Here is a 56,295-nt window from a genome sequence, read left to right as displayed (position 1 = left end):
TACTATCGGCGCGGACACTGGGTGCACAGGGCCGTGCCCGACCGCCGTTCGAGCGGCACATGGACGGCCCTCGCGGTCGCCGCGTTCCTCGGCTGGGGCCTGCTGAACGGCTGCACGGCCGAGGAGCCGGACGCCCACCGGGAGCCCGCGCCCGCGCCGTCCGTCCGCTCCACGGAGGCCCGGTGATACCGGGGCGGGCCCGGCCGGGCGGCCGCCCGCGCCTGCCCCGTACCCCGGCCGAGACGACGGCGGCCGTCGTCGCGCTCGTCTTCCTCGCCTTCATCGTCCGCCGCCTGCTCGCTCTGCTCGCCGGACCGGTTGCGTACGGATGGCTGCCCACCTGCCTCGTGATCGGCTGCGGGTGGCCGCTCGCAGCCAGGGCCCGCAGGTGGTACCGGGCCCGGCGCCTGCGCGGTACTGAGCCGCTCGCCCTGTCCCTGCGGGACGTGGACGCCCTTTCGCCGGGGCAGTTCGAACTGGCCGTACGTGACCTGATGATCCGTGACGGCATCGCCGCGCGGCACGTCGGCCGCCGGGGCGACCAGGCGGCCGACGTCATCGGCACCGACCGCACCGGACGGGTCTTCGTCGCCCAGTGCAAGCACACCGCGATCGGCGGCCGGGTCGGCTCCCACGTGATGTACGAGGTGAAGGGCACCGCCGGACCCGTGCACGGAGCCGATGTCGCCGTGGTCGTCACCAACGGCGGCTTCACCCGCGACGCGCGGGCCTGGGGCGAGCGCCACGGCATCCACTGCGTCGACCGCGAGCGCCTGGCCGAATGGGCCCGGGGCGGACGTTCCCTGGACGCGTTGCTGGGGCTGCGGGGCCACCTCGGCTTCGGATTGGGTGACGGGTCCGGGGATCACTAGGATCCTCGGATGATCATCACAAAACGGCTGGCGGTGGGCGCGTGTGTGCTGCTCGCCGCCCTGGCCGGGGGCGTCGCGCCGGCGGGCGCCGCCGACGGGCCCCCCAAGGATTCCCCCAAGGTCGAGCTGGTGCTGGACGTCAGCGGCTCGATGCGCGCCCAGGACGTGGACGGAGGCACCCGCACCCGCATGGCCGCCGCGCAGCAGGCGTTCAACGAGGTCATCGACGCGGTGCCGGACGGCGTACGGCTCGGCATCCGTACCCTCGGCGCCGACTACGCCGGTGACGACAAGGCGACCGGCTGCCGGGACAGCCGGCAGCTCTACCCCGTCGGCAAGGTGAACCGGACCGAGGCCAAGGCGGCCGTGGCCACCCTGCGGCCCACCGGCTGGACGCCCATCGGGTACGCCCTGCGCGGCGCGGACCAGGACCTGGGGACGGACGGCGGCACGCGCCGCATCGTGCTCATCACCGACGGCGAGGACTCCTGCGGGCTGCCCGACCCGTGCGACGTCGCCCGTGAACTGGCCGCCAAGGGCACCCACCTGACGGTCGACACCCTCGGCCTGGCCCAGGACGACAAGACCCGCGAGCAGCTCAGCTGCATCGCCGAGGCCACCGGCGGCACGTACACCACCGTGCGCCACACCAAGGAGCTCTCCAGCCGCATCAAGCAGCTGGTGCGCCGCGCCGAGAAGCCCGTCGAGACGCCCAAGCCGGTGCAGGGCGCGAACGCGTGCTCGTCCGCGCCCGAGCTCGGTGCCGGGATCTGGACCGACCGGGCGACGTTCGGCGAGCACCGCTGGTACCGCGTCAAGGTCAAGCCGGGCCAGGAGCTGCGCGCCTCGGCGAGCGTGGCCGCCGACCGCGCCGTCGACCGCGACTACGGAGTGCTGGTGCGCGCCGTGGGCGAGGGCGGCCAGGAGCTCGTGCGCGGCTCGGACGCCGGCAGCGGGCGCACCGATGTGATGGCGTCGGGGCTGCGCCTGCCGCTGTGGAAGAAGGCCGAGGACGACAAGGAGGCCAGGACCGTCTGTCTGGAGGTCTCCCACTCCTTCTCCGCGCCCGCCTCCGTCAAGCGGGATCCGGGTCTGCCCGTCGAGCTCGCCGTCGATCTGGTGGAGGCGCCGGACAACCCCTCCGACCTGGCCGCGTTCGGCCTCGGCCGGGGCTGGGTGCTGCTGGCCGTGCTCGCCGTGACCGGCCTGCTGACCGGACTGCTGTGGGGCTGGCTGGCCCGCTGGCGCATCGCGGTGTGGAGGGAGAACTGATGCGACGTACGACACGCGCGCTGACCGCGGGGATGCTCGCCCTCGCCGGCCTCGCGGCCTCCGCGACGGCCGCCGCGGCCGACGACGAGGCGCCCACCGAGGCCGGTACCGACTTCCGCACCGCCGTGGCGGTCGAGCAGGGGCACAAGGCCACGGCCGACGCCTCCACCGGCGACTACCTCTACTGGCAGTTCCCCGCCGGCGCCGGCCAGCGGCCGACCGTGAAGGCCACCGTCACCCTGCCGGAGGCCTCCGCCCGGCACGGCGCGGCCACCTGGCAGCTCGACGTCTTCGACGGACTGCGCCGCCGCCAGGCCTGCACGTCCGGCGAGCGCACCGTGCGGGCGTCCGGCCAGGACGCCTCGGTGGCCCTGAGCTGCACGCTGCGCACCGTGCGCCCGTGGTCCGAGCGCTGGTCCAACGACCCGCTGCCCGGCGCCTACTACGTGCGGCTCACCGTCGTCGACGCCCCCGACCGGGACCTCGGCCTGCCGGTCAAGGCCGAGGTGCGGGTGGACGCCCAGGACGCGGGCGGCGCCCGCGCCGAGGGCGGTCGGCTGGGCGCGCCGCTGCACGCGGCCGCCGTCAGCGAGCCGGAGAGCGGCTGGAACGGAAGCTGGTGGTCGGGCCGCTGGGGCTGGACCGTCGGCGGCGCCGTCCTCGGCGCGCTCGCGGCCGTCGGCGGGTACACCCTGACCCGGCACGGGCGCCGTCCGTAACGGCGGGACAAGCCGGAAACGGGCAACGAGGGCCGCACCCCGCGCGGGTGCGGCCCTCGGCACGTCACGGGGCGGCCGGCGGTTCGCCGTCGACGGCCCGCAGGTACAGCTCGAGCAGGTCCTCGGTGAAGTACGAGCTGTAGGAGACATCGGGGAAGTCGCCCCCGGTGTGGTAGCCGCCGATGACGCCGATCAGCGCGTAGCCGGTCGGTCCGCGCACCAGGAAGGGGCCGCCCGAGGTGCCGCCGACGTACCCGGCGCAGGCGATCTCCAGGAAGTCGCCGGGCGCCTTCGGGTCGGTGCTGGTGTAACGGTGCGTCCAGGAGCGGCAGTCGAGCGGCTTGGGGTACGTCGTGTCGCTGTTGCCCGGGTAGCCGATCAGCCGGACGTCGGCGTGCTCGTACCCCGGCCGGACCGCCAGGTCGAAGCCGCCGACCGCGCGCTGGACGGGCGTACCGTCCGCCCGTTCGCCGACGCGCACCACCGTGAAGTCCCAGCGCGCGCCCCCGTCGGTCCCCAGGTCGTGGTAGCGCTGGTCGATGTAGATCAGCTCGACCGGGAAGACGCCGTGCGGCTTGAGGCGGTCGTGGTACTGCGGTACGAACGACAGCTTCTTCCTCGAGTCGGGAGAGAGCAGGCAGTGGGCGGCGCTGACGACGAGGTCGCGGTGCGGGCTGCGGACGACCGTGCCGCCGCAGAAGCGGCCGGTGCCCTGGCCGTCGGTCCAGAAGAACGTGCCCACCTGCGGCAGCCCGTCGAAGGGGCGGCTGGGCGGTACCGGGCCGGACCGTGGCGCGGGCGCGCTCCGCCGGGCCGCCGGCGCGGCGGGCAGCGCGGCCCGCATCCGGTCGGCGGTCCAGTACGCGTCGGCGGACGCGGCCGACGGGACCGCCGACCGCACCGCCGACGGCACCGCCGGGGCGGCCGGCCCTGCGGTCGTCGCCGTCAGCAGCCCCACGAGCAGGGCGACGGCACCGCCCCGGAGGGCGGCGGGTCTGTGCGCGAACCACGTGGATCTCCTGAACCACATGACGGTTCCTCCTCGGAGCGCGGACGACGTGACGGGCACGTACGGGGCGAGCGTGCCATAGCCTGAGGCGGCAGTGCGTCGTCCGGGCCGTGCGGCCCATGGGGTGGGGAGTGGGCAGATGGTCGATCCGTTGTCTCTCGAGGCGATCACGACCGCGGTCACGGCGGCCGCCGGTTCCGTCGGCACGGAAGCGGGACGGCAGGCGTGGGGCTCGCTCGCCGACCTCGCGCGCCGCGCGTTCGGCCGGGGCGACCGCGACGCGGCGGACGACGCGGCCGCCCCCGCCGTCCCGCTGCCGCTGGAACCGGACAGCGAACGCCAGAACCAGGCGCTGGCCGCGCTGCTGTACGGACGCGCCTTCCAGGACGAGGTGTTCGCGGCCGAATACCGACGGTGGGAGGAACAATCGAGGGCCGTGACCGTGTCCACCGACCACAGCACGGTCGTCAACAACGTCTCCGGCAACGCCCGTGTGCGGAACCTCTACCAGGGCCGGGACATCACCGTGAATCCGCGCTGAGCGACGCCCTCTCGGGCGGTCCTCAACTCGTGGTTAAGTCGTTCACCCGCTCGTTACCAGCGGCGGACTAGTGCTCGGGGTTGCTCCCATGACAGGATGCCTTCGCGGCGTGCACCGGGCTTAACTGGCCGTGATGGCCCGTCAGGCCGTCTGGCACAGGCACACACGGCTCGCTCGAAGGACGGGGCAGATGGCAGTCGGGGGGGACAGGCCGGTTTCGGCAGGTGACGCGGGCAGCCCGCTCGCGCAGCGGCTCAACTACCTGTTCGCGAACATGCATCCGCCGGGGGCGCCGTACACCAACGGGCACGTGGCGGAGGAGATCAGCCAGGGGGAGGAGTACGGCCAGGTCACCCTCACCGAGCAGTATCTGTCGATGCTGCGCAACGGCAAGCGCGCCAACCCCAGCCCGGACGTCCTGCGGGCGCTGGCGAAGTTCTTCGCCGTGCCCGTCGGCTATCTGATGGGCGACCTGTCGGACTCCCAGGCGGAACGGGTGGAGGAGGAGGTCCGGTTCCTCGTCGCCATGCGGGACCAGCGCGTGCGGGCCATCGCCCTGCGCTCGGTGGGCCTGCCGCCCGAGGTGCAGGACAGCCTCACCACCATCATTTCGCAGTTCCGACAGCAGATGAACCTTCCGTCCGACCCGCCCGGCGCGGGAGGTGAGGAGCGCCCGTGACCGTCTTGGCGGAGGACCGGCTCTTCACTAACTGGCGGCGTACCGAGGACGAGGACGGTGCAAGCATGCGGGTGGGGCGGATACGTCGCCGGTGCAAGCAGCTCATCAACGAGCTCGCACTGCCCGCGTCCACCGATCTGCAGGGCATGTGCGACGCCGTCGCGCGCCGCGTGGGCCGCCCCATCCACCTGGTGCCGATGAGCCTGGACGGCGTCGTCTCCGGCATGACGGCCACCACCGACGACGCGTACTGGGTCGTCTACGAGCAGAAGACCTCGCCCTGGCACCAGGTGCACATCGTGCTGCACGAGATCGGCCACCTGCTGCTGGGCCACGACCAGGACCCCGCCGTCACCGAGGACGCCCTCAAGGTGTGGACGCCGTCCGTCGACGTCGCCACCGCCATGCGGCGCATGGGCCTGACCATGGGCCTGGCCCGCCACCACTGCTACGACAACCTCACCGAGCGCGAGACCGAGATCCTCGGCACCCTCCTCATGGCGAAGGTGGTGCCCCCGCCGCCCGGCCAGGAGGCCGAGCTCGAGGGGCAGGCGGCGGAGCTCGCCGCCTCGCTGGGCCCCGCCCTCCAGCACGTGCGCCAGCAGCTGCGGGAGGGGGGCGCCACCGGTGTTTGACGTCCTCTACCTGACCTTCAGCGCCGTCACCTGGGCGATCGTCGGCTACAAGGCCCGTGCCTGGTTCCGCGACCGCGGCAACGTCGACCTGGGCCTGACGGCCCTGATGACCTCCGGCGTCCCCATCGTCTTCCTGTTCTCCGCGCCCAGCGTCTACCGCGCGTTCGACCGGCTGACGGGCGTGGCCAACCTGGCCATGGTCTTCCTGTACTCCGCCGTCGTGCTCTTCGCCTCCGGCGCGACCGTCCTGCTGCTGCGCTGGACCAGCCGCGGCGACGAGGCCGCCCACGCCCGCGCCGCCATGCGGTCCCGGTACGCGGTGGGCGCCGTGGCGGTGACCTGGACCGTCGCCATCGTCTGCTTCGCCGTCGGACGCCCCGACGCCGTCGAGCACCCGCGCGACTTCAGCACCGCCTACGCCCACGCACCCGGCGTCGTCGCCTTCCTGGTGCTCTACCTGGCCATCTTCGGCACCAGCCTGGCCGGCCTGGGCTACCTGTGCCCGCGCTACGCCGCCCAGCTGGGCCGCTCCTGGCTCGCCAAGGGCCTGCGGACCCTGGCGGCGGGCTGCTGGCTGGGCCTGGTCTACTGCGCCTGCAAGCTGGCCGGCTTCGTCCTGACCTGGGCCGGGCACGACGTGTACTGGCTCTCCAACGGCATCGCCCCGATGACGGCCTCGGTGGCCGCGCTGCTGGTCCTGCTCGGCTTCTCGCTGCCCGCCGTCGGCCCCCGGGCGGCCGCCTGGCGCCGGCTGCGCCGCCTGGACCCGCTGTGGCAGGAGGTGACCGCGCACGCCCCGGAGGTCACCATCCCCGGCTCCCGCTGGACGTCCCGCTGGCCGCTGGCCGACCTGGAGTGGCGGGCCAACCGCCAGATGGCCGAGATCCGCGACATCCAGCGCGGCGTCCGCCGCCACGTCGAGCCCGCCGCCCTGGACATCGCCCGGCGCAAGGCCGGCGACGCCGCCCTCGACGACCGCAGAACGGCGGCCGTCGTCGAGGCCGCCGCCCTGCGCCGGGGTCTGGCCAACCAGGTGACCGGCCATGTGGCGGCACCGCACGCCGACAGCGTGGTGATGACGGTCAGCGCCGATCCGGCCGAGGAGCACGAGCACCTGGCACGCGTCGCGGACGTCTTCCACGACCCGATGGTCGACGCCGTGCTCGACGAACTACGGGAGATCACCGCGGCCCGCCGTCCCTGACGGCGCGCGGACCGGACGAGGCGGCCCTGGACGGGGGTCAAGGCCGCCTGCGACACCGGCCGGCGCCGGGTCCGTACAGATCGCCGATCTGTACGGACCCGGCGCCGCCAGTGCGGACGGACCGTCACCGACCCCTGGGAGACACCGCCTAGAGTCGGATGCCATGCAGCCCATCGACGTCACAGCGCTGACAGCAGACCCCTACGGCACCTACGCCGCGCTCCGCGAGGCCGGACCCGTACACCGCCTCATCGGCCCCGACGGCCTGCCCGCCTGGGTGGTGACCCGCTACGAGGACGTCCGCCGGGCGCTCGCCGACCCCCGGCTGTCGCTGGACAGGAGCAACGCCCTGCCCGGCAACTACAGCGGCTTCGCACTGCCTCCCGCGCTGGACGCCAACCTCCTGAACATGGACCCGCCCGACCACACCCGGGTGCGCCGGCTGGTGGCGAAGGCCTTCACGCCCGGCCGCGTCGACAGGCTCCGCGCCCCCGTCCGCGAGGCGGCCGGCGAACTCCTCGACGCCATCGAGGCCGAGGGGACCGGCCGTACGGACCTGCTCGCCACCTACGCGGGACCGCTGCCGATCGTCGTCATCTGCGATCTGCTGGGCGTCCCGCGGCACGCCCGGCGCGACTTCCGGGCCTGGACCGACGCGCTGGTCACCCCCGACCGTGAGCGGCCGCACCTGATGAAGGAGGCGATCGGCGGCCTGATGCGGTACATCACCGGCCTCATCGCCGCCAAGCGCGCCGAGCCCGGCGACGACCTGCTCTCCGACCTCATAGCCGTCCGGGACGGGCAGGACGCGCTCTCGGAGGACGAGCTGACCTCGCTCGCCTTCCTCATCCTGTTCGCCGGTTACGAGAACACGGTCCACCTCATCGCCAACGGCGTCCTCGCCCTTCTGGACCATCCCGAACTCCTGCGCGAGCTGCGAGCGAATCCGGACGGACTCGGAGCGGCCGTGGAGGAGCTCAACCGGTGGGACGGGCCGCTTCCGCTGGCGATCCGGCGCTTCCCGCTGGAGGACGTGGAGATCGGCGGAGTGAGTGTCCCGGCGGGCGAGACCGTGCTGCTCTCGCTCGCCTCGGCCAACCGGGATCCGGACCGGTTCCCCGACCCCGACCGCCTCGACCTGCGACGGGAGACGTCCGGGCACCTCGGGATGGGCCACGGCATCCACTACTGCCTGGGCGCCCCGCTGGCCAGGATGGAGACGGAGACGGCGCTGGCGGCGCTGCTGGAGCGCTTCGAAAAACTGGAACTCGACGTTCCGAGGGAGTCGCTGACCTGGCGTCCGGCCATCCGCGCACGTGGCCTGAATTCGCTCCCGGTGCGCTGGCAATCGGCAACCCGAACAGATTTTTGATGCATAACCCATCGTTGATGAGGTAGAACTGTCCTCGAGCCCGCCCGGTGTGCATCCCCCGTCGCACCGGGCGGGCCTTCGCCATCCGGCTCGCACACGCGTCGGCCGGATCAGCCGCTGCCCGGCGGGAACTTCAGCAGGGCGACCGCCGCCAGCATCTGGATGCTCACCGCCGCCACCGCCTTGTGCGTGGGCAGATGGTGCTGGCCGCGTATCAGCAGCACGGCGAGCGCGCAGCCGAAGGCCGCCGTCACCGAGGCGGCCGCGCGCACCGGGACGGAGCCCGCCGCCATCCAGGTGTCCAGGGCCAGCCGCGGCAGGTCGCTCGTCCAGAACAGGACGACGAACAGGCTCGCCGTCGGGGCGAACCGGCCGTTGCCGCCGAGCCGGCGGGCGATGGCGTGCGTGACGGCCCCCAGCAGGAAGCTGGCCAGCAGCATCACCGCCGAGCCGATGGCCATCGCCTCCAGGGCGAGCAGCGGGCTGAACCGCCACTGCCCCCAGAAGGAGTCCTTGGCCAGTGTCCCCAGCGCGCCGCACAGCAGGGACAGGAACGCCGCCGCCCCCCACACGCCCCGGTCGCGCGCCTCGTCGAGCACTTCGACGGGCCGGTACCAGAGCCCGAATATCAGGCGGTGCCACAGCAGCTTGCGCGGCTTGGCGGCGGGGGCGGGCGGGGGAGGAGCAGTGGTCAAGGGCATGGGTGCCGTTTTATCACCGTTCGGCCCGCCCGGCGGAGTCCGGGCCGGACGGCGACCGCCGGCGGACACCCCGTCAGGCGGGTGCGGGCTCCCGGCTGTCGGGCCCGGCGTCGCCGTCGGCCTCCCCGTCCGGACCGCCGCCGGGACCGCTGCCGGGACGGTCACCGGAACCGCTGCCGGGCTCACCGTCGCGCAGGTACTCCTCGCTGATCTCACGCGGCCCGAACGGCCACACCTTCTCGTACGCCGCCCACAGCACGAACGCCACACAGCCCGCGCCGACCCAGGCCAGCGACCACTCGATGGGATGGTGCCCCGGCGAGTTCTTGTCCGCGTACCCGAAGATGACCACCCAGCCCACGAACGCCACCAGGCTCGGCAGCGGGTACAGCCACATCCGGTACGGCCGCCGCAGCCCCGGCTGCCGGCGGCGCAGCACGGTCAGCGCCACGATCTGGGCCAGCGCCTGCACGATCACCATGACCGTCATCAGCAGCAGAATGATCGTCATCAGGCTGGTGTACCGGCCGATCAGGAAGCCGGCGGAGGCGATGACACCCATCGACAGCAGCGGCAGCACCGGGAAGCGGTGCACCGGGTGCAGCCTCGCGAAGGAGCGGAAGAACACCTTGTCCCGGGCCGCGTCGTACGGCACCCGGGAGCCGCCGAGGAGCCCGGCGAACAGCGAGGCGAAAGTGGTGACGAGGATCAGCACCGTGATGACGTCGGCGGCTGTCGGGCCCCAGGTCCGTTCCAGCATGACGGCGGCCACCGCGGCGTAGGCCGGCGAATCCTCTTTCGTCATCTCCTCCCAGTCGATCACGCCCAGGACGCCGATCTGGACCAGCAGGTAGATCGTCATGATGCCGAGGATGGAGAAGACGATCGCCCGGGGCAGCGTGCGCCCGGGGTCCTTGATCTCGGCGCCCAGGTAGGCCGCGGTGTTGTACCCGCCGTAGTCGTAGATGCCGTTCGTCAGGCCCGCCGCGAAGCCGATCCAGAAGCCGGACGTCGTGACCGCGAACGCGCCCTCGGGGTAGGTGAAGGCCATGCCCGGGTCGAAGTGGGTGAACGCCGCGACGATGACCAGCAGGACGCAGAGGATCATCACGCCCCACAGCACGGTGGTGATCCGCGCGATGTTCTCGACCCGTCGCCACAGCAGCGCGACGACCAGCGCGATGACGGCCAGACCCACGAGGTTGCCCTGGGTCCGCGTCATGCCGGGCCACAGATAGCCGAGGTACTGCACGAAGCCGAGCGCGCCGCTGGCCATGGCGAGCGGGATGAACAGCATGGCGGTCCACACGAACAGGAACGGCATCAGCCTGCCGGTGCGGTACTGGAAGGCCTGTCTGAGGTAGACGTAGCTGCCGCCCGCGCCCGGCATCGCGGCCCCCAGCTCCGCCCACACCAGCCCGTCCGCCAGGGCCAGTACCGCCCCGGCCACGAAGCCGATGACGGCCTGCGGGCCGCGGAACGCGCCGACCATCAGCGGGATGGTGATGAAGGGGCCGATACCGCACATCTGGCTCATGTTGATGGCCGTCGCCTGGAACGGCCCGATGCGCCGCACGAACCCTGTTGCCGGATCTGCCATGGCGGTCAGCCCTCTCTCCTCGTTCCACTGCACTCGTAGCACCGGCCCGCCCGACCCGTCCATCACCCGCGGGGTGTCGCAGACTCTGGTGGTCCGCCCGACGGACAGTCAAGATCTGTGCAGCGAAACCGAAAAGCGGACGAGAAGAAGGGGCAGCGGATGCGCGGAGGACGGATAGCCGTCGTGGGAGGCAGCATCGCGGGCTGCGCCACGGCCCTGGCCGCGACCCGGGCCGGGGCGGACGAGGTCGTGGTCTACGAGCGCGCGGCAGGCGGGCTCAGGGACCGGGGCCTGGGCCTCGCCGTCCACGACGAGCGCTACGCCGAACTGGAGGCCGCCGGCTACGTCGACGCGGCCATGCCATGGGTGCGCCTGACCCGTCGCAGCTGGCTCACCCGCGACGGCGGCGGCCGGTCCGGGCGGCGGCTGGGGCAGGTGCCGTTCCCCTTCCGCTCCTACAACTGGGGTTCGCTGTGGCGCGAGTTACGCGCCCGGATCCCGGCGTCCGTCGACTACCGCCAGGGCGCGGCCGTCGAGCGCGTGCTGCCCGAGCCCGACGGGGCCGTGCTGCACACCGCCGACGGGCGCGCGGAGCGCTTCGACCTGGTCGTCGGCGCGGACGGCTACCGCTCGGTCGTACGCGCCGTGACCCGGGCCGCCACGGTGCCCGCCTACGCCGGCTACCTGGCCTGGCGCGGCACCGTGCCCGCCGGGGCGCTGCCCGGTCCGCCCACGGCCTGGCCCGAGGACGAGGCGGCGACCGTCACCTTCCCCGGCGGCCATATGATCGCCTACCGCATCCCCGGCCCCGGCTCCACCGGCACCTGCGCCAACTGGGTCTTCTACGCCCCGCCGCCGCCCTCCTCCGCCTTCGTGCCGCGCGATCCGACGAGCCTGCCGCCCGGCACCGTCACCGACGAGCTCGTCGCCCACCACACCGCCGTCGTCGAGGAGCACTTCCCGCCCTACTGGCGGGAGTTGGTCGCCCGCACCCCCCGCTCCCAGGCCACCGTCCAGCCGCTGTACGACCTCGCCGTCCCGCACTACGGCGAGGGCCGGCTCGTCCTGGCGGGCGACGCGGCGGCCGTCGCCCGCCCCCACACGGGCAGCGGAGCGGTCAAGGCGCTGCAGGACGCCACGGTCCTCGAACGCTGCCTGCGCCGGGCCGGGACCTGGGACGAGGCGGTGGCGGCCTACGACGCCGAACGCTCGCCCGGCGGCCGGGCCATGGTCGCCCTCGCCCGCAGGCTGGGCCGGGCGCAGGTCCAGGCCACGCCCGACTGGGCGGCCATGGACCAGGAGGCGCTGGAGCGGTGGTGGCGCGACGCGGCCGACGGCGAGCGGGGCTTCGGCGGCCGGGCGCTCACGCCCTCATGAGCGGGCGCAGCCGAGCGACACGCACTCCTTGCGCACGCTGACGACCGGGGTGCCGCCGCCGCCCGGCTGCTCCTTGACCACCACCCGGGTCGGCCCGCCGCACGTCAGGCAGGACCGGGACGAGGGGTCGCGCTCGCGGTCGATCGCCGTGGCGATCCGCAGCAGCGGGTCGGCGTCGGTGTCGGACATGGGCCATCCCGTCACTTCCACGGTTGCTCGCTCTGCCAGGGGGTGCATCGTGGCGCACGTCCCCTGATCACGTCAGCGTGTCGGGCGCCGATCACCCGTCCGTGGCGGCCGCCGGTCCCGGTCCCGGACGGTCCGGGCCGCGCGGGGTCCGCGGGCCGGACCCCGGCGTCCGAGGGCGGCCGCATAGCATCGGGCGCATGCACGACCCCTACGTCCACGTGCGCGGAGCGCGGACCCACAACCTCAAGCACGTCGACGTCGACATCCCCCGCGACGCCCTCGTCGTCTTCACGGGCGTCTCCGGATCGGGGAAGTCCTCCCTCGCCTTCGGCACCGTCTACGCCGAGGCCCAGCGCCGCTACTTCGAGTCCGTCGCCCCCTACGCGCGGCGGCTGATCCACCAGGCCGGCGCCCCCGAGGCCGAGGAGATCACCGGGCTGCCGCCCGCCGTCGCGCTCGAGCAGCGGCGGTCGGCCCCCACCTCGCGCTCCTCCGTCGGCACCGTCACCACGCTCTCCAACTCCCTGCGCATGCTCTTCTCCCGCGCCGGCACCTACCCCGAGGGCGCCGCGCGGCTGGACTCCGACGCCTTCTCGCCCAACACCGCCGCCGGCGCCTGCCCCCGTTGCCAGGGCCTGGGCCAGGTCCACACCGTCACCGAGGACTCGCTCGTCCCCGACCCGTCGCTGTCCATCCGCGACGGGGCGATCGCCGCCTGGCCCGGCGCGTGGCAGGGCAAGAACCTCCGGGACATCCTCGACGCCCTCGGCCACGACGTCGACCGGCCCTGGCGCGAGCTGCCGGCCGCCGACCGCGAGTGGATCCTGTTCACCGACGAGCAGCCCGTCGTCACCGTGCACCCGGTGCGGGAGGCCGAACGCATCCAGCGCCCGTACAAGGGCACCTATATGAGCGCGCGCCGCTACGTCCTGCACACCTTCGCCGACTCCAAGAGCCCCGCGCTGCGGGCACGCGCCGAGCGGCACCTGGTGAGCGGCCCCTGCCAGGAGTGCGGCGGCCGCCGGCTGCGGGCCGAAGCGCTGGCGGTGACCTTCGCCGGGCGGGACATCGCCGCACTGACCGCGCTGCCACTGACCGCGCTGGCCGGCACGCTGCGCCCGGCAGCCGCCGGCGAGGGCGCCGCCGCGACGCTCGCCGCCGACCTGCTCGCCCGCATCGAGGTGCTCACCGAACTCGGCCTGGGCTACCTCAGCGTGGACCGCCCCACCCCGACCCTGTCGGCCGGCGAGCTGCAGCGGCTGCGCCTGGCCACCCAGCTGCGCTCCGGCCTGTTCGGCGTCGTCTACGTGCTGGACGAGCCGTCCGCCGGGCTGCACCCGGCGGACAGCGCCGCACTGCTGACCGTCCTGGACCGGCTGAAGACGGCCGGCAACTCGCTGTTCGTCGTCGAACACCACATGGACGTCGTGCGCCGCGCCGACTGGATCGTCGACGTCGGCCCCCTGGCCGGGGAGCACGGCGGGCGGGTGCTCTACAGCGGTCCGGTGGACGGCCTGGCGGACGTCACCGAATCCTCGACGCGCCGCTTCCTCTTCCCCGGCGCGGCCGCCGCGCCCGCCCGCGCGCCCCGCGAGCCCTCCGGGGCGCTGCGGCTGCGCGGCGTCACCCGGCACAACCTCCGCGACCTCGACGTGGACTTCCCGCTGGGCGTCTTCACGGCCGTCACCGGCGTGTCCGGCTCGGGCAAATCGACCCTCGTCGGGCAGGCCCTCGCCGACACCGTCGCCGCGCACCTGGACGGCGGGGAACCGGTGGGCACGGGCACGGCGCAGGGCCTGGAGGCCGTCCACCGGCTGGTGCGCGTCGACCAGAAGCCGATCGGCCGCACCCCGCGCTCCAACCTCGCCACCTACACCGGCCTGTTCGACGCCGTGCGCAAGGTCTTCGCCGCCACCGACGAGGCCCGCGCCCGCGGCTACACCGCCGGCCGGTTCTCCTTCAACGTCGCGGGCGGGCGCTGCGAGGTCTGCCAGGGCGAGGGGTTCGTCGCCGTCGAGCTGATGTTCCTGCCGGGCAGCTACGCGCCGTGCGACGCCTGCCGGGGAGCGCGCTACAACCCGGAGACGCTGGAGATCACCCACCGGGGCGCGAGCATCGCCGACGTCCTGGACATGACCGTCGACGCGGCCGCCGCCTTTCTGGACGACGTGCCCGCCGCGCGCCGCGGCCTGCGCACCCTGCGGGAGGTCGGCCTGGGCTACCTGCGGCTGGGCCAGCCCGCCACCGAGCTGTCGGGCGGCGAGGCACAGCGCATCAAGCTGGCCGCCGAGCTCCAGCGCACCCACCGCGGCCACACCCTGTACGTCCTGGACGAGCCCACGACCGGGCTGCACCCGGCCGACACCGAGGTGCTGCTGCGCCAGCTGCACGGCCTGGTCGACGCGGGCAACACGGTCGTGGTCGTCGAGCACGACATGGCCGTGGTGGCGGGCGCGGACCACGTCGTCGACCTGGGGCCCGGCGGGGGAGCCGAGGGCGGCCGCGTGGTGGCGCTCGGCACCCCGCATCAGGTGGCGCGGTCCACCGCGAGCGCCACCGCGCCCTACCTGGCCCGTGCCCTGAGCGGTTAGCCGCGCTCTGGACGGGACGCACCCCGCGTGGTTATGTCGGGCCAAGTGTTCGACCGGACCGACCAGTTGGGACGGCACACCATGGACCGTGCCCTGATCATCGGCGGTGGCATCGCCGGGCCCGTGACCGCGATGGCGCTGCGGCGGGCCGGGATCGAGGCGAGCGTGTACGAGGCGTCCCCGGCGGAGACGGACAACGCGGGCTCCTTCCTCACCCTCTTCGCCAACGGCCTCGCCGCGCTGCGCACCATCGGCGCAGACGGGCCGGTGCGCGAGGCCTCCTGCGCCGCCGAGGCCGTGGAGTTCGTCAGCGACACCGGCAGGCCGCTCGGGCGGCGGGCCCTGGCGGGCTCGTGGGAGGCGGGGTTCGCGCCGCGCACCCTGCCGCGCGCCGAGCTGTGCCGGGTGCTGCGCGAGGAGGCCGTCCGCCGGGGTGTGCGCGTCGAGTACGGCAAGCGCCTGGTCGACGTCGCCGTCCGGCCCGGCGGGACGGTCGTGGCGCTCTTCGCGGACGGCAGCCGCGCCGAGGGCACGATGGTCATCGGTGCGGACGGGATTCGCTCGCGCACCCGCGTCCTCCTCGACCCGGCCGCGCCCCCGCCCCGGCACACCGGGCAGATCACCGTCTGCGGCCGCACCCGCGACGCCGCCCACGCGCCACCGCCGCGCACCTACCGCATGTACTACGGCCGGCGCGGCCTCCTCGGCTGCACCACGGCCCCCGACGGCACCACCTTCTGGTTCGCCAACATCCCCGGCCCCGAGCTGCCCCGCGGCACCCTCGCCGCCGTCACCCCCGACCGGTGGCGCCGCCGCGTCGCCGCCGTCTTCGCCGAGGACGGCACCCGCGCCGCCGAGATCGTCGCGGCTGCCGGGGACGACATCGTGGGCGTCAACGCCTACGACCTTCCCAGCACCGCCGTCTGGCACGACGACCACATGGTCCTGGCCGGCGACGCCGCCCACGCCACCGCCCCCAACGCGGCCCAGGGCGCCTCCCTGGCCATCGAGGACGGCGTGGTGCTCGCCCGCTGCCTGCGCGACCTTCCCGCCGCGCGCGCCTTCGGCGCGTACGAGCGGCTGCGCCGCGAGCGCGTCGAGCGGGTCGTGGCCCTGAGCGCCGCCATGGCGGGCCGCCGGGCCCGCACCGCCGACGAGCGGCGCGAGCGCGACGCCGAGGTGGAGCGCCGCATGACGAAGGACCCCCGCACGGTGCTGAACTGGCTCACCGGCTACCGCATCGACTGGGCGGCGCCGGTGCACTGAGTTGCCGCCCCGGCGTGCTGCGGGAGACTGGAGCCATGCCGGAGCTTCCGGAGGTCGAGGCCCTCGCCGGGTATCTGACCGAGCACCTCGTCGGACGCCGGATCGAACGCGTGATGCCCGCGGCCGTGAGCGTCCTCAAGACCTACGACCCGCCGCCGGACGCCGTCGAGGGGCGTACGGTCACGGCTGTGCGCCGGCACGGCAAGTTCCTGGACCTGGCCACGGACGACGGCCCCCACCTGGTCTTCCACCTCGCCCGCGCCGGATGGCTGCACTGGCGCGAGAGCCTGCCCCAGGCTCCGCCGCGCCCCGGCAAGGGGCCGCTGGCGCTGCGGGTGCGCCTCGAGGGCGGCGACGGCTTCGACCTGACCGAGGCGGGCACCCAGAAGCGCCTGGCCGTGTACTGCGTCCGTGACCCCTCCGACGTCCCCGGCATCGCCCGGCTGGGCGCCGACCCGCTGTCGCCCGCCTTCACCCTCCAGGCCTTCGCCGGGCTGCTGCGCGCCGAGCGGCGGCAGGTCAAGGGCGTCCTGCGGGACCAGAGCGTGATCGCCGGCATCGGCAACGCCTACTCGGACGAGATCCTGCACGCGGCCCGCATGTCCCCGTTCAAGCTCGCCGCCACCTTGACGGACGCCGAGACCGCCGACCTGTACGAGGCGCTGGGCACCACCCTGCGCGAGGCCGTCGAGCGCTCGCGCGGCCACGCGGCGGCCGAGCTGAAGGCGGAGAAGAAGACCGGCCTGAAGGTGCACGGCCGCACCGGGCAGCCCTGTCCGGTGTGCGGGGACACCATCCGCGAGGTCTCCTTCAGCGACTCCTCGCTGCAGTACTGCCCCACATGCCAGACCGGCGGCAAGCCCCTGGCCGACCGCCGGCTGTCCCGGCTGCTGAAATGACCGCCCTTGAAATAACCGCCCTTGACACAACCGCCCGGCGCCGGATCAGTCCTGGGGGATCCCCCGGGCGTCGGCGTGCCGCAGCTCCGAGTGCCGGTAGGAGTAGGCGAAGTACACCACCAGCCCGATGACGAACCACACCGCGAACCGCGCCCAGGTCTCCCACGCCAGATAGGTGATCAGCCAGATCGACGCGGCGACCCCGACGCCGGGGACGACCGGCACCCACGGGCAGCGGAACGAGCGCGGCAGGTCCGGCCGCCGGTAGCGCAGCACGATCACGGCGGTGCACACCACGGCGAAGGCCAGCAGGATGCCGATGTTGGTCAGCTCCGCCGCCTCGCCGATCGGCACGAAGCCGGCGATCAGCGCCGAGGCGACGCCCACGATCCACGTCACCCGGGTCGGCACGTGCCGCGTGGGGTGGGTGTGGGCGAACCACTTCGGCAGCAGCCCGTCACGGCTCATCGCGAACCACACGCGCGTCACACCGAGCATGAAGGTGAACATCACGGTGAGGATGCCGATGATCGCGCCGACCGCGATGACGTCGGCGATGCCGGCCAGGCCCACCGACTTGAAGGCCGTGGAGAAGCCGCTCTCCTTGTCGATGGCCGAGTAGTGCTGCATGCCCGTCAGCACCAGGCAGGCCAGCACGTACAGCACCATCGAGATCGCCAGCGAGTACATGATCGCGCGGGGCATGTGCCGCTGGGCGTCCTTGGACTCCTCGGCCGCCGTCGACATCGCGTCGTAGCCGAACACCGCGAAGAAGACCGTGGCCGCTCCCGTGAACGCGCCGCTGACGCCGAAGGGGAAGAAGGGGGAGTAGTTGGTGCTCTTGACGTGGAAGAAGCCCACGACGATCACCAGGAGCACCACCAGGACCTTCAGCACCACGACCACGGTCTCGAACCGGGCCGCGTTCTTGATGCCCATCGTCAGCAGGTAGGCGATCAGCAGGCACAGCACCGCCGCGAACAGGTCGACCCGGTGCCCGTCGCCCGTGCCTGGCGCCCCCAGCATCCAGGAGGGCAGCTCGGCGTTCATCTCCCCCAGCAGGAAGTTGATGTAGCCCGAGATGCCGATGGCCACGACCGCGACGATCGCCGTGTACTCCAGCAGCAGGTCCCAGCCGATGAACCAGCCGCCGATCTCGCCGATCACCGCGTAGCCGTAGGTGTAGGCGGACCCGGCCCGCGGGATCAGGCCCGCGAACTCCGCGTACGAGAAGGCCGCCGCCGCGCTCGCAATGCCCGCGATGAGGAAGGAGACCAGCACGGCCGGGCCCGCCACGCCGTTGGCGATGGTCCCCGCCAGGGAGAAGATGCCCGCGCCGATGATGCCGCCGACGCCGATCGCGGTCAGCTGCCACAGGCCCAGGGTGCGGGTCAGGCGCTCACCGTGCGCCTCGGTCTCCTCCGCCTCCTCGATCGTCTCGATCGGCTTGCGGCGCCATACGCCCTGCCCCGTGTCGAGCCCTGCCATGGCCTCGTCCTCTCGTCGGCTCTGGGGGCGGCTCGCCCCTGGACAAACAGCCGCGAATCACCGTCATCATGGCCGAGCGGGGGCGACGACGGAAGGCGCCGCCCCGCACCCGTCCCGGGGTTCAGCCGATGGCGGGCGGCACCGACCGCGCGCCCGTCCCCCACCCGGACGGCTCCGGCCCGACCGTGAACTCCAGCCGCTCGCTCCGCCGGATCGCCTCCGTCGTCAGGTACGTGCGCTCGTGCGCGGCCCCGTCCAGCCGCACCGACCGCACATAGCGGTCCGTGCGCGAGGTGCCCGGCGCGCTCACCGTGAACCGGCCCCGCGGGTACCAGCGCCGGTCCAGCCGCAGGTCCACCCGGTCGAAGACCGGCGTGCTCAGGCCCCACACGTCCGCCCCCGGCTGGACGGGGTACACCCCGATGGCGGACAGCACCATCCACGCCGACATCGTGCCCAGGTCGTCGTTGCCGGTCATGCCGGTGGGAGAGTCGGTGAACAGGGTGAGCGCCGCGTGCACCACGTCGGTGGTCTTCCACGGCCTGCCCGTGGACAGGTAGGTGTAGGGGGCGATGAGGTCCGGCTCGTTCTGCGGGTTGTACTTGTCGGCGTTGTAGTAGTCGTACGGGCCGTTGACCCACACCTGGCGGGCGGTGCGCTCGGGGTCGGCGAGCAGCCGGTCGTAGGCGAAGAAGGAGTCCAGCCGCCTGTCCGTGGCGTCCTTGCCGCCCAGCAGCCGCACCAGGCCGGGCAGGTCCTGCGGCACCAGCCACTGGTACTGCCAGGCCGTGCCCTCATGGAAGCCGGGGCTCCGGGAGGGATCGGCCGAACCGGTGAAGGCACCCTTCGCGTCCCGCGGCCGGAAGAAGCCGGTCGACGGGTCGAAGAGCCCGCGGTAGTTGCGCGAGCGCTCCGCATAGCGCTCGGCGTCCGCCCGGTGCCCCAGCTCGCGGGCCATCCGGGCGAGCACCCCGTCGGCCAGCGCGTACTCCAGGGTCGCCGAGGCGCCCTCGTGGAAGTCGGAGTCGCCGGGCTTGCGGCGGGCCCGGTCGGGCAGGTACGGCACGAAACCGTCCCGCAGGTACGGCTCGTTGCCCTCCCGCCCGATGAACGGCGAGGCCGCCGGCGGCACGCCGTCCGCGTTCTTCTTCAGCGCCCGGTAGGCCTCCTCCTCATGACCCTTCAGCAGCCCGTGCTGATAGGCGTTGGTGAGGAACGGCGTCACCGGGTCGCCGGTCATGATGTTGGTCTCGACCGGCCCGTAGCCCCACTTGGGCAGCCAGCCGGCGTCCGCGTCGATCCGCAGCACCGACAGCGCCATGTCCCGCGACTCGCGCGGCGCCAGCAGCGCCAGCAGCTGCGCCTGGGTGCGGTAGGTGTCCCACAGCGACCAGTTCTGGTAGTACGTGAAGCCCTTGGCCCGGTGGACGCGCTGGTCCCAGCCCATGTAGCGGCCGTCGACGTCGCTGCCGATGTTGGGCGCGAGGAACGAGCGGTACAGGGACGAGTAGAAGGTGCGGCGCAGGGTGCGGCTGCCGCCCTGGACCGCCACGTCGCCCAGCCGCCGCTCCCAGGCCTCGCGCGCCGCCTCGGCCGTACGGTCGAAGCCGGCCTCCTCGGCCCGCAGATTGGCCGCCGCGCCTGCGGCGTCCACGTAGCTGACGGCCGTGCCGGCCTCCACGTCCCGGTCGCGCGTGGTGTCGAAGCGGACCCAGGCGCCATTGCGCGTGAGCGAGGTGGAGGCCCGCGAGCCGCGCGAGAGGCCGTCGGCGTTCCAGGTGCCGAAGGAGCTGAACGGCCGGTCGAAGCGGGTGAGCGTGTGCAGCGTGTACGGGCGGGTGTCCTGGCAGAAGCCCCGGCCGGTGATCGTGGTGCGCACGGTGCGGTTGTCGACGATCTCGACGCTGGTGGAGACCGTCTTGTGCAGCGACTGCCCGGTGTTGAACAGCACGTTGGCCTGCTCGGTGGCCGGGAACGTGTAGCGCTGCCGCCCGGTGCGGGCGGTCGCGGTCAGCTCGGCGGTGATGCCGCCGTACGAGCCGAGCCGGACCCGGTAGTAGCCGGGGCGGGCCGTCTCGTCGCGGTGGCTGAACGCGGCGGCATAGCGGGCGTTGTCGGTCGCCTGGACCTCGCCGGTGGTCGGCAGCACGGGCAGGTCCCCGCCGATGCGGCAGCCGACGCCGGACAGGTGCACGGTGCTGAAGCCGCGGATGTGGTCGTCCTTGTAGTCGTACCCCGTGTTGTGCCCGGTGTCGGGCGAGAGCTGCACCATGCCGAACGGCACGGCGGCGCCGGGGAAGGTGTTGCCCTCGTTCTGGGTGCCGATGAAGGGGTTGACCAGCCCCGTGAGGCCGGCCGCGGGCGCGGCGGGCGCTGGGGGCGCGAGCGCGGTGGAGGCCAGCACCGCCGCCAGGGCGAGCGCGGCCGCGCCGGAGCGGCGCGGCAGGGGGTGTGCGGTCCGTCGTCTCATGCGGCCACGCCTTTCGGCTGACGTCGTGTCAGCGTGAGGCTCGCCCGGGGCGTGAGGGGAGTCAAGGATGCGCCGGATGGTGGGCGTGGTGTTCCGGACACCCCCGGGGCGCGCCCTCACCCGTTCGGCGCAGGACCCGTCGTCGGCCCGGCCGGGCGGTCTCAGTAGAGTCGGCGTGATCCAGCGATCGTGCCGCTGCACCCCGACCAAGGAATCGTTCCCCATCGTGCGCCTTCGTGAACTCGCCGGCGTGGGGCCGTTCTTCGCCCTGCGCGAGGACCGCCCCGACGACCCCGAGGGCTACCTTCCGCTCGGCCCCGAGGTCATGCGCTCCCGCATCACGACCGTCGCCGGGCGGCTGGGGACGACGGACCGGCGGGTGGCGGCGTCCATCGCCTTCCAGGGCGTCGCCGGGCGCCTGCTGTCCATCGGGCTGGGCTCGGCCGTACTGACCGGGCACGTACCCGACCTCGCGGCCTGCGGCGGCCTGCGCTGGCACCCCGCCCGTACCGCCCCCGACGATCTGTGGCTGCCCGGGACGCCCGTCGCGCTCCCGCCCGCCGGCGATCCGGCGGAGCGGGCCGCCCGCGTCTCGGCCACGGTCCTGCACGGCCTGCTCGTACCGCTGCACGACGCCACCCGCACGGCGACCGGCGTCTCCGCGCGGCTGCTGTGGGGCAACGCCGGGTCCTCCCTCGCCGGCTCCCTGCGCGTCCTGCACTCCTGGTGCCACGAGCGGGGCCGGCAGCGGGACGCCGAGCAGGCGCTCGAGGTCACCCGCGCCCTCTTCGAGGACCCGCTGCTGCGCGCCACGGGGACGCTGACGAGCACGCCCGCCGGCATCGCCTTCGAACGCACCACCTGCTGCCTGTACTACCGGCTGCCCACGGGCGGCCTGTGCGGCGACTGCGTGCTGCGTCACCCGCCCCGCGAACGCTGATCACCGGCGAACACCGGCGGCCACTGTCCCGGCGCGAGCACCCCGAGCACGTACGCCTTCGCCACCAGGGCCGTCCGGTTCGGCACCCGCCAGCGGCGCGTGAGGCGGGACAGGTGGTAGTTGACGCCGTCCACGGTCAGGCCGACCGCCTTGCCGATGGCGGCCGTCGTCGCCCCCGTCGCTGCCAGCGCGAGGATGCGCCCCTCCACCTCGCTGACCTCCGCCACCGGCCCGGCCGCCGGCACCTCGGCCCGCACCCTCAGCACCGCCAGCAGCATCGGGTACGCCAGCGACGCGTCGCCGACCGGATCCACCAGGAGCTCGCCCTCGCGCTCCGCCCCTCGCGTCCCCGCCGGCCAGCGCACCTCGATGGTGTACCGGGAGCGGCGGCCCAGCCGCAGGGCCTCGGCGAGCCGGCCGAGCTGGGCGGTCGCGTTGCGGCTGGGACGGAAGAGGTCCAGCAGATTGCGGCCGCGCACCCGGCCGGGGACCGTGCCCCACTCCGCCGCCATGGCCGGGTTCGCCACGGTCACCTCGCCCTGCGCCGTGCACACGGCGATCGGGACGGGGATCCGGTCGAGCAGCACCAGGAAATGGTTGCGCCACGCGAAGTACTCCTCGCTGTTCACCTGTTCCCGGCTCCCTCGCTCGTACAGTGCCCGGCCGGACGCGCAAGAGCGACACGCCGCCGGTCACTGCACAATCATGCAGTGACCGCGCCCGGCGGGTCGGTGCGGGGCGGCCAGGCTGAACGCATGACCCACGCGACCCAGGACAAGACGGCCGTCGTCCCCCTCGTGGACGTCTCGGCCGTAGGCGCCAGCGACACCCCGCTGCAGCAGACGATGCGACTGGCCCGGCGGCACGGCCCGATATTCCGCCGCAGGCTGCACGGCACCGACCGGCTCTTCGTCCACTCCCTCGACCTCGTCGCCGAACTCGCCGACGAGGAGCGCTTCACCAAGCACGTCGGCCCGGCGCTGGAGAACGTCCGCGAGTTCACCGCCGACGGACTGTTCACCGCCTACAACCACGAGCCCAACTGGGCCAAGGCGCACGACATCCTGATGCCCGCCTTCGCCCTCGGCTCGATGCGCGCCTACCACCCGGCCATGCTGAAGGTCTGCCGCCGCCTCATCGACGCATGGGACGCCCGCCTCGGCCGCGGCGAAGCCGTCGACGTCGCCGAGGACATGACCCGCATGACGCTCGACACCATCGGGCTCGCCGGGTTCGGCTACGACTTCGAGTCGTTCACCCGCGGCGACGAACCCCACCCCTTCGTCGCCGCCATGGTGCGCTGCCTGGACTGGAGCATGAACCAGCTCGGCCGCGACCCCGACGGCGACCACGCGGAGGAGGACGCGGCCTTCCGCGCGGACGCCGCGTTCCTCGCCACCGTCGTGGACGACGTCGTCGGCGCCCGCACCGCCTCCGGCGACACCCGCACCGACGACCTCCTCGGCCTGATGCTGGGCGCCCCGCACCCCGCCGACGGCACCACCCTCGACCCGGCCAACATCCGCAACCAGGTCATCACCTTCCTCATCGCCGGCCACGAGACCACCTCCGGCGCCCTGTCCTTCGCCCTCCACCACCTGCTGAAGGACCCCGTCGCGCTGCGCCTGGCCCAGCGCGAGACGGACGAGCTGTGGGGCGACACACCGGACCCCGAGCCGTCGTTCGAGGACATCGGGCGGCTGCGCTGGACCCGCCAGGTGCTCAACGAGGCGCTGCGCCTGTGGCCCACGGCCGCCGCCTTCGCCCGCGAGGCCCGCGAGGACACCCTGCTCGCCGGCCGCTACCCGCTGCGCGCCGGGGAGGGCGTCACCGTCCTCACCCCGATGCTGCACCGCGAGCCGGCCTGGGGCGACAACCCCGAACTCTTCGACCCCACCCGCTTCGCCCCCGAGGCGGAGGCGGCCCGCTCCCCGCACGCCTACAAGCCGTTCGGCACCGGCGAGCGCGCCTGCATCGGCCGGCAGTTCGCCCTGCACGAGGCCACCATGCTCCTGGGGCTACTGGTCCACCGCTATCGCCTCATCGACAGCGCCGGCTACCGGCTGCGCGTCAAGGAGACCCTCACCCTCAAGCCCGACGGCTTCACCCTCACCCTCGCACGCCGCACCCCCGCCGACCGGGTCACCAACCGCGCGGCCCTGCCGGGCACCACACGGCCGCGCACACGGGCGGACGCCCCCGGCAGCGCACTGCCCACCCGCGCCCGCCAGGGCACCGGACTGCTGGTCCTGCACGGCTCCAACTACGGCACCTGCCGCGAGACGGCCCGCACCCTCGCCGACGAGGCCGGCCGCCTCGGCTTCGACGCCACCGTCGCCCCGCTGGACGAACACACCGGCGCGCTGCCGGCCGACACCCCTGTGGTCGTGGTCGCCGCGTCGTACAACGGACGGCCGACCGACGACGCGACCGGCTTCGTCCGGTGGGCCGAGCACACCGCCGGTCCGGGCGCCGCCGACGGCGTCCACTACGCCGTCCTGGGCGTCGGGGACCGCAACTGGGCCGCCACCTACCAGCGCGTGCCCACCCTCCTCGACGAACGCCTCGCAGCCCTCGGCGGCACCCGCCTGCTGCCCCGCGCCGAGGCCGACGCGTCGGGCGACCTGACGGGCACCGTCGAGGAGTTCACCCGCGACCTGTGCCGGACGCTGCTGGAGAAGTACGGCGACCCGGCGAGCGCGGGGGAGACGGCGGACGGGACGGCGGACGCGACGGCCGCCACGGCGCAGGACGGGCCCGCGTACACCGTCACCGAGGTCCCGGGCGACGGCGGCCCGCTCGCCGCGCTCGCCGCACGCCACGGCATGACGCCGATGACGGTCACCGAGGCCGACGAACTCACCGGCCCGGCACATCCGCGCAAGAAGCACTTCCTGCGGCTCGCCCTGCCCGACGGCACCACGTACCGCACCGCCGACCACCTCACCGTCCTGCCCGTCAACGCCCCGGACCTTGTCACCCGCGCCGCCGCGCTCTTCGGGACCGCCCCCGAGACCGTCCTCGCCGTCCAGCCGCGCCGCCCCGGACGCGAGAGCTTGCCGATCAGCGGGCCGCTGACCGTGCGCGAACTCCTCTCCCACCACCTCGAGCTGCAGCAGCGCCCCACGGCACGCCATCTCCGCCTGCTGGCCGACCGCAACCCCTGCCCGCCCGAACAGGCCGCCCTGCGCGCCGTGACCGCCGACGACCCGCGCACCACGCTGGACCTGATCGAGGACCACCCCGCCCTGCGCGGCACTCTGCGCCCGGCGGACCTGCTCGAACTGCTGCCCCCGCTGCGCCCCCGGCACTACTCCATCTCCTCCTCCCCGGCCACCGCTCCCCGCCACGCCGACCTGATGGTCTCGGTCCTGGACGCGCCCGCCCGCTCCGGCCGTGGCCGCTTCCGGGGCACCGGCTCCGGCCACCTCGCCGGGCTGCGTCCCGGGGACACCGTCCTGGCCCGCGTCCAGCCGTGCCGCGAGGCGTTCCGCGTCACCGACCACGAGCGGACGCCGGTCGTCATGGTCGCCGCCGGTACCGGCCTGGCCCCCTTCCGGGGCGTGGTCGCCGACCGCGTCGCTCGCGCGGCCACCGGCACCGAACTCGCCCCGGCACTGCTGTACTTCGGCTGCGACGCGCCGGACGCCGACTTCCTGCACTCCGCCGAACTGCTGGCGGCACAGGACGCGGGCGCGGTCTCCGTCCGCCCGGCGTTCAGCACCCTCGAGGGCCCCGGCAACCCGTTCGTCCAGCACCGCATGGCGGCCGAGGCGGACGAACTGTGGCCCCTCCTCCAGGCCGGCGCCCGGGTGTACGTCTGCGGTGACGGCACCCGCATGGCCCCGGGCGTACGCGCCGCGCTGCGCGACCTGTACGCCCACCGCACGGGCGTCGACGCCCAGGCGGCCGACGCGTGGCTGCGGGAACTGACGGACGCGGGGCGCTACGTGGAGGACGTGTACGCGGCGGGGTGAGCGCCCGCGGGCGGGGGCGGTGCCGCGCCGCCGGCGCCGCGGGGCCTCAGGTGTCCTCGATCCGGAAGCCCACCTTGAGGCCCACTTGGATGTGGCCGATCTCGCCGTTCTCGAGGTGGCCCCGGATCTGGGTCACCTCGAACCAGTCCAGCTCCCGCAGTGTCTGCGCGGCGCGGCTGATCGCGTTGCGGATCGCCGCGTCGACGCTCTCCGGCGACGAGCCGACGATCTCGGTCACCCGATAGGTGTGATTGGACATGAGCCCACCGTGCCCCACCCGCGGCGGCTCCGCGAGGCGAGTGGGCCGGGCGGGGTCTACACCGGGCCGTTCAGGTCGAGGGTGTTCCGATGGGGCACCGGCGCGGTCGGCTCGGTGCCCACCGGACGGGTCGCCGTGTAGAGCGCGATCACCGTGTCCGTTTCCCCGTCCACGACCGGGATGACCTTCGGGATGACGTCGCCGCCCCCGCTCAGCCTCAGCACCAGCACGCCGTCGCGGTCGTGATCCAGCGACAGGGCTCCGGCCCCGCCCTCCTGCTCAGCCATGCCCCGGAGGCTACCCGCCGCGCCACCGCCAGGCCTTCACCCGATCGGGTGCCGTTACGGAACCACCGTCACCGGCCAGCGCCCCGCCTTCACCAGCCGCACCGCCACCGAGCCGACGAAGCGGTGCCCCGCCTGCTCGGAGGCGCCGACGACCACGGCGTCCGCCTTGAGGTCGTCGGCGGCCCGCACCAGGCCCGCGTAGGGGTCGCCGCGGAAGGTGTGGAACTGCCAGCGCATCGCGTAGACGCCGCGCAGGCGGTCGGTGGTCTCGCGGATCTCCGCCAGCAGTTCCTCGGCGACCTCCTCCGTCATCTCCGCCACCGGGGCGCCCAGGGCCGCGCTGCCGGCCAGGACCGGCTGCACATAGACGACCGCGAGCAGGGCGTTCTGGCGGCGTGCCAGGCCCGCCGCGTAGGCGGCGGCCCGCCAGGACGTGTCGGATCCGTCCACACCGACGACGATGACCTTGGGGCCGTCGGTGCCGCGTTCGAAGCCGGCCGGCAGGCCGTCGTCGCGCGTCTCCTCGTTCACCGGGGCACTAACCGGCGTGGAAGGGGTGCGGGGCCGGCACCGACAGGGACAGCGCGAACCGGCCCCCCTCGTCCGTCCACCAGTGGGTGAGCTCCAGCCCGGCGGCCGCCAGCTCCCGCCGTACGCCCTCCGGGCGGAACTTCGCGGACACCTCCGTGCGCAGCTCCTCTCCCGCCTCGAAGTGCACCGCGAGGTCCAGCGCGGGGATCTTCGCGACCAGGGGCGTCCGCGCCCGCAGCCGCATCTCGATCCACTCCCGCCGGGCGTCCCACAGGGCGACGTGCTCGAAGTCGGCCGGGTCGAAGTCGGCACCCAGTTCGCGGTTGATGACGGCCAGGACGTTCTTGTTGAACGCGGCGGTCACGCCCTGGGCGTCGTCGTAGGCCGGTACGAGCACGCTCTCGTCCTTGACCAGGTCGGTGCCCAGCAGCAGGGCGTCGCCGGGCGCCAAACGGTAGCGGAGGCCGGCGAGGAAGGTGGCCCGCTCCGGCGGCAGCAGGTTGCCGATGGTGCCGCCGAGGAAGGCGACCAGGCGCGGTCCCGGCACGTCCCGCGGCAGGGCCAGGCCGTACTGGAAGTCGGCGACCAGGGCATGGACGGTCAGCGCCGGGTGCTCGGACAGAAGCGTTTCGGCGGCGCCCGTCAGGGCGCTCTCGCTCACGTCCACGGGGACGTAGTACTCCAGGCCCGTCAGGGCCTCGATGAGATGGCGGGTCTTGTCCGACGAGCCCGAGCCCAGCTCCACCAGCGTGCGGGCGCGCGTGGCCTCGGCGATGGCGCCGGACCGGGAGATGAGGATCTCCCGCTCGGCGCGGGTCGGGTAGTACTCGGGCAGCAGGGTGATCTCGTCGAACAGCTCACTGCCGCGGGCGTCGTAGAACCACTTCGGGGGGAGCTCCTTGGGCGAGCGGGTCAGCCCCTCGGAGACGTCCGCGCGCAGGGCGGCGGCCGTCGCGTCGTGGGGGAGGGTACGGGTGAGGACGAACGGGCTCACTGAACGGGCTCCTTGAGCGGGGAATCCGGGATGTCCGGGGAGAGCGGGCGGTGCGGCGGACGCGGCGGCCGGTGCGGCGTGCGCGGGGGACGGTGCGGTGCCAGCGGGCCCACCTCGACGCCCGCGTGGTCGGCGGTCAGCAGGCTGCGGTCGGGGACCTCCCGCCAGCGGGGATCGTCGTCGTACGGCTCGGAGGCCACGACGGTACGCCCCGGGGTGCCGTCCACCAGGTACCAGAGGGAGTCGCCCCATGTCGTGGCGGCGATGGTGGAGCCGTCCGTGAGCAGCAGGTTCAGGCGCGAGCCCGGCGCGGCCCGGTCCAGCGTCGTCACCGCGCCGGCCAGGGCGCGGCCCGGCGGCTCGCCGCTCAGCAGCCGGTGCTCCACCAGCGCCCACACGAACGCGGAATCGTTGCGCGCCGCCAGCCGCAGCAGCGCCTCGGGCGGCACCAGCGTGGTCAGCGGCGCCGCCGAACCCGGCCAGCCGGCCACGGCGCCGTTGTGGCTGAACAGCCAGGGCCCGCCCGCGAAGGGCGCCGCCGCGGCCTCACCGTCGGCGCTCGTGGCCGTCGCATCCCGCACGGCCGCGAGCAGCACCCGGGTCCGTACGACCCGGGCGAGGTCGGCGAACGACTCGTCCCCCCAGATGGGCCCGGCCCGCCGGTAGCGCGCGGGTTTCGGGTCGCCCGGCGCGTACCAGCCGACGCCGAAGCCGTCGGCGTTGACCGTCCCGTTCCTCATCCGGCGGGGCGCCCACGACTGGCGGACCAGGGAGAACGCGGGCTCCACGAGGGTCTCGCCGAGCAGGGCGTCGGGGCCCACCACCGCGATATGACGGCACATCAGGCGGGTTCCGCGTCACGGGCGGTACGGAAGCCGGAGAAGATCTGCCGGCGCACGGGCAGGTCCCAGTTGCGGAACGTGCCCCGGCAGGCCACCGGGTCCACGGCGAAGGAGCCGCCACGCAGCACCTTGTGGCGGTCGCCGAAGAAGACCTCGGAGTACTCGCGGTAGGGGAATGCCCGGAAGCCGGGATACGGCAGGAAGTCGCTCGCCGTCCACTCCCAGACGTCCCCGATCAGCTGCCGTATGCCCAGCGGCGAGGCGCCTCGCGCGTAGGCGCCGACGGGCGCCGGGCGCAGATGCCGCTGGCCGAGATTGGCGTGCTCGGGGGTGGGGTCCGCATCGCCCCACGGATAGCGCAGGGAACGGCCCGAGGCCGGGTCGTGGCGGGCTGCCTTCTCCCACTCCGCCTCCGTGGGCAGCCGCCGGCCCGCCCATGCCGCGTACGCGTCGGCCTCGTACCAGCTGACGTGCAGCACCGGCTCCGCGGGCGGCACCTCCTCCACGACCCCGAACCGCCGCCGCACCCAGCCGCGGCCCTCGCGTCGCCAGAACAGCGGCGCCGCCAGCTCGTGCCGGCGCACCTGCTCCCAGCCCGCCGGGCGCCACCAGCGCGGGTCCCGGTAGCCGCCGTCCTCGATGAACCGCAGATAGGCGCCGTTGCTCACCGGCAGGGTGTCGATGAAGAAGGACGGAACGAAACGGGGATGGGCGGGCCGTTCATTGTCCAGCGCCCAGGGCTCGACGGAGGTGCCCATCATGAACGGGCCGCCCTCGACGAGGACTTCCACCGGCAGCAGGGCGGCGTCCGGCGCCGCGGGCGGTGGCTCGGGGGCGGTGAGCGCCGCCGGGCCGCGCCGCAGCTGATGGGTGATCAGCATGGTCTCGTCGTGCTGCTGCTCGTGCTGGGCGATCATGCCGAACGCGAAGCCGGACTCCACCAGCGGCCCACCGTCGTCGAACAGGGTGCTGTCCAGGACGTCCAGGACCCTCCCCCGGACGTCCGCGACATAGCCCCGCGCCTCGCGCGGCGCCAGCAGTGGCAGGGACGGCCGCTCGGCGCGGGGATGCTCGAAGGCGTCGTACACCGAATCGATGTCGGGGCGCAGTGGCTCCTGCCCGGCCACCGCACGCAGCAGCCACTGCTCCTCCTGATTGCCGATGTGCCCCAGATCCCACACCAGCGGGGACATCAGCGGCGAGTGCTGGGCGGTCAGCTCCCGTTCGTCGACGCAGCCGGTGAGCAGGCGGGTGCGCTCGCGAGCGCCCAGGAGGGCGCTCGCGGCACGCTCCCGCAGTGTGCTGCCGGGGTCCGGCGCGGGGGCGGCGGTCATGCGCGGACCTCCCCGTCGGCGACCAGATCCAGCAGATCGTCGGCGGGACATCGGCCCCGTTCGACATATCGGGCGGTGAACTCGTCGACGGCGTCGAGGACCGCCGGCCGCGCCCCGAGCCGGGGCAGGGCCTCACGGGCCGCCGCGAAGCAGAGCACGGCCGCGGCATGCAGCTCGGGATCGGCCATGCCGTGCCGGGCGGCCCTGCGCCACAGGGCATTGCGCGGCGGCGGCTGCGAGCCGACCGCGTCCCCCAGCCCCTTGACGGCCCGCAGAGCCGTCTCGGCCGCGACGGGATCGTCGAAGAGCGCCGCGGTCACCGCGAGCGGCACCACCCAGCCGTCCTCGCCGGGCTGCGCGTCGATCATGCGCAACTCCAGGTGGCCCCGCGGCCTTATGGGAGGGAACAACGTGGTCAGGTGATAGGCCACGTCGTCGGTGGTGGCCGGCCGCGGCAGCCCGGTGCGGGCCCACTGGCGCAGGGCCAGCCCCTGCTGCACGGCCCAGGGCTCCTCGTCCGACCGTACGAACATCACGTTCGCGTTCAGCGCGTACTGGGCCCACGCCGCCCGTGGATCGATGTCGTCCGCCGGGGCCAGGGAGCGGCCGGGATCCATCCGGGCGTAGCAGGCCTGCCGGGTGGAGCGCCAGCCGCTGGGGCGGCCCAGATGGAGGGGGGAGTTGGCGAACGCGGCGGAGAGCACCGCGCCCAGCTGGTGCGCGAGCCGCCAGCGCCGCCGGTACCACTGCGGTCCGGGCTCCTCGACCCCGGCGTCCACACAGACCTGCACCGAGGCGGTGCGGCACATGACGTTGCGCCCGGCACCGTTGATCCGGTCGTAGTAGATCTCCATCGCGTTGTAGCGCGAGTTGCTCCGCACGCGCGGGGGCTCGTACCACGGCTCCTTGCCGTAGCCCGCCAGGACCAGGTCCAGTTCCCGCAGGGCCGCGCGGGCCAGGGCGAGGTCGGCGGAGAGATCGTCGATGCAGGCGGTGAGCGACTCCGCGGGCTGGGAGCTGAACTCCAGCTGGCCGCCCGGCTCTATCGTGAACACCGACCGCAGCGGCAGGGCACCCACCCGGTCGGCGGCGGCCGCCAGCCGGTGGGGGGCGACGGGCCGAGCCGGATCGTGCAGGTCGTGCACGAGCCATTCCAGTTCGGCACCGAGAAGGCGGGGCGGCCCGGTCTTGAAACAGATGCCCCGCACGTAGGCGTCGGCTTCCGATTCACCGACCGGCCTGCTGAGGCCTTCCTTGTCAGCAAAGCATTCGGTCACGCTTGCTACCTCCTGTCCGTTGCTCCGTACCCTTAAAACACCGCGGCCAGTCGGAGGGTTGCGGGGCCGGGGCCTTAACCGGTCATCGGCGGTGCGGGCGACAGCCGTCGGCCCCTGACCGGAAGACGCCCCTCCGCCCAGGGTCGGCCGTCGCGAACCGGACGCTCGCCCCGCACACATTGTGACGAGCCCTTGACGCACCCGCCAGAGGAGCACGTACGGTCCGCGCGTGAGCGCACCCGACCTCGTCACCGTGTTCGACCCCGCCACCTACGCCCGGGGCGTCCCGCACTCCCTCTTCCGCGCGCTACGGGACCACAGCCCCGTCTGCCGCGTACCGGAACCGGCCGTCGGCCCCTGGCCGGAAGGCCCCGGCTACTGGGCGGTCTTCCGCCACGCCGACGTGAAACACGTCCTGCGCACCCCCGAGCTCTTCTCCTCGCACCTGGGAGCCACCCAGCTCCGCGACCCCGACTCCGAGGGTGACCTCCGGTTCGTCCGGACCACCATGCTCAACCAGGACCCGCCCGCCCACAGCCGGCTGCGCCGGATCGTCGCCGCCACGCTCACCCCGCGCGCCGTACGGGAACTGGAGGCCGTGATCGAGGCGCGGGCCCGCGCCCTGGTCGACGCCGTGGCGGACCGCGGGGAGACGGACTTCGCCGAGCTCGCCGGTGACCTTCCCGTATGGACCCTGGCGCATGTGCTGGGCGTGCCGCAGGAGGACCGGCGACTGCTCTACGACTGGGCGAACCGGGTCATCGGCTACCAGGACTCCGACTACGCCCTGTCGCACACGGCCGACCCCGCCTCGCTCACCCCCACGGGCCGCGCGGCCCTCGCCCGGCGCCCCGTCCCCCGGAACCGGCCCGACGGCCCGCCGGTCAACCCGCGCTCGCGCGAGGCGCTGGCCGACATGTTCCACTACGCCCACGCCCTGGCCGAGGCGCCGCTGCCGGGCAGCGTGATGGCCAGGATGCGCGAAGGCGGCCTGACCCGCGACGAGTTCGAGATGATGTTCTTCCTCTTCGCCGTGGCCGGGAGCGAGACCCTGCGCAACGGCATCCCCGGCGGCCTGCTGACCCTCCTGGACCACCCGGACCAGTACGAACTCCTGCGCACCCGGCCGGAGCTGACCGCGGCCGCCGTGGAGGAGATGCTGCGCTACTGGTCACCGGTCGTGCACTTCCGGCGCACGGCCACCCGCGACACCGAACTCGGCGGGCAGCGCGTCCGGCGGGGCGAGAAGGTCGTCGTCTACCACCCCTCCGCCAACCGCGACGAGCGCGTCTTCGCCGACCCCGACCGCTTCGACATCACCCGCACCCCCAACGACCACGTCAGCTTCGGCTTCGGCCCGCACTTCTGCCTCGGCGCCCACCTCGCCCGCGCCCAGATGCGCGCGATGCTGCGGACGACGCTGGACCGGCTCCCCGGCCTCGAACGGGCGGGGGAACCGGTCCGGCTGACGTCCAACTTCCAGAACGGGCTCAAACACCTGCCCGTCAGATGGAGAACAGATCGGTGAGCGGGCCCGAGGCGTCGCCCACGGAGTGCCCGAACGGTGAGTTGAAGTCCCAGATGAGGAAGAGGAGGAACGCGATCAGCGCACTGTAGACGCCCGCCAGCATCAGCTCGCGCGTCGACCGCCTGATCTGCAGCGTGAAGATCAGCCCGACGGCCACGACCGCCCCGCCGATCAGCCCGAACCACACCACGCCCGGCATCGTGGGCCCCGCCGCCTGCGCCCGCGCGTTGCGCGCGGCGTCCGCCGCCGCGACCTGGTCGACCAGCGGCTGGTAGGACTGGCTCTCGAAATCGTCGCGCGGCTTGTACGTGGTGACGTCCTCCCGCACCTTGGCCAGCAGTTCGGCGCCCTTCTCGGTGAGTTCGCCCTCGTCGAGCATCACCATCCACTCCTCGTCGACGACGTGCTTCGCATACGCCTCGACGTCCTTGCGCGTGCGGTCGCGCACCTCCGGCGCGTAGACCCGCACCCGCTCGGTCACCTCGTGCAGGGCCTGCGCCTCCACGCGGACGGTGTCCTGCGCGGCGTTGCGGGCCTCCCAGACACCGGCGATGGCCAGGCCCAGCACGATGGCGTAGACCACGCCGACCATCATCGTCATGTACTCGATGACATCCGGGGTCTCGGTCGGGTCGTCGTCCTCGCCGAGCCGGCGCTCCCTGAGCACGGTGATGGTCAGGACGACGGCGCAGGCGGCGGCCATGGCGATGGCCAGCACCAGCCACTCGGACAAGGGAACCTCCGGGTTCGGTGAGGGGCGACGAGAGGGCGGGGGCGGGGGACGGATCGGCTCAGCGGCGGCGCCGGCCGCCGCTCCCGCTGCCGCGCGGCCGCAGCAGCGCGGCGGCCAGCACGGCGGGCGCGGTCACCACGAGGGTGAGCGTGACCACGGACGTGCCGCTCGGTGCCGGCTCGTTGACGGACTGGCGGTAGGGGCGCGGCAACGAGCGCACCGCGGCGGGCGGGGACTTGGGCCGGGACGGTGGCGCGGCCCGTTGCGGTGGTATCGCGCGTGCCGGTGGTGTCGCCCGTTCCGCAGGTGCGGGCGCGGGCGGTCGCGCCGGCGCGGGCGGGGTGCCGGGCGGTGCCCCGGGCGGGACGGGCCGCGCCTGCGGAGGCCTGCCCGGCGGCTTGGGGGCCGTCGGCGGCGGCTTCGGCGCCGGGCCCGGCGGCGGTACGGGAGGGTCCGCCGGAGGCGGTTGCGGCGCGGGGGGCGCCGGAGGCGGCGGGGGTGCGGGTGGCGCCGGGGGTGCCGGTGGCTGAGGAGCCGGCGGTACGGGAGGAGCCGGCGGTGCGGGAGGCACGGGCGGTGCCGGTGCGGGCGGGACGGGCCCGGGTGGTGCCGGCGCCGGAGGCGCGGGGGCGGGAGGCGGCGGCACCGGAGGCGCGGGGGCAGGAGGAACAGGGGCGGGCGGTGCCGGCGGGACGGGCGCGGGCGGTGCCGGTGCCGGAGGCGCCGGAGCCGGTGGTTCCGGCGCGGGAGGTACCGGAACCGGCGGTACGGGTACGGGCGGAACCGGCGGCACGGGCCCCGGAGGAACCGGTGGCACCGGTGGCACAGGCCCCGGAGGCGTCGGCGGCTGCGGCGGTCTCCGGGGCGGGCACAGCAGCCGGACATGGGCGGTGATCAGGCCGATCGCCCGCGCGTCGGCGGTCACGCACACGCTCAGCGGCCTGAGGCGGACATCGGCGCTCGCGTCCGCCGCGACCCCGCCTCCCGGCACGGGAACGCCGGCGTTCGCGTCCGCCGTGACCCGGCCACGCGGCAGGGAAGCGTCGGCGTTCGCGCCCGCCGTCGCCCTGCCGCCCGGCACCGGAGCCGCGGCGTTCGCGTCCGCCGTGACCCGGCCACGCGGCACGGAGACGTCGGCGTTCCCGGCCGCCGTCGCCCGGCCACCCGGCAGGGGAGCCTCGGCGCCCGCAGCCGCCTTCGCCAGGCCGTTCGTCAAGGAAGCGGCGACGGCCGCCACCACCCCGCCGCCCGGCAGGGGGACGGGCGGTGCCTGGGCGGCGGCCTGGGCCGTCGCCCCCGTCGCCAGTACGGCCGCCAGGGCCGCGAACCCGGTGCCCATCCCCCGAAGCCATCCCGTCACGACGGGGATCTTGCGATCGCCGTGCCGCTCTCACTCACCCATCCGGCGGAATTCGTCCGATGAGGTGAAAGTGGGATGTGAGTTGACGGGCGGTGGTGTCAGGACGCCGACTTGGCGTCCGCCGTCCGGGTCCGTTCCAGGATCGCGCCCAGGTCCGTACCGCCCGGCAGGGTGCCGAAGGCCTGCCCCCAGTCGCCGCCGAGCCGTGAGGCGCAGAACGCGTCCGCGACGGCCGGGCTGCTGTGGCGCACGAGCAGGCTGCCCTGGAGCACGAGCGTGAGCTGCTCGGCGACGCGGCGGGCGGCCAGCTGGGCGTGGTGCGGGTCGCCGAGCGTGCCCAGCAGCTCGCGCAGGCGCGCGGCGGCGGCGTCGAGCCGGGGATCCGCCCCGGCAGCGAGGCCGACCTCGGCGAAGTAGGCGTCCAGCGCGGCGGGTTCCTTGGCCAGTACCCGCAGCACGTCCAGCGCGGACACGTTGCCGGAGCCCTCCCAGATCGACAGCAGCGGCGCCTCCCGGTAGATCCGGGGCATGCCCGACTCCTCGACGTAGCCGTTGCCGCCCAGGCACTCCAGGGCCTCGGCCGCGTGCGCGCTGCCGCGCTTGCAGACCCAGTACTTGCCCGCCGCCAGAGCGAGCCGGCGCAGCGCCGCCTCGGAGGCGTCGCCCGCCTGGGAGCGGTCGAGTGCCGCCGCCAGCCGCATCGCCAGCACCGTCGCGGCCTCCGACTCCACGGCCAGGTCCGCGAGCACGTTGCGCATCAGCGGCTGGTCGATCAGGTCGGCGCCGAAGGCCCGCCGGTGCGCCGTGTGGTGCAGCGCCTGCCGCAGCCCGGCCCGCATGCCGGCGGCCGAGCCGATGACGCAGTCGAGCCGGGTCATGTTGACCATCTCGACGATCGTCCGCACCCCGCGGCCCGGCTCGCCGACGGGCCAGGCCACGGCCCGCTCGTACTCGACCTCCGACGAGGCGTTGGAGCGGTTGCCGAGCTTGTCCTTCAGCCGCTGCAGCCGGATCGTGTTGCGGGTGCCGTCGGGCAGCACGCGCGGCATCAGGAAGCAGGTCAGGCCCTCGGCGGTCTGCGCCAGGACGAGGAAGACGTCGCTCATCGGCGCGGACGTGAACCACTTGTGCCCGGTGATCACATAGGTGCCGTCGCCTGCCGGTTCGGCCGTCGTGGTGTTGGCCCGTACGTCCGAGCCTCCCTGCTTCTCCGTCATCGACATGCCCGCGATCAGCCCCTGCTTGCCGAGCGGCGGGCGCAGCCCGTAGTCGTACGTGCGGGAGGCCAGCAGCGGCTCGTAGGCGGCGGCCAGCTCCGGCTGGGCGCGCAGCGCCGGTACGGCGGCGTAGGTCATGGAAATGGGGCAGCCGTGGCCCGGCTCCGCCTGCGCCCAGACGTAGAACTTCGCGGCCCGCACCAGGTGTCCGCCCGGCCGGGCCTCGGCCCAGGGCGCCGCGTGCTGGCCGCTGCTGACGGCGGCGTCCATCAGCTGGTGCCAGGCGGGGTGGAACTCGACCTCGTCCACGCGGTGGCCGTAGCGGTCGTGGGTGTGCAGCACCGGCGGGCTCGCCTCGGCCATCCGGGCCCAGTCCTGCACCTCCGCCGAACCGGCCCGCGCGCCCAGCTCGCGCACCTCCGCCTCGCCCCAGCCGCCGCCGTCGCGGCGCAGGGCCTCCAGCAGGACGGTGTCGTCGGCGGTGGAGAAGCCGGTCAGGGGCGGCGGCTGGTTGAACACCTGGTGAGTGGTCATGCCCTCAAGTTACCCCCAAGTAGGCACGTGTGGGGGAGGGTCGGACGACCGGTTTCCTCCAGGGCCGGCCCCTTGATTCCGGCGCTTGATCAGGCAGTGTCTCCGCTGCCCTCGCGGCCGGGCAATATGAGCAGTCGGTGACAGTTCCGGTGTCGGAGGGGCCCGTGTCGCACGGACGTGCGGACGGGACGGATACTGGTCCGCATGTCACGCGTGCTTCTGATCGAGGACGACCGGGCCGTACGGGAAGGGGTCTCCCTCACCCTGCGCCGCCGCGGCCACGAAGTCGAGGCCGCGCCCACCGGCGGGGCCGGGCTGGCGGCGCTGGACGCCTTCCGTCCCGACCTGGTGCTGCTCGACCTGATGCTGCCCGACATGAGCGGCTTCGAGGTCTGCCGCCGCGTCCGCGCCACCCAGCAGATCCCGATCATCATGCTCACCGCCCGCGGCGACGACATAGACGTCGTCCTCGGCCTGGAGGCCGGAGCCGACGACTACATCGTCAAGCCCGCCCGCGGCGAGGTCCTCGAGGCCCGCATCCGCGCCGTCCTGCGCCGCGCCGCGCCCGTCGACGGCGGCGGCCCGGACCCGGCGCTCGCCCCCGCGGCCGCCGAGGTGCACGGCGACCTGACCATCGACCGCGCCGGACTGCTCGTCTCCAAGCACGGCCAGGACCTGGCGCTCGCCCCCTCCGAGATGAAGCTGCTGCTCTACCTGTCCGCCACGCCCGGCCGGGTCTTCAGCCGCCAGCAGCTCCTCGAGCACGTCTGGGAGCACAGCTACCACGGCGACGCCCGCCTGGTCGACGCGTGCGTGATGCGCCTGCGCACCAAGGTCGAGGAGTCCACCCGCTCCCCGAAGTACATCCAGACCGTGCGCGGCTTCGGCTACCGCTTCGGTCCCGTCCAGAGCTAGCCGGAGTCAGTCGGGTACCCCTGTGAAACGACCGGTCCTGCGCCGCCCCACGATGCGCCGCCCCGCCCTGCGGACCCTCGCGCGCGGACTGCGGGCCCGGCTCGTCGTGGCGTTCCTGCTCGTCGCCGCGCTGAGCGCGCTCACCACGGCGGCCCTGACCTTCCGCGAGGCCCGCACCGCGATCCTCAAGCGCACCCAGGACACGGCCGTCCAGGCCCTGCGCGCCCAGGTCAACTCCCAGGCACCGGAACTGGAGTTCCCGCTGCGCTCCGGCAAGCTCGCCAAGTTCACCCAGAGCCTCGACCGGGCCGGCCAGGCCCAGCACTGGATCGTCCAGGCCCGCTACCGCGACGAGGCCCTCGTGCCCAGCGCCAAGGCGGTGGGCCGGACCGTCCCCGAGGGCGTGCGGAAGAAGGTGGCCGGCGGCATCGCCGCCTTCCAGCGGGTGGAGAGCGACGGCAAACCCTGGCTCGTCATCGGCCTGCCCGTGGCCTTCAGCGGCGACCTCGGACAGATGTCCGGCCTGGAGGTCTACGCCCACGTCCCGCTGCGCGAGGACGAGGTCAACGTCTCGGCCCTGGTGCAGGCCGCCCAGCGCGGCGCCCTGCCCGCCATCGCGCTGGCCGTGGTGCCCGCCCTGTTCGCCGCACGCGGAGTGCTGCGGCCCGTGCGCGAGCTGCGCCGCGCCACCCAGGAGATCACCGACGGCCGGCTCGACACCCGGCTGAAGGTGACCGGACGCGACGAACTCGCAGACCTCTCCCGCACCTTCAACGACATGGCCGCCGCCCTCGAGGAGAACGTGGCCGAACTGCGCCGCATGGAGGCCAACTCCCGGCGCTTCGCCGCCGACGTCTCCCACGAACTGCGCACCCCGCTCGCCGCCATGACCGCCGTAGTCGACGTCCTCGACGAGGACGCCGCCGCCCTCGACCCCGACACCGCCTCCGCCGTCCGGCTCATCAGCCAGGAGACCGGCAAGCTCGCCCGCATGGTCGAGGACCTGATGGAGATCTCCCGCTTCGACGCGGGCGCCGCCGCCCTGCACCTGGACGAGGTCGACGTCGCCGAGACCGTCCGCAAGACCCTCCAGGCCCGCGGCTGGCAGGACAAGGTGCGGGCCGACCTGCCCGAGGGCGTACGGGCCCGCCTCGACCCGCGCCGCATCGACGTCGTGGTCGCCAACCTCGTCGGCAACGCGCTGCGCCACGGCGGCGAGCCGGTGAGCCTCTCCGTGCGCGTCAGGCCGCACGGCGAGGGCGAGCGGCTGCTGATCGAGATCGCGGACCGCGGCGAGGGCATCGACCCCGAGGTGCTGCCGCACGTCTTCGAACGGTTCTTCAAGGCGGACGCCGCCCGGGTCCGCTCCGAGGGCAGCGGCCTGGGCCTCGCCATCACCATGGAGAACGTACGCCTGCACGACGGCACCGTGCGGGCCGCCAACGCCCCCGAAGGAGGAGCGGTGTTCACCGTCGACCTGCCGCTGCGCCGAGGAGGCGACGAGACGTGAGAATCCGACGCGCGGCGGTCGCGGGACTGCTGCTGGGCGCGCTCGCCGCGTCCCTGGCGGGCTGCGGCATCGAGCCGACCGAGGTCGTCGAGGTGGGCCAGCCCGCCCAGGGCGTCAAGCGGCCGGGCGTCACGACGCCCGAGGTCCAGCTCTACTTCGGCTTCCCCGGCGGCGTGCAGATGGTGCCCCGCCCGGCGGAGGCGGCCGTCACCGCCGAGGAGGCGGTGCTGCTGCTGATGGCCGGTCCCAACGAGGCCGAGAAGATGCGCGGCCTGTACTCCGAACTGCCGCGGACCGGCGGCCGCCTGGTGGTCACCCCCGCCCAGGACAGGGTCACCGTCTCCCTGCCGCTGGACGTCACCCGCCTCTCGCCCCTCGCGCGCGTGCAGCTCGTGTGCACGGCCGCCCACAACGGCGTGCCGGAGGGCCTGCGGCCGGAGGAGGTCCGCGTGGATCTCACCGGCGCGGGCAAGAAGGTGCCCGGCCTGCTCTGCGACAAGAAGTACGACGCCCCCGCCGTCGCCCCCGCCATGCCGACCGCCCTCACGCCGTAGACGCCCCCTACGGGGTGTGCCGCACGGCCCGTACGACCTCGAACGCCTCGGCCACCCGGCCCGGCGGCAGGCCGCCCACGCGCGCGTGGGCGGCAAGCCGGGCGCGCAGCGGCTCCTCCGGGTCCGGCAGTGCCGCCGCCCGCGAGGCGTGGGCGCGCAGTGCCTCCAGCTTGCGGTCGAGGACGGCGGTGACGTCGACGTACTGGTTGGGTTCCGGCGCGGACATCACCCACAGCTCCCGGACGGGCCCCTCGCGGTCCTCGGCGAGCAGCCGGGACGTGACCGGCGCCAGGTCCGCCGGGACGATCACGCGTCGGGGCCGCACCTGGTGGATCAGCCGCTCCAGCTCGTCCCGGGTCCGCGCGGCGGGCTCCGCCGGTGCGTCGGCCGGACGGCCGAGAAAGCGCACGTCCGTCACTCCGGCGAGCTTCGCCGCCAGCACCTGTTCCGCGCGGCGGACCTCCTCCCGTCCGTCCGCCTCACCGTCGGTGACGACGCAGTAGGTCGCGCGGGTACCCCGGTCGACCCATCGCATGACCGTGCCGGCGGCGTGGACCTCGATGTCGGCGGGACGGGCGGCGACCACCAGCACGCTCTCCGGAGGGCGGCGGTCCGCGGTACGAAGCACAAGATCATCCATGTCCCCAGCCTCACGCCGTGCGGGTCATGACTCAAGGGCCGTCGGTGGCAGAAAAGTGCCACCGACGGCCCTTCACAGGGGGACGGGCGTGTGGTGTCAGCCGATGGGGCGGAAGGTGCGCAGGCGCAGGCTGTTGCCGACGACGAAGACCGAGGAGGCGGCCATGGCGGCTCCGGCGATCATCGGGTTGAGCAGGCCGGCCGCGGCGAGGGGAAGGGCGGCGACGTTGTAGGCGAAGGCCCAGAAGAGGTTGGCCTTGATGGTGGCCAGGGTCCTGCGGGAGAGGCGGATGGCGTCGGCGGTGGTGCGCAGGTCGCCGCGGACGAGGGTGAGGTCGCCGGCCTCGATGGCGGCGTCGGTGCCGGTGCCCATGGCGAGCCCGAGGTCGGCCTGGGCGAGGGCCGCGGCGTCGTTGACGCCGTCGCCGACCATGGCCACCGAATGACCTTCGGCCTGCAGGCCCTTGATGACGTCGACCTTGTCCTGCGGCAGCACCTCGGCGATCACCCGGGTGATGCCGACCTCGGCGGCGACGGTCTCGGCGACGGCCTTGTTGTCGCCGGTCAGGAGGATGGGCGTCAGGCCCAGGGCGCGCAGCCGGTGGACGGCCTCCCGGCTGGTGTCCTTGACGGCGTCGGCGACCTCCAGGACGGCGCGGGCCCGCCCGTCCCAGGCGACGGCGATGGCGGTCCGGCCCGCGGTCTCGGCCCGCGTCAGGGCGTCCTGGAGGGCGGCGGGCAGGGCGATGTCCCGGTCGGCCAGGAGCGCGGGACGGCCGACGAGGACGGCACGGCCGTCGACGACACCCCGCACGCCGAGCCCGGGGAGGTTGGCGAAGTCCCCGGGGGTGGCGAGGGCGCCGGTCGCGGCAGCGGCGGCGGTGGCGACGGCCTGGGCGACGGGGTGCTCGGAGGCGTGCTCCAGGGCGCCCGCCAGGCGCAGCACCTCGTGCTCGTCCTCGCCGTCGGCGGTGTGCACCGCCTGCAGGGTCATGCGGCCGGTGGTGACGGTGCCGGTCTTGTCCAGGACGATGGTGTCGACGGTGCGGGTGGTCTCGAGGACTTCGGGGCCCTTGATGAGGATGCCGAGCTGGGCGCCGCGGCCGGTGCCGACCATCAGGGCGGTGGGGGTGGCCAGGCCCAGGGCGCAGGGGCAGGCGATGATCAGGACGGCGACGGCGGCGGTGAACGCGGCGGTCCAGCCGGCGCCGGTGGCGAGCCAGACGCCGAGGGTGCCCAGGGCGAGGGCGATGACGACGGGGACGAAGACGCCGGAGATCCGGTCGGCCAGGCGCTGGGCGGCGGCCTTGCCGTTCTGGGCGTCCTCGACGAGCCGGGCCATCCGGGCCAGCTGGGTGTCCGCGCCGACGCGGGTCGCCTCGACGACCAGGCGGCCCCCGGCGTTGAGGGTCGCGCCCGTGACGGAGTCACCCGGCCCGACCTCGACCGGCACTGACTCGCCGGTCAGCATCGAGGCGTCCACGGCCGAACTGCCCTCGACGACCAGGCCGTCGGTGGCTATCTTCTCGCCCGGCCGCACCACGAAGCGATCGCCGACGACCAGGTCCTCGGTGCGCACCGGGACCTCCCGCCCGTCCCGCAGCACCGTCACCTCCTTCGCGCCCAGCTCCAGCAGGGCGCGCAGGGCCGCGCCGGCCTTGCGCTTGGAGCGGGCCTCGAAGTAGCGGCCGGCGAGGATGAAGGCGGTGACGCCGGCGGCGGCCTCGAGGTAGATGTTGCCCGCGCCGTCGGAGCGGGCGATGGTCAGCTCGAAGCCGTGCCGCATGCCGGGCATCCCGGCGGTGCCCAGGAACAGCGCCCACAGCGACCACAGGAACGCGGCCGACGTGCCCAGGGAGATCAGGGTGTCCATGGTCGCCGCGCCGTGGCGGGCGTTCTTGAACGCCGCGCGGTGGAAGGGCCACGCAGCGTAGGTGACGACGGGGGCGGTCAGGGTCAGCGACAGCCACTGCCAGTACTCGAACTGCCAGGCCGGCACCATCGCCAGCGCGACGACGGGCACCGAGAGCGTCACGGCGGTGATCAGGCGCTGCCGCAGCGGGAGCAGCTCGTCGGGCTCCGCGCCGGATCCGGCCGCGGCCCCGTCCATGGCCCCGCCCGCGGCCTCGTCCGGGGCCGGGCGCTCCGGGCGGGCGGGCGCGGGCGGCGTGGCGGTGTAGCCGGTGGCCTCGACCGTGGCGATCAGGTCGGCGACGGCTATGCCGTCGCGGTAGGTGACCTTGGCCTTCTCGGTCGCGTAGTTGACCGTGGCCGCCACGCCGTCCATGCGGTTGAGCTTCTTCTCGACACGGGCGGCACAGGAGGCACAGGTCATCCCGCCGATGGCGAGTTCGACCTCGGCGGTGCCGGTGGCGCTGGGTGTCGTGGTGGTCATCACTTGCTCCTCGAGCCGGAGGGCCGATCGGCCGGTCATACCCCCTGGGGGTATCTCACGGAGACAGTTATACCCCTGGGGTGTATTGGCCGCAAGGGCCGGAACGCGCCGAGCCGTATACCCCGGCAGGGTATACGGCTCGTTGCTCCGTCCGGGTGGCGTCCGGCGCTCAGGGCTGCAGGCCGCCGAGCCGCCCCTCCAGCAGGACCAGCAGCTCGGCGAGGGTGCCGGCGAGCTCGTCCTGGCGGTCCTTGCCGAGCCCGGCCAGCAGCGCCTGCTCGTAGCCGAGCTGGTCCGGGACGATCCGGTCGATCAGCTCCTGGCCGGTACCGGTGAGGGAGAGGTGCGCCACCCGCCGGTCGCGGTCGTCGGCGCGACGGCTGACCAGCCCCCGCTCCTCCAGCACCCGCAGCCGCTTGGTGACCGCCGCCCCGGAGGCGAAGGTCTCCCGCGCGATCTGCCCGGGTGTCAGCTCCCGCCCCGTACGCCGCAGGGTGCCCAGGATGTCGAACTCCGCCCGCGTCAGCCCTTCCCGCACCAGCGGGGCGTCCGTCGCCTGCTGCAGCAGGGCGGCGCAACGGTTGAGCCTGCCGATCACGGCCATCGGCGCGGTGTCGAGTCCGGGGTGGACCTGCTGCCACTGGCGCAGCACGCGCGCGACGATGTCCTCGGCGTCCTCGGCCACGGTTCTCGGTCCTCTCCGGTTCGGTGGATGCTCCCGTCAGATTCTGCCGTCCGCGGCAGGCGGATTATTCGCGGCCCCGGGCCCAGGCCCCGGCCGTCGCCGTCATCGCGGACCCGGGGTGACGGCCCCCGTCCGGGATGCGGGGTGCGACGGTGCCGCGAGCGCCGCCAGTGTCCGGTACCCCGCGCGTTCCTCCTCGATCACCCTGTCCTCCGGCCGGACGCCCTGCCACCACTCGCCGGCGGCGACTTCCGCCGCCTCCCGCAGCTCGAGCAGGGCGGCCACGAGGCGGTCCCGGGCGTGCTCCCGGGCGGGGCTGGGGGCTTTCGCATGTACGGCGTCCGCCGCCTCGCGGGCCCCCGCCGCCCGGCCGAGGGCGGCGTGGACGCGCCCGGTCGCCCTCCGGTTGGTGATCAGGGCGCATACCGCCAGGCCCAGGAGCACCCCGACCAGCGTGTCCGTCCACCGGTCGCCGATGAGCTCCCGGGCCGGATGCGGCCCGCCGAACTCGCCCAGCAGCAGCGCCATCGGGGTCACGCACACGCTGCCCAGCCAGTAGTTCCGGGAGATCAGCGCCTCGGCGCCGATCTGCAGGCCGAGGGTGACGAGGACCAGCGCGACCTCACTCGTCCGGGTGAGCGGCACGAGGGCGGTGAACAGCAGCAGGCCCAGCAGATTGCCGAACGCCCGCTGCACCGCGCGCTGCCAGGTGAGGGTCGTGTTCGCCTGGAACACCGACGCGGCCGCGACCACCGCCCAGTACGGATGGCCGCTGCCGAGCGCGAGCGCGGCCCATCCGGCGAGGGTGGCGCCGACGGCGACACGCACTCCGGTCGGCGCCAGCGGGGCGAGGCGGGCGAGCGGTGCCGCCGCCGTGCCGCGGCGCAGCACGCGCGCGTGCTCCGCCAGATGGTCGGCCGCCGTCGGGGCCCCGGCCGGAGCGGTGCCCGTCGCGGCCAGCGCCGCGTCCGCCCGCGCCAGCGCCCGGCGGATCTCGTCGCGCGGGTGCGCGTCCTCGCCGAGCGTCCGCCGGGCCGCGCGCACCGCGGTGGCCGTCGCATGGCGCGCGCGGGTGACACCGTCCGGTTCGGCGCGCAGCAGGGCGGCCGCGGCCTCCAGCGCGCGGGCGGCGGCGATCCGCTCCGGCCCGTACGGGCGCACCAGCGCGGGGGCCATGCAGATCAGCCACGCCAGCGCCCCGGCGGCCAGGACGAGCCCGAGATGGCCGGGCACCTCGCCGAGCCGCTGCGGCAGGAAGAAGGCACTCGAGGTGACGAAGGTGAGGACGACGTTGCCGGGCGGGCCCACGCGCGTGGCGTCGCACCCCACCTTGTGGGCCGCCGCGACCAGCGCGGCACCCACGACGAGCAGCGGCGCCGAGGAAGTGAGCGAGGCGGCGGTCAGCGCCGCACCGACGCCGGCGACCGTGGCCAGGACCACCCGGGCGACGGTCCTGGCCCGCTCGGCGTAGGGGCGGTCGTGCCCGTACAGGGCGCACAGCGCTCCGGCGGCGGTGTAGATCACCAGGTCCAGGCGGCCGAGCGCGAGCAGCGACATGTCGGCCACCGCCATCGCGGCGGCCGCGCTGAGGGCCGGCTTGTACCAGATGTCCGAGGCCGGCCGCAGCCGCAGAAGGCCGCGCAGGGGCAGGGGGAGGGGGCGGTAGGACTTCGACACCCTGACGAGATTAACAGGTGTTTTACTTGTGAAATATTAAGCGTGAAGCATCGGATCAATGAAGCATCGACGCCTGGAGAACCTTCGCCCTGCACTCCGCCGGAGTGCCCCACGCCGACCGCAACGCCCTCGCCTTGCCGATCCACAGCGACAGGTCGTACTCGGCCGTGTAGCCGATCGCGCCGTGCACCTGTAGCGCGGTCCGCGCGGCCGCGTACGCGGCGTCGCAGGCGGCGAACTTCGCGGCGGCCACCTCGGCCGAGGCCGAGGCCCGCCGCGACGGGCCGGTCGCCAATGCCACCGCCGCGCCGTGCAGCAGCGGCCCGGCGAACTCCAGGCCGATCAAGGCGTCCGCCAGCCGGTGCTTGACCGCCTGGAACGAGCCGATCGCCACCCCGAACTGCGTGCGCCGCTTGGCGTAGGCCACCGTCCGCTCCAGCAGCGCCAGACCCACCCCGAGCGCCTGCGCCGCCGTCGTGAACGCCGCCCAGTCGCCCGCCCACGCGGCCGCCTCCCGCACGGTGGGCCCTGCGGCGAGCACCTCCCCTCCCTCACGCGCGCGTGCCAGCCGCCGCGCCGGATCGAGGGAGGGCTGCACCGGACCGTGACCGGCGGCGCGGCGCAGCACGTCGTCACCGCTCACGGCGAGCACGGCGTGCGCCGCGTCCGCGTCCAGCGCGTACGGGCCCCCGCCCGGCAGGGCCAGGGTGAGCATCGCCTCGCCCGCGCCCACCGGCGCCAGCCAGCGCTCCGCGGGCCCGGCCACGCCCGACCGCGCCAGCCGGCCCAGCAGCGCGGCGGCCGCGACCGTCTCCACCAGCGGACCCGGCACGGCGTGACGGCCCAGCTCGACGAAGGCCACCCCCGTCTCCACCGGAAGCGGCCCGGCCCCGCCGTACGCCTCGGGCACCACCAGGCCGAACACCCCGGCGCGCGCCGCCCGTTCCCACAGGGCGCGCCCCGGCCCGTGCTCGCCGCGCGCCCACGCACGTACCGCCGACGGCGTATCCGCCGCCGAGAACATCCGGTCCAGCACGCGGCCGAAGTCCGCCCGCGCGTCGTCCACCGGACCCAGCCCTTCCGGGTGCCACCCCATGAACCCCCGCCCGGAACCCGCCCTCATCCCCGGCGTCCCTTCGGCAGGCCCAGCAGTCGCTCGGCGACGATGTCGCGCTGGATCTCGTTCGTCCCGGCGTACACCGGACCTGCCAGGGCGAACGTCCAGCCGTCCGCCCAGCGCCCGTGCCCCGGCGCCTCGTCCGCCGAGTCCGCGAGCTCGCCGTGCGGCCCCAGCAGGTCCAGCGCCGTCTCGTGGAGGGCGAGATCCAGCTCGGACCAGAAGACCTTGGTCAGGCTCGCCCCGGCGCCGGGCGCCGCGCCCCCGGCCGCCTCGCGCGCGGCCTGCGCGTAGCCGTACAGCTGGTAGGCGCGGGCACCGATCACCGCGTTCGCGACCCGGTCGCGCAGTGCCGTGTCGCCGGGGTCGGCGGACGAGCGCCACAGCGCCTCCAGCCGCCGGGCGGCCGCGACGAAACGGCCGGGGCTGCGCAGGGTCAGACCGCGCTCGCTGCCCGCCGTGCTCATGGCCACGCGCCACCCCTGGCCCGGCTCGCCCACGACGTCGGCGTCGGGCACGAGGACGTCGTCGAGGAAGAGCTCCGCGAAGGCCGGTTTGCCGTCGAGGCGGCCGATGGGTCGCACGGTCACCCCGTCCGCGTCCAGCGGGAACATCGCGAACGTCAGCCCGTGGTGGGGGCGTTCACCGCCGGGGTGGCTGCGGAACAGCCCGAAGGCGCGGTCGGCGAACGCCGCCCGCGACGACCAGGTCTTCTGCCCGCTGAGCAGCCACCCTCCGGCCGTGCGGACCGCCACCGACCGCAGGGCGGCGAGGTCCGAGCCCGCCTCCGGTTCCGACCAGGCCTGCGCCCACACCGTCTCCCCGCTCGCCATCGCGGGCAGGATCCGGGCGCGCTGCTCGTCCGTCCCGTGCTCGAAGAGCGTCGGGGCGAGCAGGGCGACGCCGTTCTGCGAAACCCGGGCGGGGGCGCCCGCCGACCAGTACTCCTCCTCGAAGACCAGCCACCGCAGCAGGGAGGCGTCCCGGCCGCCGAAGCGGCGCGGCCAGGAGATGACCGACCAGCCGCCCGCGTGCAGCGTCCGCTCCCACGCGCGGTGCCGGTCGAAGCCCTCCGCCGTCTCGAGCGAGGCGAGCGGCGCCGTGGGCACGTGCGCGGCCAGCCAGGCGCGGGCCTCGGCACGGAAGGTGGCCTCCTCCGGAGCGAAGTCCGGGTGCATCAGGCGTCCTTCATGGCGCGGACGTCCATGCCGCCGAGCGGGTCGGACGCGGTCTCCGCGTTGTGCGCGTGCGCCAGATGGTGCAGGCCGAAGGCGGCGTCCAGGCCGGCGTGCAGGCCCTGCAGGTCCTCGGCCTGGTTCACGGCCCGCTTGGCCAGGGCCAGCCCCAGGCGCGGCATGCGCGCCACCCGCTCCGCCAACGCGGTCGTCCGGTCGACGAGTTCGCCGCGCGGCACCACGTGGTTGACCATCCCGATCTCATGGGCGCGCCGCGCGCTCATCCGGTCACCGGTGTACAGGAACTCCTTCGCCACGCGCGGCGGCATCACCCACGGATGCGCGAAGTACTCGACGCCGGGAATCCCCATCCGCACGACCGGGTCGGCGAAGAAGGCGTCCTCGCTCGCCACGATCAGGTCGCACACCCAGGCCAGCATCAACCCGCCCGCCACACAGGCCCCCTGGACCCGCGCGATCAGCGGCTTGGGCAGCTCGCGCCAGCGCCGGCACATGCCCAGGTACACCTCGGACTCACGGGCGAACCGCTGCTCCGCGCCCGCCTTGTCCGAGTGGTCCCACCACAGCCCCGCCCGGCGCGCGAAGGGCCGGTGGGCGTCCCGCTCCGGGGTGCCGATGTCGTGGCCCGAGGAGAAGTGCTCGCCCGCCCCCGCCAGGACGATCACCTTGACCCCGTCGTCGGCCGCGGCCTCGCCGAAGGCGTCGTCCAGCGCGTACGTCATGCGGGAGTTCTGGGCGTTGCGGTACTCGGGCCGGTTCATGGTGACCGTCGCGACGGGACCGTTCCGCTCGTAGCGGACCACGGGGCCCGCGGCCGGTACAGGGGCGGTGGCCGGTCCAGGTTCCGCGGCCGGTACAGGGTCAGTGGTCATCAACCATCCTTCCCTAACAAGTGTTTGGTAGGTTAACGTACGGTCATGAGCAGCGTCGAGAGCTTCGGCCCGCCGCCCTATCTCCCCGCCCACGAGCTGCTGTCCGGCCGCACCGCGGTCATCACCGCCGCCGCCGGCACCGGCATCGGCGGGGCCACCGCCCGGCGCTTCCTCGAGGAGGGCGCCGGCGTCGTCCTCGGCGACGTCCACGCGCGCCGCCTCGAGGGCACACTCACCGCCCTCGCCGCGGAGTTCGGCGCGGACCGCGTCGCCGGAACGCCCTGCGACGTCACCGACGAGGCCCAGGTCGCCGCCCTCCTCGACCTCGCCGAGGACCGGCACGGACCGCTCGACGTCCTCGTCAACAACGCCGGCCTCGGAGGCACCGCCGAACTGGTCGACATGACCGACGAACAGTGGGACAGGGTCGTCGACACCACCCTCTACGGCACCTTCCGCTGCACCCGCGCCGCCCTGCGCCGGATGCGGGCGAGCGGCGCGGGCGGGGTCGTCGTCAACAACGCCTCCGTGGTCGGCTGGCGCGCCCAGCACGGCCAGGCCCACTACGCCGCCGCCAAGGCCGGCGTCATGGCGCTCACCCGCTGCGCGGCGGTGGAGGCGGCCGCCTACGGGGTACGGGTCAACGCCGTCTCGCCCAGCCTCGCCGCGCACCCCCACCTGGAGAAGGTCACCACGCCCGCGCTGCTCACCGAGCTCGCCCGGCGCGAGGCGTTCGGACGGGCCGCCGAACCCTGGGAGGTCGCCAACGTCATCGTCTTCCTGGCCAGCGGCTACTCCTCGTACATGACCGGCGAGACCGTGGCCGTCAGCAGCCAGCGCGCGTGACCGAGAATGAGAGCGTGCCGATCAGCAAGAAGACCACCACCGGGAAGCCGGCCCCGGCCCGGCGCGGAGAACTGCTCGCCACGGCGGCCGAGGTGTTCGCCGAGCAGGGCTACAGCGCGACCACCGTGCGCCGCATCGCCGACGCCGCCGGCATCCTCGCCGGCAGCCTCTACTACCACTTCGACTCCAAGGAGTCGATGCTGGACGAGATCCTCTCGAGCTTCCTCGACGAGCTCTGGGCCGGCTACGACGCCGTGCTCGCCGCCGGACTCGGGCCCCGCGAGACCCTCGAGGCGCTCGTCACCGAGTCCTTCCGCGAGATCGACCGGCACCGCGCCGCCGTCGCCATCTACCAGCGGGAGGCCCGCGACCTCGCCGGGCGGCCGCGCTTCGGCTACCTCGCCGAATCCCGGCGCAAGTTCGAGAAGGCGTGGCTGGGCACGCTCGAGCGCGGCGTCGCCGAGCGGGCCTTCCGCGCCGACCTCGACGTCCGCCTCGCCTACCGCTTCGTGCGCGACACGGTGTGGGTGGCGGCGTCCTGGTACCGGCCGGGCGGCACGCACAGCCCGGAGGAGATCGCCCGGCAGTACCTGTCGATGGTCCTGGACGGGATCGCCGTACGAACCTAGGAGCATGCCATGGCCGAGGCATACATCGTCGAAGCGGTACGCACGCCCGTCGGCAGGCGCGGTGGCGGACTGTCCGCCGTCCACCCGGCCGACCTCGGGGCGCACGTGCTCAAGGCCCTGATGGACCGCGCGGGGGTGGACCCCGCCGCCGTGGACGACGTCGTCCTCGGCTGCGTGGACACGGTGGGGCCCCAGGCGGGCGACATCGCCCGGACGAGCTGGCTGGCCGCCGGACTGCCGGAGGAGGTGCCCGGCGTCACCGTCGACCGGCAGTGCGGCTCCGGGCAGCAGGCCGTCCACTTCGCCGCCCAGGCCGTGCTCTCCGGCACCCAGGACCTCGTCGTGGCGGGCGGCACGCAGAACATGTCGCAGATCCCCATCGCGTACGCCGCCCGCCGGGCCACCGAGCCGCTGGGCCTGGCGCAGGGGCCGTTCGCGGGTTCGCGGGGCTGGCGGGAGCGCTACGGCGACGTGCCGGTCGACCAGTTCCACGGCGCCGAGCTGATCGCCGCCAAGTGGCGCATCACACGCGGGGAGATGGAGGAGTTCGCGCTCGCCTCGCACCGGCGGGCGGTGCGCGCCATCGACGAGGGCCGATTCGACCGCGAGACCGTCGCCCTCGGTGACGTGACCACCGACGAGGGGCCGCGCCGGGACACCTCACTGGAGAAGATGGCCGCCCTGCCGCCCGTGGTGCCGAACGGCCGGCTGACGGCCGCCCTGTCGTCCCAGATCTCGGACGGCGCCGCGGTCCTGCTGCTGGCGAGCGAACGGGCGGTGCGCGACCACGGGCTGACCCCGCGCGCCCGCGTCCACCACCTCTCCGTCCGCGGCGAGGACCCCATCCGCATGCTGACCGCGCCCATACCGGCCACGGCGTACGCGCTGAAGAGGACCGGCATGACGATCGACGAGATCGACATCGTCGAGATCAACGAGGCGTTCGCGTCCGTCGTGCTCGCCTGGCTCGCCGAGACCGGCGCCGACCCCGCCCGCGTCAACGTCAACGGCGGCGCGATCGCCCTGGGCCATCCGCTGGGCGCGAGCGGGGCGAAGCTGATGACCACGCTCCTGCACGAACTGGAGCGCACGGGCGGCCGCTACGGGCTGCAGGTGATGTGCGAGGGCGGCGGCCAGGCCAACGTCACCGTCATCGAACGGCTGTGACCCGGCCGCACCTCACCCGCCGGCGAGACGCCGCAGCACCTCGTCCGCCTCCGCCATGACGCGCCCCACCAGCTCGCCGCACGAGGGGAGGTCCTCGATCACCCCCGCCACCTGCCCGGCGGACAGCACGCCCAGGTCCGTACGGCCGTCCACCATCGCGGCCCTGAGCAGCACGGGGGTGTTCGCGGCCAGCAGCACCTGACCCCAGGTGAGCCGTCCGCCGCGCCGCATGGCCAGGCCGTCCCGCAGCATGCGGGACACGCTCAGACCCGAGAGCCCCCGGAAGGCGGCGGCGTGCCGCAGGGCCCGCAGGAACGTGCCCACCGGCCCCGCCCGCTCGAGCGCGGCGACGAACGGGGTGCGCAGCACGCGGTGCGGGATGCCGTCGACCTTGGTGGTGACGGTGACGTCCGTGACGGACGCGGCGAGGTAGGCGGCCTTCACCGCGTCCGGCACCGTGCTGTCGGAGGTGAGCAGGAAGCGGGTGCCCATGGCGATGCCGCACGCGCCGTAGGCGAGCGCGGCCACCAGGCCCCGCCCGTCGTGGAAACCGCCCGCCGCGACGACCGGAACGCCCACCGCGTCGACCACCTGCGGCAGCAGCACCGAGGTCGCCACCCGCCCGGTGTGGCCGCCGCCCTCGCCGCCCTGCACCACGACCGCGTCCGCGCCCCACGCGGCGACCTTCTCGGCATGGCGCCGCGCCCCGACCGAGGGGATGACGACGATGCCCGCGTCCTTCAACCGGGCGATCAGCTCGCGCGAGGGCGCCAGCGCGAAGGACGCGACCGGCACCCCCTCCTCGACCAGGATCCGTACGCGCTCGCCGGCGTCGCCCGCGTCCGCCCGCAGGTTGACGCCGAACGGCCGGTTGGTGCGGGAGCGCACCTCACGCACGGCGGCGCGCAGCTGACCGGGCGTCATGGTGGCCGAGCCCAGGATGCCGAGCGCGCCCGCCTCGGCCGTCGCGGTCACCAGCCGGGGACCGGCCACCCAGCCCATGCCCGTCTGCACCACGGGGTGCTCGACGCCCACCAGGTCGGTCAGGGCCGTCCTCACCGGCGCACCTCGCCCTCGCGCAGCGCGGCCGGGTCGATGACCTCGCGGATCAGGCGCAGCTCCGTCGCCGACGGGCTCCGGGTGCGCGGCACGTCGGCGGGCACGTCGAGGGGGAAGCCCGTCGCCGCCCGTACCTCCTCGGCAGTGACGCCCGGGTGCAGCGAACGGACGCGCATCGTGCGGTCGGGCGTCTCGAAGTCGAGCACGGCCAGGTCGGTGACCACGCGCCGGATGCGGTGGAAGCGCGTGGCGGAGGGACCGGCGGCGGCAGCGCGGTCGTAGCCCACGCCGCTGACCATGTCGACCCGCGGCACCAGGACGCGGGGGGAGTGCCGGGGGATCCAGTAGCTGGTGGGGTGGTTGACGGTGTTGGCGGGCGCGCCGCGCACGCCGAGCAGCTGACGGGCGGGGCGCCGCCAGTCGCCGACGCAGCTGATGTTCTGGTTGCCGTGCCGGTCGAGCTGGGCCGCGCCCATCATGGCGTGCCGCCTGCCACCGGTGACCAGCGCCAGGTGGCGGCGGAAGGGCAGCCAGCCCTCGACCGCGCGGGGTTTCGCCCCCAGCGCCGGGATGTCGGCCATCAGCAGCGCCTCCCCGTCCGTCAGCAGCAGGTCGGGTGCGAAGGTGAGCTTCGCCAGCCGGGCACCGGCCGTGGGGATCACGCCCGTCGGGCTGGCCAGGATCTCGCCGTCGCCTCGCCAGGCCTCCGCGCACGCCACGACGCACACCTCGGCCCGGCTCGCGGCCGGTCCACCGCCGGCACTCACGCGCCCTCCCGGGAGTGGGCCGCGACCGCGGCACGGTAGTCCTCCTCGTCCCCGGACAAATAGCGACGGGTGAACTCCCGCCAGGCCGCCGGGTCCGCGGCCGCTTTGGCGTACGCCGCCTGGAAGGCCTCGTCCCGTTCGTAGTCCGGCGTGCAGGAGGTGAAGTGAGCGCCGCCCGGGGCCTCGACGACGCCCGTCACACAGTGGCGCTGCACCAGCAGCGTCTGCGGCCCGCCCGCCGCCGCGAACTCCTTCCCGCCGACAATCCGTTCGCACGAGACGTACGCCTCCCGCGCGGCCTCGCAGAACAGGTCGTCGAAGTACGGGTCCGGGCCGAGGTACTGGGCGTTGCCGTGCGCGTCGGCACGGTTGAGGTGGACGAGGGCCGCGTCGAGGGTGAGCGCGGGCACGGCCACCAGTTCCTCGCCGTCCGCGTACGGCGAGGTGACCGTCCGCAGGCCCGGATTGACCCGCATCACGTCCGACCCGAGGCCGGCGCGCACCGGCAGGAACGGCAGCCGGTTGGCGGCGGCCGTCAGGCCCCACATGAGCATGGCCTCGTCCAGCTCCATCAGCTCCAGCTCGCCGCGCTGGCGGGCCGCGCGGAAGTGCGGTTCGAGGGGGATGGAGTCCAGGGTGGCGAAGGCGGCGACGAGCTTGCGGATCCGTCCGGCCGCCGCCAGCAGGCCCACGTCCGGTCCGCCGTAGGAGACGACGGTCAGGTCGGTCAGGCCGGAGCGGAGCACGGCCCGCACGAGGGCCATCGGCTTGCGCCGGGAGCCCCAGCCGCCGATGCCGATCGTCATGCCGTCGGACAGCCGGGCGACGGCCTCGTCGGCGGTCATCGTCTTGTCGGCCGTCACGGCCGCTCCTTTCCCGTGCCGGGGGAGTGGGTGCCGGGTGGTTCCGTGCCCGGTGATTCCTTGCCTCCGGCGACGAAGGCGTCGCGGTGGCGGTCGGCGACGCCGACGAGGGTCGCCTCGAAGGTGAAGCCCTGTTCGTAGCGGTAGCTGCGGCGGACGTCGACGGGGTCGATGCCGTTGAGCGCCGCCTTGGCCAGCCGCAGCAGCGTGCCGTCCTTGGCCGCGATCTCCCGCGCCAGTCCGAGGGCCGCAGCCGCCAGTTCGCCGCGCGGCACCACGCGCCACACCGAACCGTGCCGGTGCAGCTCGTGGGCGGTGACCGTGCGGGAGGTGTAGTAGAGGGTGCGCATCAGGTGCTGGGGGACGAGCCGGGCCAGGTGGGTGGCGGCGCCGAGCGCGCCCCGGTCCAGCTCGGGCAGGCCGAACGTGGCGTCGTCGGAGGCGACGACGGCGTCGGCGTTGCCGACGAGGCCGATGCCGCCGCCGAGGCAGAAGCCCTGCACGGCGGCGACTACGGGCACCTCGCACTCGTAGACGGCCGAAAAGGCCGCGGAGCAGCCGTCGTTGGCGCCGATCAGGGCCCGGTGGCCGGGCGTGCGCTGCAACTCCTTGATGTCCACGCCGGCGTTGAAGCCGCGTCCGGCGGCGGCGAGGACGACGCAGCGGGTTTCGGGGTCGCGGCCTGCGGCGCGGACGGCATCGGCGAGTGCGTACCAGCCGTCCACGGGAAGCGCGTTGACGGGCGGGAAGTCCACGGTGACGACGACGATGCCCGGTTCGGGACGTGCGGTGGAGACGCTCATCGGCTACCTTTCCACCAAACGTTTGTTAGGTGTGAAGGTAGCAGCGGACCGGTGGCCTCGGGAGGTGACCGAATGGTCGGCGCTCCGGAGCCGGACGGCCGCGTCGCCGTCGTCACCGGCGGCACGCGCGGCGTCGGCGTGGGCATCGCGCGGGCGTTCCTGCGCACCGGCGCACAGGTGATCGTCTGCGCCCGCAGGCCACCGCCCCGGCCGGTCACGGCGCATGGCCGCACCGCACGCTTCCTCCCCGTCGACCTGCGCGACGCGGCCGCCGTCGAGGACTTCTTCGGGCGCGTCGCCACCGACCACGGACGGCTCGACGTCCTGGTCAACAATGCCGGCGGCGCACCCTTCCGGCGGCTGGACGCGGCGGACGCGACGCGCCACGCGCGCGTGATCGCCCTCAACCTCACCGCACCGCTGACCGCCTCGCTCGCCGCCCACCGCCTCATGCGCGTCCAGCGCGCGGGCGGCTGCGTCCTGATGGTCGGCAGCGTCAGCGGCAGCCGCCCCTCGCCGGGCACTGCCGCCTACGGCGCGGCCAAGGCCGGGCTGGAACACCTCGCCCGCACCATGGCCGTGGAGTGGGCCCCGCGGGTACGGGTCAACACCCTCGTCCTGGGCATGGTGCGCACCGAGTCGGCCCACCTGCACTACGGCGACGAGCACGGTGTCGCCGCCGTCGCCCGGACGGTACCGGCGGGCCGCCTGGCCGAGCCGGACGAGGTCGGCGAGGCCGCCGTGTTCCTCGCCTCCGACCGCGCCGCCTACATCACCGGCGCGAGCCTGCTCGTCCACGGCGGCGGCGAGCGGCCGGCCTTCCTGGACGCCGCCAACGCCGACCATGGGGAGCCGTGAGATGACCGGAATCTGCTCCGGGCGCGTGGCCGTCGTCACCGGAGCCGGGCGGGGCCTGGGACGGGCGCACGCGCTGGCGCTCGCCGCCGAGGGCGCGCTCGTCGTCGTCAACGACCTGGGCGCCGGGCCCGACGGGCAGGGCGCGTCGGCGGGCCCCGCGCAGCGGGTGGCCGACGAGATCCGCGCGCGCGGCGGCGAAGCCGTCGTCCACTGCGGCGACATCGCGACCGGCGAGGGGGCCGCCTCCCTTGTCGCCGTCGCGCTGGAGACGTTCGGCCGGCTCGACGCGCTGGTCAACAACGCCGGCTTCGTGCGCGACCGGATGCTCGTCAACCTGGCGGAGGACGACTGGGACGCGGTCGTACGCGTCCACCTCAAGGGCCACTTCCTGCCCCTGCGGCATGCCGCCGCGCACTGGCGGGCCGAGGCCAAGGCCGGTCGCGTTCCGCACGCGCGCGTGGTCAACACGACGTCGGGCGCCGGGCTGCTGGGGAGCGTGGGCCAGGGGAACTACGCGGCGGCCAAGGCGGGAATCGTCGGCCTGACGCTCGTCGCCGCCGCCGAACTGGCGCGCTACGGGGTCCAGGTCAACGCCGTCGCTCCCGCCGCCCGGACCCGGATGACGCGGGACGTCTTCGGCGAGGCCATGGCCGCCCCGCCGGACGGAACCTTCGACGCCATGGCACCGGCCAACGTCTCCCCACTGGTGGTGTGGCTCGCCTCCGCCCGCTCCACCGGGGTGACCGGCCAGGTCTTCGAGGCGGAGGCCGGACGCGTCACGGTCATGGAGGGCTGGCACCCGGGCCCAACGGCCGACAAGGCCGACCGCTGGTCCCCGTCAGAGGTGGGCGAGGCGGTACGAAAACTCCTGACGGGGGCCCGCAGGGCCCGGCCGGTGTACGGGGCGGGGTGAGCGGGGCAGGCCCGGGGGCCGGCAGAGCGGCGGCCGGTGGAGCGGCGGCCGACGGAGCGGCGGCCGGTGACGAGGGGCCTGGGCCCCGGGCCCGGCTGCGGAGGGCCTCCGGCCCTGCGGCCCTCCGGAGATC

The 56,295-nt window shown here is 74.3% G+C and carries 53 protein-coding genes (1 of these 53 cut by a window edge); 25 read left to right on the top strand and 28 right to left on the bottom strand.

The window, feature by feature from the left end; translation table 11 throughout:
- The 4 genes in view from ACIG36_RS07575 to ACIG36_RS07560 are tightly spaced (at most 9 nt apart) and all read left to right on the top strand, a layout consistent with a single transcriptional unit that may run on beyond the window.
- Positions 1–186 carry the 3' portion of a hypothetical protein gene (locus ACIG36_RS07575; RefSeq protein ID WP_399923512.1) on the top strand. 15 nt of this gene lie to the left of the window's left edge, so only the last 186 of its 201 coding nucleotides appear in the window; the start codon falls outside the window, past its left edge; the stop codon is at positions 184–186.
- Complete coding sequence (locus ACIG36_RS07570) at positions 183–872, top strand: restriction endonuclease (protein WP_399923509.1); 690 nt, start codon at positions 183–185, stop codon at positions 870–872. Before ACIG36_RS07575 ends, ACIG36_RS07570 begins: the two co-directional genes overlap by 4 nt.
- Before the next feature lie 9 nt (positions 873–881).
- A complete protein-coding gene (locus ACIG36_RS07565; RefSeq protein WP_399923506.1) occupies positions 882–2,144 on the top strand; it encodes a VWA domain-containing protein in 1,263 nt (420 codons plus the stop codon).
- Entirely contained in the window at positions 2,144–2,863 is a 720-nt protein-coding gene (locus ACIG36_RS07560; RefSeq protein WP_399923503.1) for a hypothetical protein, read from the top strand. The genes ACIG36_RS07565 and ACIG36_RS07560 overlap by 1 nt, the downstream gene beginning before the upstream one ends.
- 64 nt (positions 2,864–2,927) lie before the next feature.
- Here the strand turns inward: ACIG36_RS07560 and ACIG36_RS07555 are convergent, their stop codons facing one another.
- Entirely contained in the window at positions 2,928–3,893 is a 966-nt protein-coding gene (locus tag ACIG36_RS07555) for a trypsin-like serine peptidase (protein WP_399923500.1), read from the bottom strand.
- Positions 3,894–4,011: 118 nt separating this feature from the next.
- On the opposite strand from ACIG36_RS07555, the gene ACIG36_RS07550 reads away from it, so the two are divergent.
- The 5 genes from ACIG36_RS07550 (at position 4,012) to ACIG36_RS07530 (ending at position 8,303) form a co-directional block, all read left to right on the top strand.
- Positions 4,012–4,413, top strand: coding sequence for a hypothetical protein (locus tag ACIG36_RS07550; RefSeq protein ID WP_399923497.1), 402 nt, complete (start codon positions 4,012–4,014; stop codon positions 4,411–4,413).
- Positions 4,414–4,603: 190 nt separating this feature from the next.
- A complete protein-coding gene (locus ACIG36_RS07545) occupies positions 4,604–5,092 on the top strand; it encodes a helix-turn-helix domain-containing protein (RefSeq protein WP_399923494.1) in 489 nt (162 codons plus the stop codon).
- The gene (locus ACIG36_RS07540; protein ID WP_399923491.1) at positions 5,089–5,727 is read left to right on the top strand and encodes a hypothetical protein; all 639 of its coding nucleotides are present in this window, start codon (positions 5,089–5,091) and stop codon (positions 5,725–5,727) included. The genes ACIG36_RS07545 and ACIG36_RS07540 overlap by 4 nt, the downstream gene beginning before the upstream one ends.
- Positions 5,720–6,931: an MAB_1171c family putative transporter gene (locus ACIG36_RS07535; RefSeq protein ID WP_399923488.1), complete on the top strand. Its 1,212-nt coding sequence runs from the start codon at positions 5,720–5,722 to the stop codon at positions 6,929–6,931. Before ACIG36_RS07540 ends, ACIG36_RS07535 begins: the two co-directional genes overlap by 8 nt.
- 163 nt (positions 6,932–7,094) lie before the next feature.
- Positions 7,095–8,303 (top strand): cytochrome P450, encoded by a 1,209-nt coding sequence (locus tag ACIG36_RS07530; protein ID WP_399923486.1) that lies wholly within the window; start codon positions 7,095–7,097, stop codon positions 8,301–8,303.
- 110 nt (positions 8,304–8,413) lie between these two features.
- Here ACIG36_RS07530 and ACIG36_RS07525 read toward each other — a convergent pair whose 3' ends face one another.
- Positions 8,414–9,004, bottom strand: a complete 591-nt coding sequence (locus ACIG36_RS07525; RefSeq protein ID WP_399923483.1) for a YIP1 family protein — start codon at positions 9,002–9,004, stop codon at positions 8,414–8,416.
- 73 nt (positions 9,005–9,077) lie between these two features.
- The gene (locus ACIG36_RS07520) at positions 9,078–10,604 is read right to left on the bottom strand and encodes an APC family permease (protein ID WP_399923479.1); all 1,527 of its coding nucleotides are present in this window, start codon (positions 10,602–10,604) and stop codon (positions 9,078–9,080) included.
- 159 nt (positions 10,605–10,763) lie between these two features.
- Between ACIG36_RS07520 and ACIG36_RS07515 the strand changes: the two genes are divergently transcribed.
- On the top strand, positions 10,764–11,981 hold the full coding sequence (locus ACIG36_RS07515; RefSeq protein WP_399923476.1) for an FAD-dependent monooxygenase: 1,218 nt from the start codon (positions 10,764–10,766) through the stop codon (positions 11,979–11,981).
- Here the strand turns inward: ACIG36_RS07515 and ACIG36_RS07510 are convergent.
- Complete coding sequence (locus ACIG36_RS07510) at positions 11,976–12,170, bottom strand: hypothetical protein (RefSeq protein ID WP_399923473.1); 195 nt, start codon at positions 12,168–12,170, stop codon at positions 11,976–11,978. The genes ACIG36_RS07515 and ACIG36_RS07510 overlap by 6 nt on opposite strands.
- A 197-nt stretch (positions 12,171–12,367) precedes the next feature.
- On the opposite strand from ACIG36_RS07510, the gene ACIG36_RS07505 reads away from it, so the two are divergent.
- The 3 genes from ACIG36_RS07505 to ACIG36_RS07495 are packed head-to-tail and all read left to right on the top strand — an operon-like array spanning position 12,368 to position 16,926.
- The gene (locus ACIG36_RS07505) at positions 12,368–14,761 is read left to right on the top strand and encodes an ABC transporter (RefSeq protein WP_399923470.1); all 2,394 of its coding nucleotides are present in this window, start codon (positions 12,368–12,370) and stop codon (positions 14,759–14,761) included.
- A gap of 45 nt (positions 14,762–14,806) precedes the next feature.
- Positions 14,807–16,027: an FAD-dependent monooxygenase gene (locus tag ACIG36_RS07500; protein ID WP_399923467.1), complete on the top strand. Its 1,221-nt coding sequence runs from the start codon at positions 14,807–14,809 to the stop codon at positions 16,025–16,027.
- Positions 16,028–16,062: 35 nt separating this feature from the next.
- On the top strand, positions 16,063–16,926 hold the full coding sequence (locus tag ACIG36_RS07495) for an Fpg/Nei family DNA glycosylase (protein WP_399923464.1): 864 nt from the start codon (positions 16,063–16,065) through the stop codon (positions 16,924–16,926).
- A 45-nt stretch (positions 16,927–16,971) separates the two neighbouring features.
- Here ACIG36_RS07495 and ACIG36_RS07490 read toward each other — a convergent pair whose 3' ends face one another.
- Both ACIG36_RS07490 and ACIG36_RS07485 read right to left on the bottom strand, forming a co-directional pair.
- Entirely contained in the window at positions 16,972–18,414 is a 1,443-nt protein-coding gene (locus tag ACIG36_RS07490) for an amino acid permease (RefSeq protein ID WP_399923461.1), read from the bottom strand.
- Between the two features lie 121 nt (positions 18,415–18,535).
- Entirely contained in the window at positions 18,536–20,884 is a 2,349-nt protein-coding gene (locus tag ACIG36_RS07485) for a GH92 family glycosyl hydrolase (RefSeq protein WP_399923458.1), read from the bottom strand.
- Positions 20,885–21,110: 226 nt separating this feature from the next.
- Here ACIG36_RS07485 and ACIG36_RS07480 point away from each other — a divergent pair, with 226 nt between their 5' ends.
- Positions 21,111–21,824, top strand: a complete 714-nt coding sequence (locus ACIG36_RS07480; RefSeq protein ID WP_399923455.1) for a (2Fe-2S)-binding protein — start codon at positions 21,111–21,113, stop codon at positions 21,822–21,824.
- Here the strand turns inward: ACIG36_RS07480 and ACIG36_RS07475 are convergent.
- The gene (locus ACIG36_RS07475; RefSeq protein WP_399923452.1) at positions 21,803–22,453 is read right to left on the bottom strand and encodes a PAS domain-containing protein; all 651 of its coding nucleotides are present in this window, start codon (positions 22,451–22,453) and stop codon (positions 21,803–21,805) included. The two genes, ACIG36_RS07480 and ACIG36_RS07475, sit on opposite strands and share 22 nt — an antisense overlap.
- A 126-nt stretch (positions 22,454–22,579) precedes the next feature.
- On the opposite strand from ACIG36_RS07475, the gene ACIG36_RS07470 reads away from it, so the two are divergent.
- A complete protein-coding gene (locus ACIG36_RS07470; protein WP_399923449.1) occupies positions 22,580–25,801 on the top strand; it encodes a bifunctional cytochrome P450/NADPH--P450 reductase in 3,222 nt (1,073 codons plus the stop codon).
- A gap of 46 nt (positions 25,802–25,847) precedes the next feature.
- On the opposite strand, the gene ACIG36_RS07465 is transcribed toward ACIG36_RS07470, so the two are convergent.
- From ACIG36_RS07465 to egtA, 7 genes are read right to left on the bottom strand one after another with little or no spacing between them, the layout of a single operon-like run.
- A complete protein-coding gene (locus ACIG36_RS07465) occupies positions 25,848–26,060 on the bottom strand; it encodes a dodecin (protein ID WP_399923447.1) in 213 nt (70 codons plus the stop codon).
- A 56-nt stretch (positions 26,061–26,116) separates the two neighbouring features.
- The gene (locus ACIG36_RS07460; protein ID WP_399923444.1) at positions 26,117–26,347 is read right to left on the bottom strand and encodes a hypothetical protein; all 231 of its coding nucleotides are present in this window, start codon (positions 26,345–26,347) and stop codon (positions 26,117–26,119) included.
- Between the two features lie 54 nt (positions 26,348–26,401).
- Complete coding sequence (locus ACIG36_RS07455; RefSeq protein ID WP_399923441.1) at positions 26,402–26,878, bottom strand: universal stress protein; 477 nt, start codon at positions 26,876–26,878, stop codon at positions 26,402–26,404.
- Between the two features lie 7 nt (positions 26,879–26,885).
- Positions 26,886–27,872 (bottom strand): L-histidine N(alpha)-methyltransferase, encoded by a 987-nt coding sequence (gene egtD, locus ACIG36_RS07450; RefSeq protein ID WP_399923438.1) that lies wholly within the window; start codon positions 27,870–27,872, stop codon positions 26,886–26,888.
- Positions 27,869–28,714, bottom strand: coding sequence for an ergothioneine biosynthesis protein EgtC (gene egtC, locus ACIG36_RS07445; RefSeq protein ID WP_399923434.1), 846 nt, complete (start codon positions 28,712–28,714; stop codon positions 27,869–27,871). Before egtC ends, egtD begins: the two co-directional genes overlap by 4 nt.
- Positions 28,714–30,048, bottom strand: a complete 1,335-nt coding sequence (egtB, locus tag ACIG36_RS07440) for an ergothioneine biosynthesis protein EgtB (RefSeq protein ID WP_399923431.1) — start codon at positions 30,046–30,048, stop codon at positions 28,714–28,716. The genes egtC and egtB overlap by 1 nt, the downstream gene beginning before the upstream one ends.
- Positions 30,045–31,325 carry an ergothioneine biosynthesis glutamate--cysteine ligase EgtA gene (gene egtA / locus ACIG36_RS07435; RefSeq protein ID WP_399923428.1) on the bottom strand — a complete coding sequence of 427 codons (1,281 nt, stop codon included), beginning with the start codon at positions 31,323–31,325 and terminating at the stop codon, positions 30,045–30,047. The genes egtB and egtA overlap by 4 nt, the downstream gene beginning before the upstream one ends.
- A gap of 229 nt (positions 31,326–31,554) precedes the next feature.
- Between egtA and ACIG36_RS07430 the strand changes: the two genes are divergently transcribed.
- Positions 31,555–32,853, top strand: coding sequence for a cytochrome P450 (locus tag ACIG36_RS07430; protein ID WP_399923425.1), 1,299 nt, complete (start codon positions 31,555–31,557; stop codon positions 32,851–32,853).
- On the opposite strand, the gene ACIG36_RS07425 is transcribed toward ACIG36_RS07430, so the two are convergent.
- Positions 32,831–33,586, bottom strand: a complete 756-nt coding sequence (locus ACIG36_RS07425) for a hypothetical protein (RefSeq protein ID WP_399923422.1) — start codon at positions 33,584–33,586, stop codon at positions 32,831–32,833. The two genes, ACIG36_RS07430 and ACIG36_RS07425, sit on opposite strands and share 23 nt — an antisense overlap.
- A gap of 58 nt (positions 33,587–33,644) precedes the next feature.
- Positions 33,645–33,797, bottom strand: a complete 153-nt coding sequence (locus ACIG36_RS07420; RefSeq protein ID WP_399923419.1) for a hypothetical protein — start codon at positions 33,795–33,797, stop codon at positions 33,645–33,647.
- Positions 33,798–34,108: 311 nt separating this feature from the next.
- Here ACIG36_RS07420 and ACIG36_RS07415 point away from each other — a divergent pair, with 311 nt between their 5' ends.
- Positions 34,109–34,480, top strand: a complete 372-nt coding sequence (locus tag ACIG36_RS07415; protein WP_399923416.1) for a hypothetical protein — start codon at positions 34,109–34,111, stop codon at positions 34,478–34,480.
- Positions 34,481–35,044: 564 nt separating this feature from the next.
- Here ACIG36_RS07415 and ACIG36_RS07410 read toward each other — a convergent pair.
- Positions 35,045–36,697, bottom strand: coding sequence for an isovaleryl-CoA dehydrogenase (locus tag ACIG36_RS07410; RefSeq protein ID WP_399923414.1), 1,653 nt, complete (start codon positions 36,695–36,697; stop codon positions 35,045–35,047).
- Between the two features lie 204 nt (positions 36,698–36,901).
- On the opposite strand from ACIG36_RS07410, the gene ACIG36_RS07405 reads away from it, so the two are divergent.
- The 3 genes from ACIG36_RS07405 to ACIG36_RS07395 are packed head-to-tail and all read left to right on the top strand — an operon-like array spanning position 36,902 to position 39,676.
- Complete coding sequence (locus ACIG36_RS07405; RefSeq protein WP_399923411.1) at positions 36,902–37,612, top strand: response regulator; 711 nt, start codon at positions 36,902–36,904, stop codon at positions 37,610–37,612.
- Positions 37,613–37,664: 52 nt separating this feature from the next.
- A complete protein-coding gene (locus ACIG36_RS07400) occupies positions 37,665–39,122 on the top strand; it encodes an ATP-binding protein (protein ID WP_399924011.1) in 1,458 nt (485 codons plus the stop codon).
- Positions 39,119–39,676, top strand: a complete 558-nt coding sequence (locus tag ACIG36_RS07395; protein ID WP_399923408.1) for a hypothetical protein — start codon at positions 39,119–39,121, stop codon at positions 39,674–39,676. The genes ACIG36_RS07400 and ACIG36_RS07395 overlap by 4 nt, the downstream gene beginning before the upstream one ends.
- A 7-nt stretch (positions 39,677–39,683) precedes the next feature.
- Here the strand turns inward: ACIG36_RS07395 and ACIG36_RS07390 are convergent, their stop codons facing one another.
- The 7 genes from ACIG36_RS07390 to ACIG36_RS07360 form a co-directional block, all read right to left on the bottom strand.
- Positions 39,684–40,316, bottom strand: a complete 633-nt coding sequence (locus ACIG36_RS07390) for a PIG-L deacetylase family protein (protein ID WP_399923405.1) — start codon at positions 40,314–40,316, stop codon at positions 39,684–39,686.
- A 96-nt stretch (positions 40,317–40,412) separates the two neighbouring features.
- Positions 40,413–42,710, bottom strand: coding sequence for a heavy metal translocating P-type ATPase (locus ACIG36_RS07385; RefSeq protein WP_399923402.1), 2,298 nt, complete (start codon positions 42,708–42,710; stop codon positions 40,413–40,415).
- 169 nt (positions 42,711–42,879) lie between these two features.
- Positions 42,880–43,395 carry a MarR family winged helix-turn-helix transcriptional regulator gene (locus tag ACIG36_RS07380; RefSeq protein WP_399923399.1) on the bottom strand — a complete coding sequence of 172 codons (516 nt, stop codon included), beginning with the start codon at positions 43,393–43,395 and terminating at the stop codon, positions 42,880–42,882.
- 102 nt (positions 43,396–43,497) lie between these two features.
- Entirely contained in the window at positions 43,498–45,072 is a 1,575-nt protein-coding gene (locus ACIG36_RS07375) for an FUSC family protein (RefSeq protein ID WP_399923396.1), read from the bottom strand.
- 55 nt (positions 45,073–45,127) lie between these two features.
- Positions 45,128–46,168 (bottom strand): acyl-CoA dehydrogenase family protein, encoded by a 1,041-nt coding sequence (locus ACIG36_RS07370; RefSeq protein WP_399923394.1) that lies wholly within the window; start codon positions 46,166–46,168, stop codon positions 45,128–45,130.
- Positions 46,169–46,191: 23 nt separating this feature from the next.
- The gene (locus ACIG36_RS07365) at positions 46,192–47,367 is read right to left on the bottom strand and encodes an acyl-CoA dehydrogenase family protein (RefSeq protein WP_399923391.1); all 1,176 of its coding nucleotides are present in this window, start codon (positions 47,365–47,367) and stop codon (positions 46,192–46,194) included.
- Positions 47,367–48,257, bottom strand: coding sequence for an enoyl-CoA hydratase (locus ACIG36_RS07360; protein ID WP_399923388.1), 891 nt, complete (start codon positions 48,255–48,257; stop codon positions 47,367–47,369). Before ACIG36_RS07360 ends, ACIG36_RS07365 begins: the two co-directional genes overlap by 1 nt.
- A gap of 45 nt (positions 48,258–48,302) precedes the next feature.
- Here ACIG36_RS07360 and ACIG36_RS07355 point away from each other — a divergent pair, with 45 nt between their 5' ends.
- Genes ACIG36_RS07355 through ACIG36_RS07345 form a run of 3 tightly spaced genes read left to right on the top strand, consistent with a single transcriptional unit; the run spans position 48,303 to position 50,899 of the window.
- Positions 48,303–49,103: an SDR family oxidoreductase gene (locus tag ACIG36_RS07355; protein WP_399923385.1), complete on the top strand. Its 801-nt coding sequence runs from the start codon at positions 48,303–48,305 to the stop codon at positions 49,101–49,103.
- A gap of 14 nt (positions 49,104–49,117) precedes the next feature.
- Positions 49,118–49,732, top strand: a complete 615-nt coding sequence (locus tag ACIG36_RS07350; protein WP_399924008.1) for a TetR/AcrR family transcriptional regulator — start codon at positions 49,118–49,120, stop codon at positions 49,730–49,732.
- 9 nt (positions 49,733–49,741) lie between these two features.
- Positions 49,742–50,899 carry an acetyl-CoA C-acetyltransferase gene (locus ACIG36_RS07345; protein ID WP_399923382.1) on the top strand — a complete coding sequence of 386 codons (1,158 nt, stop codon included), beginning with the start codon at positions 49,742–49,744 and terminating at the stop codon, positions 50,897–50,899.
- A 12-nt stretch (positions 50,900–50,911) separates the two neighbouring features.
- Here ACIG36_RS07345 and ACIG36_RS07340 read toward each other — a convergent pair whose 3' ends face one another.
- Genes ACIG36_RS07340 through ACIG36_RS07325 form a run of 4 tightly spaced genes read right to left on the bottom strand, consistent with a single transcriptional unit; the run spans position 50,912 to position 54,391 of the window.
- The gene (locus ACIG36_RS07340) at positions 50,912–51,958 is read right to left on the bottom strand and encodes an NAD(P)H-dependent flavin oxidoreductase (protein ID WP_399923379.1); all 1,047 of its coding nucleotides are present in this window, start codon (positions 51,956–51,958) and stop codon (positions 50,912–50,914) included.
- Complete coding sequence (locus tag ACIG36_RS07335; protein WP_399923376.1) at positions 51,955–52,725, bottom strand: CoA-transferase subunit beta; 771 nt, start codon at positions 52,723–52,725, stop codon at positions 51,955–51,957. The genes ACIG36_RS07340 and ACIG36_RS07335 overlap by 4 nt, the downstream gene beginning before the upstream one ends.
- Complete coding sequence (locus ACIG36_RS07330) at positions 52,722–53,570, bottom strand: CoA transferase subunit A (RefSeq protein ID WP_399924005.1); 849 nt, start codon at positions 53,568–53,570, stop codon at positions 52,722–52,724. The genes ACIG36_RS07335 and ACIG36_RS07330 overlap by 4 nt, the downstream gene beginning before the upstream one ends.
- Positions 53,571–53,584: 14 nt before the next feature.
- Positions 53,585–54,391: an enoyl-CoA hydratase family protein gene (locus ACIG36_RS07325; protein WP_399923373.1), complete on the bottom strand. Its 807-nt coding sequence runs from the start codon at positions 54,389–54,391 to the stop codon at positions 53,585–53,587.
- A 72-nt stretch (positions 54,392–54,463) separates the two neighbouring features.
- Here ACIG36_RS07325 and ACIG36_RS07320 point away from each other — a divergent pair, with 72 nt between their 5' ends.
- A complete protein-coding gene (locus ACIG36_RS07320; protein ID WP_399923370.1) occupies positions 54,464–55,249 on the top strand; it encodes an SDR family oxidoreductase in 786 nt (261 codons plus the stop codon).
- 1 nt (position 55,250) lies between these two features.
- Positions 55,251–56,162, top strand: coding sequence for an SDR family oxidoreductase (locus ACIG36_RS07315; RefSeq protein WP_399923367.1), 912 nt, complete (start codon positions 55,251–55,253; stop codon positions 56,160–56,162).
- Positions 56,163–56,295: the final 133 nt, after the last annotated feature.

Origin of the sequence: Streptomyces sp. NPDC053048 (assembly GCF_044547045.1) — a bacterium.
Lineage (GTDB): Bacteria > Actinomycetota > Actinomycetes > Streptomycetales > Streptomycetaceae > Streptomyces.
The sequence above is the reverse complement of the archived record's forward strand: the minus strand, read 5'-3'. Positions and strand labels throughout refer to the sequence as shown.

Bases quoted from the DNA above. Each gene is read 5' to 3' on its own strand.
- ACIG36_RS07530 (WP_399923486.1), top strand. From the start codon at position 7,095: ATGCAGCCCATCGACGTCACAGCGCTGACAGCAGACCCCTACGGCACC.
- ACIG36_RS07460 (WP_399923444.1), bottom strand. From the start codon at position 26,347: ATGGCTGAGCAGGAGGGCGGGGCCGGAGCCCTGTCGCTGGATCACGAC.
- egtB (WP_399923431.1), bottom strand. From the start codon at position 30,048: ATGACCGCCGCCCCCGCGCCGGACCCCGGCAGCACACTGCGGGAGCGT.
- ACIG36_RS07490 (WP_399923461.1), bottom strand. From the start codon at position 18,414: ATGGCAGGGCTCGACACGGGGCAGGGCGTATGGCGCCGCAAGCCGATC.
- ACIG36_RS07365 (WP_399923391.1), bottom strand. From the start codon at position 47,367: ATGCACCCGGACTTCGCTCCGGAGGAGGCCACCTTCCGTGCCGAGGCC.
- ACIG36_RS07360 (WP_399923388.1), bottom strand. From the start codon at position 48,257: ATGACCACTGACCCTGTACCGGCCGCGGAACCTGGACCGGCCACCGCC.
- ACIG36_RS07525 (WP_399923483.1), bottom strand. From the start codon at position 9,004: ATGCCCTTGACCACTGCTCCTCCCCCGCCCGCCCCCGCCGCCAAGCCG.
- ACIG36_RS07405 (WP_399923411.1), top strand. From the start codon at position 36,902: ATGTCACGCGTGCTTCTGATCGAGGACGACCGGGCCGTACGGGAAGGG.
- ACIG36_RS07470 (WP_399923449.1), top strand. From the start codon at position 22,580: ATGACCCACGCGACCCAGGACAAGACGGCCGTCGTCCCCCTCGTGGAC.
- ACIG36_RS07545 (WP_399923494.1), top strand. From the start codon at position 4,604: ATGGCAGTCGGGGGGGACAGGCCGGTTTCGGCAGGTGACGCGGGCAGC.
- ACIG36_RS07320 (WP_399923370.1), top strand. From the start codon at position 54,464: ATGGTCGGCGCTCCGGAGCCGGACGGCCGCGTCGCCGTCGTCACCGGC.
- ACIG36_RS07550 (WP_399923497.1), top strand. From the start codon at position 4,012: ATGGTCGATCCGTTGTCTCTCGAGGCGATCACGACCGCGGTCACGGCG.
- ACIG36_RS07400 (WP_399924011.1), top strand. From the start codon at position 37,665: ATGCGCCGCCCCGCCCTGCGGACCCTCGCGCGCGGACTGCGGGCCCGG.
- ACIG36_RS07485 (WP_399923458.1), bottom strand. From the start codon at position 20,884: ATGAGACGACGGACCGCACACCCCCTGCCGCGCCGCTCCGGCGCGGCC.
- egtC (WP_399923434.1), bottom strand. From the start codon at position 28,714: ATGTGCCGTCATATCGCGGTGGTGGGCCCCGACGCCCTGCTCGGCGAG.
- ACIG36_RS07560 (WP_399923503.1), top strand. From the start codon at position 2,144: ATGCGACGTACGACACGCGCGCTGACCGCGGGGATGCTCGCCCTCGCC.
- ACIG36_RS07355 (WP_399923385.1), top strand. From the start codon at position 48,303: ATGAGCAGCGTCGAGAGCTTCGGCCCGCCGCCCTATCTCCCCGCCCAC.
- ACIG36_RS07330 (WP_399924005.1), bottom strand. From the start codon at position 53,570: ATGACCGCCGACGAGGCCGTCGCCCGGCTGTCCGACGGCATGACGATC.
- ACIG36_RS07370 (WP_399923394.1), bottom strand. From the start codon at position 46,168: ATGGGGTGGCACCCGGAAGGGCTGGGTCCGGTGGACGACGCGCGGGCG.
- ACIG36_RS07410 (WP_399923414.1), bottom strand. From the start codon at position 36,697: ATGACCACTCACCAGGTGTTCAACCAGCCGCCGCCCCTGACCGGCTTC.
- ACIG36_RS07465 (WP_399923447.1), bottom strand. From the start codon at position 26,060: ATGTCCAATCACACCTATCGGGTGACCGAGATCGTCGGCTCGTCGCCG.
- ACIG36_RS07390 (WP_399923405.1), bottom strand. From the start codon at position 40,316: ATGGATGATCTTGTGCTTCGTACCGCGGACCGCCGCCCTCCGGAGAGC.
- ACIG36_RS07315 (WP_399923367.1), top strand. From the start codon at position 55,251: ATGACCGGAATCTGCTCCGGGCGCGTGGCCGTCGTCACCGGAGCCGGG.
- ACIG36_RS07325 (WP_399923373.1), bottom strand. From the start codon at position 54,391: ATGAGCGTCTCCACCGCACGTCCCGAACCGGGCATCGTCGTCGTCACC.
- ACIG36_RS07555 (WP_399923500.1), bottom strand. From the start codon at position 3,893: ATGTGGTTCAGGAGATCCACGTGGTTCGCGCACAGACCCGCCGCCCTC.
- ACIG36_RS07345 (WP_399923382.1), top strand. From the start codon at position 49,742: ATGGCCGAGGCATACATCGTCGAAGCGGTACGCACGCCCGTCGGCAGG.
- ACIG36_RS07505 (WP_399923470.1), top strand. From the start codon at position 12,368: ATGCACGACCCCTACGTCCACGTGCGCGGAGCGCGGACCCACAACCTC.
- ACIG36_RS07515 (WP_399923476.1), top strand. From the start codon at position 10,764: ATGCGCGGAGGACGGATAGCCGTCGTGGGAGGCAGCATCGCGGGCTGC.
- ACIG36_RS07495 (WP_399923464.1), top strand. From the start codon at position 16,063: ATGCCGGAGCTTCCGGAGGTCGAGGCCCTCGCCGGGTATCTGACCGAG.
- ACIG36_RS07385 (WP_399923402.1), bottom strand. From the start codon at position 42,710: ATGACCACCACGACACCCAGCGCCACCGGCACCGCCGAGGTCGAACTC.
- ACIG36_RS07510 (WP_399923473.1), bottom strand. From the start codon at position 12,170: ATGTCCGACACCGACGCCGACCCGCTGCTGCGGATCGCCACGGCGATC.
- ACIG36_RS07520 (WP_399923479.1), bottom strand. From the start codon at position 10,604: ATGGCAGATCCGGCAACAGGGTTCGTGCGGCGCATCGGGCCGTTCCAG.
- ACIG36_RS07565 (WP_399923506.1), top strand. From the start codon at position 882: ATGATCATCACAAAACGGCTGGCGGTGGGCGCGTGTGTGCTGCTCGCC.